Genomic DNA, 45,147 nt, shown 5'->3' with positions numbered 1-45,147 from the left:
CAACCACACCGGAGGATACATGCGTTTCGCCCTGATCGCCCTGCTTGCCCTTGTAAGCCTGCCGGCTTCCGCACAGCAATCCCCGCTGGTCAGCATGCAAACCGGGGATGATGCAAAGGGCTGGAATGCAGTTGGGCGGCTCAATCTCAGCGACCGGGGCTTTTGCACAGGCACGCTGATCACCCCCGATCTGGTGCTGACCGCCGCGCATTGCCTGTTTGACAAGGAAACCGGTGCCCGGATTGAGGTGCGGGACATCGAGTTTCTTGCTGGCCTGCGCAATGGCCGGGCAGAGGCCTATCGCGGTGTTGCGCGCGCCGTGGCACACCCCGATTATGTCTATTCCGGCGCAGATGAGATCAGCCGCACCGCCTTTGATGTAGCGCTCTTGCAACTTGATCAGCCGATCCGCCAGCCCTCCATCCAGCCGATTGCCACAGGGGCGCCGCCTTTGCTGGGCGATGAGGTGGGCGTAGTGTCTTACGCGCAAGACCGCGCCGAGGCCCCCTCGCTGCAACAGATCTGCCATGTGATTGACAGCTCTCGCGCCATTCTGGTGCTGTCGTGCAATGTCGATTTCGGCTCATCTGGCGCGCCGATCTTCACCGTGAAAACTGGTGTGCCGCAGATCGTTTCTGTGGTCTCGGCCAAAGCCGAAGCGGATGGTCAGAAAGTGTCACTTGGCACCACGTTGGAAAGCCCTCTGGCAGTGGTGATGGCGGAAATCACCAAGGATATTGGCGCGGTGGCTCTGTCAGGGGCCAAGGTCAACATCCTTTCAGGCGGCAAGGCCAGCGGCGCGAAATTCGTTAAACCGTAGGGGTCTTGAAAGCCGCCAAAGCACTTCCCAAATCAGCGTAGTCGCCAAAGTGCCGCAATCGGGCTTGGCGGCGTCAACCGCCTTGCCCTTCTGGGAAGGCTTCCGCGCCGTTGAAAAACGGCCATCGCTTGAAAGAGGATGACTATGCGCAATTTTGATTTTGCTCCGCTCTATCGTGCCACCGTTGGCTTTGACCGTATGGCCGATTTGGTCGACCGGGCTTTGAATGCCGATGTGGCCCAACCTACCTATCCCCCGTATAACATTGAGAAAACCGCCGAGGATGCCTATCGCATTTCAATCGCTGTGGCCGGTTTCTCTCCCGATGAGCTGTCGGTTGAAGTGAAAGACGGCGCGCTCCACGTCACCGCCCGCAAAGCGCCCGAGGCCGAAGGCAAAGCCTATCTGCACCGCGGCATTGCCACCCGCGCCTTTGATCGCCGCTTTGCTTTGGCCGACCATGTGCGTGTCACGGGTGCCGCCCACGAGCACGGCATGCTGCACATCGACCTTGTGCGCGAAACCCCCGAAGCATTGAAGCCGCGTCGGATTGAGATCGGTCGCCGCTCGGATGTTGACGTAAAGGCAGTAGAATCCCAAGTGGAAACCGCCAACACCTAAGCGCCCTCCCCTCTACCCGAAAGGCCCGGCCCTGCGCCGGGCCTTTTGCTTTGGCAATCACTCTGCGATAAGCTGCGTCACGCTTTGGACAAGCCGCACGGAGAGCCGATGAAAACGCACCTTCCCCCCAAGCAAATCACGGCTGTTGAGGCATCTCACCCGATGCACCCCGCCACGCGCGCTTTGGATGGTGGCTTGCGGCCCGATCCGATGACCGGTGCGATTGCACCCGGCATTTCAATGTCGGTGAACAACGTCTTCACCCCCGGCGGCTCGGCGTTTTCCGCGGACGGCGTCGGGGATCTGACCGAACTGCCCTATCTCTATGCCCGCTGGACCAACCCCACCGTCCGCGATCTGGAACGCCGTCTGGCCAGTCTGGAAAGCGCCGAGGACGCCCTTGCAACGGCCACCGGCGTTGCCGCGATTGCCGCGACCTTTCTTGCCCTGCTGAAATCCGGCGATCATCTGATCATTTCCGATGTCTGCTATGCGGGCGCTTATGAACTCGCCACCCGGATTTTGCCGGGCTTTGGCATTGAGGTCACTCCGGCCAATCTCTCAAACCTTGATGCGCTCAAAGCGGCCTTGCGCCCAAATACCAAACTGATCCACGCCGAAAGCCCCTGTAATCCCTTGCTGCGCCTGACGGATCTTTCTGCCCTCGCCGAGATTGCCAAGGCTGCGGGCGTGCTAACTTCGGTGGACAGCACCTTGGCGACCCCAGTGCTGACCCAACCGCTGACGCATGGCATAGATCTGGTGATCCACTCATTGACCAAGTTCATGAACGGCCACGGCGATGCGTTGGGCGGGGCGGTGATTGGCCGCAAAGAGCTGATCTCGCGCATCCGTGCCTCATCTGGTGTCTATCTGGGCGCGGCTTTGTCGGCGCAAAACGCTTGGCTGATCCTGCGCGGCATCGACACATTGTTCCCGCGCCTGCGCACCGCTTCGGAAAACGCCATGGTGTTGGCAAAACATCTTGAGGCGCATCCGAAGGTCTTGGCCGTCACTTATCCCGGCCTTGCCAGCCACCCGCAATACGCTCTCGCAAGCCGTCAGATGGCACTTCCTGGCGGCATGATCACCTTCCAGACCGCCGATCCCGAAGCGGTGGCGCAGAAGATGGCGGCGCGGTTCCGGGTGATGCACTACGCCTTTTCACTCGGTCATCAGCGCAGCATCTGCGTGCATATCGGCACCGATGATATCATGGCTTCAACCTATCGGATGACCGGAGAAAGCTTGAGCGATTACAAGCGTTTCGCGGGCGAAGGCGTGTTCCGCTTGTCGGTCGGCCTGGAAGATGCGCGCGATCTGATCGACGATCTGGACCGCGCGCTGGCAGATTAACGCTGGCTCAGCGCCTTGGCCGTCCGCATCAGGTTCACCGCCTCAATCCGGTAGCCGAACTCGTCCGCTCCACGCGAGGCGAGGGCGAGATCAATCGCCTGATCCCAGCCCCAATCGCCGAGGTATTTCGTATCGGTCAGCAACTGGCCAAACCCGGCAATCGCGGCGGCAAAGCGGGTTTCATCGGTCACCGGCGTCCCCGGCAGGATCGGGGTCTCCTGCAAGGTGCTGTCCGTCCCGCCCGGTGCAACCGAACGCAGCCGCAGATAGCCAAGCTCATCGGAGCCTTCGAGCGTCGCAGCCGTGCCATACCGCAGCGGATCATTGCGCAGGGCCGGGCTGTTTGGTGCCGTCACCTCATAGATCGCCGTCACCGCCGTGCCTGCACCAATATCACCGGCATCAACCTTGTCATTGTTGAAATCTTCGCGGGCCAAAGCGCGAGTTTCATAACCGATCAAGCGGTACTCCGCGACCTGCGCCGGGTTCCATTCCACCTGAATTTTCACATTATCGGCAATGGGATATAAAGCCCCGCTCAGCTGATCGACCAACACCTTGCGCGCCTCGTTCAACGTGTCGATATAAGACGCCGTGCCATTGCCGTTCTGCGCCAGCGCCTGCATCGTCGCATCGTCCAGATTGCCACGACCAAAGCCCAGCACCGACAGATACACCCCGCTTTCGCGCTTCTTGGCGATGAAGGTTTTCAACGCCTCGGGATCATCAATCCCCACGTTGAAATCGCCATCGGTTGCCAGCAGCACGCGGCTGATCTCGCCCTCCGCCTTCATGCTTTCGGCGGTCTGATACGCCAGTTCCAACCCCTGCGCGCCTGCGGTCGACCCACCAGCCGCCAACTGATCCAACGCACCCATAACCACCGCCGTATCGGTCGCCTTGGTCGGCGGCAACACCTGCCCTGCCGAGCCCGCATAGGCCACAATCGCCACCTGATCCTCAGGCTTCAACTGCCCCAGCATCAGCGCAAGCGATTGCTTCAACAACGGCAGCTTGTTGGCATCCTCCATCGAGCCCGAGGTATCCACCAGAAACACAAGGTTCAACGGCGGACGATTTGCCACCTGCGGCACCGCGCCCTGAATGGCGATATTCACCAACCGCGTGTTCGGGTTCCACGGCGTCGGCATCACTGTAATGGTGGGTCGGAACGCCTGATCGCCTTCGGGTTTCGGATAGGCATAGGGGAAATAGTTCACCATCTCCTCAATCCGCACCGAAGCCGGATCGGGCAGATAGCCCGCATTCAACGAAGACCGCACAGTGGCATAAGATGCGGTATCGACATCAATCGAGAAGGTCGAAAGAGGCTCCTCAGCCGTCACCTTCACTGGATTCGCGTCGGCATTGGCGAAGGTTTCGGTGTTGGGCTGTGGTTGCTGCATAGGTTCAGCCACAACACCCGCCACATAACTTTCTGCTGCCATTTTAGCGACAGCCCGCCCGGTTGGCATCGGCGCAGGTGCCGCATCGGCAAGCGCCTGATCGTTCTGCATCACCACCTCTGGCTCTGACTGCGGCGCAGCTTGGGTCGCATCAGCCGCCAGATTTGCTTGCGCGCCATCCTCAGCTGACGGTTCCGTCGCGGGTTTCGCTGGAGCTTCTGCCACTTTCGGAGCTTCCTTTTTACGGGCAGCGCCTGTCTGCGCTTCAATCATCGGCTCTGGCAACGCATCCGGCACTGGCAAGTCAACAGGCGCATCGACTTGCAAGGCAGGCTGCTTGCCCCGCGCCTCCTCCATCGGACCCTTCCCCGACAGCGGCAAGATCACCACAAACCCCACCAGCAAAGCGGCGACAGAAGTGGTGGCAGCAAGAACAGGTTTCATCTTCAACGCATTCAACATGGCGAGACCCTTTTGCAAGATACCCGCCTTCACAGGGCGGTCTTGCTTAGGACGCAAACCCTCGGTCGATCCTTGGAGCCGATCAAAATTTTCCATCGCCAATCGCATTGCGGCAGCCTTGGCAGCGGGATCAGCCGCAGGCACAGCGCGCAATGCAGCCTTCAGGGCGTCAAACTCATCGCTCATCTTGCTTCCTCCGCCATCGCGCGCAGGCGTTTCTTCACCTCTGACATCCGCCAGGCCACCGTGCCTTCCGACACACCCAGCACCGCCCCCGCCTCAGCCTGAGTCATTTCTTCGCCCAAGACCAATGCCACAGTATCGCGCAACTCAACCGACAATCGCGCCATTGCCGACACCAACCACTCCTGCGCCTCGGCCTGCGTGGCAATCTCATCCTGCCGCGCGATTTCCCAATCACCCCAACCACTGGCGGCCTTGGCATGGGTGGCCTGACGGCGGCGCAAATCATGCGCCGCGTTCATCACCACGCGATACAGCCAAGTGGTAAACCGGGCCTCTCCCCGCCAATGCCTCAGCTTCACCGGCAACGCCGCGCAAATATCCTGCGCCAGATCCTGCGCCTCGGCCCGCAATCCGATCAGTCGATAGGCCAGCCCATAAATGCGGTCATAGTGGCGTTCCACCAGCAGCGCGAACGCATCCCGATCACCGCCAGCTGCGGCCAAGGCCAAAGTTTCATCCGGGGTTTCCATCAGCATGACATTAAGTTGGACGCAGGGGGCGATGCAATCCTTGGCCTCGCGCAAAAAATATCTCGCCGACTGCTTGCACCATGCAGCAAACCCGATAGGTTGCGAAAAACTCATGTTGGATGGTCAGTTGCGCATTGCCCCGGTTGTTGTCGCGCTTTTTGCCCTGCTGATCAGCGGCGCAGCAGAAGCGGGAGGGTTCCACAAAGGCGATGCCCCCGCTTGGGCCGAGGATTTACCAATCCCCGCCGAAATTCCCGCGCAAAGGAAGCAATCGCCAGACGGTATCTACTTCCTGCTGTCGGATGATCAGATCGCCTGGCAAGGCGCAGATAAACTCAGCTATTCGCGCACGGTCACCAAAGTCATCGAGCGCGCGGGGCTGGAGCGTGCGGCGGCGATCAGCAGTGATTTCGCACCCGAATTCGAAGACCTGACCTTGGTGCGGCTGAACGTGATCCGTGACGGCAAGATCATCGCATGGCGTGACAAGTTGAAGGAAGACATCTTCCGTCGCGAAACCCGGCTGGAAAGCGGTATCATCGACGGAACACTCACGGTATTTCTGCAACTGCCCGATCTGAAAGTGGGCGACGCGGTGGATGTGATCTGGCTGCACCGCAGCGCTCCGGTGATCAAGGGGGCAGGGCAAGCGGTCTATGAATATCTCGATTATCGCGTGCCTGTCGCCGAAACCCGCGTTGTGGTGCATTGGCCGAACGGAGTGCCGCTGCATGTTGCGGCCCTGCCTAGTCGCATCGAACACGTCGCAACGCCTGAAACCGGCGGCCTACGGCTGGAATGGCGTTTGCTGAATGCCATGCCGAACAAGCTGGAGGATAATACTCCGGTTGAAAATGATCCCGATGCCGCCTTGCGCATCAGCGCAGAGGCGGATTGGACTCGGTTTTCCTCATTGCTGGCAGAGTATTACCAGGCAGACTACCCCCTGCCACCCGAGTGGCTGGCGCGACTCGATGCACTAAAATCACAACCCGCCGAAAAAGCCGCCATCACCGCTCTGCGGATGGTGCAGGACGACATCCGCTATGTCTCGCTTTCCGTGGGCGCGGGTGGCATCTATGCGCGTCCGCCCAACGAAGTGATCACCTCGGGCTTTGGCGATTGCAAAGACAAGGCGCTGCTCTACCGGGTGATGCTGCACCATTTAGGCATCGACGCGGCTGTCGCCCTGACCGATGTGGATCGGGGCTATGCGTTGGAAAACGAGCTGCCGCAGCCCAGCGTATTCGATCATGCCATCGTGCAGGTCAAACTGAAGGGCAAAACCTATTGGGCCGATGCCACTGGCAGCTATGAAGGCGGCGACTTTACCACGGGCGCACAGCCAGACTACGGTTTCGCCCTGCCGTTGCGGGTGAAAGGTCAGGCTTTTCTGGAACCGCTTCCAGTCACACCCGAGCGCAATTCAACATTCATCACCGAAACCTTCCGCTTCACCTTCATCGGCGTGTTCCTTGACGTTCAGGCCGAGTATCGCCACGACGCCGCCAACTGGAAACGCCAGGAATTTGCCGTGAAGCCCGCGCAAGAAATCGGCGACGGCTATTTCGACTATTACCGGGGCCACTATCGCGGTCTGCGCATGACGCAGACTATCACCATGCAGGATGACCGCGACCGCAATATCTTCACCACGCATGAGGTGTACTTTATGTCCCGCGCTGCTTTGGCCGAACCCGATTTGCTAACTGATTTCCGTTTTGGCGCTGAAGATTTTACCTCAAACTTGCCTGGAACTCTGGACGGGGAACGCAAACTGCCGATGGCTGTTGGCGGTGCAAAAAACACCCGGTTCATCACGCGCGTCGTGAACGGTCCCATTGAGTTTAACCCACCAGCCCCAGTACATCTGCATAATCCGGGATTTCAGTTCAACTTCAACGGCACAGCAACGCCGGGTGGCAATATGGAACTGGTATGGAGTTTCCGTCGTACTGGAAAAACCGTTCCCGCAAAAGATGTCGCCGCGGTGATCCGCGACGACAAGCTGGCTGAAAACAACATCTCATGGTCGTGGGATCTGTCTCGCCGTACGGACGATCAATAGATCAGCCCGTCATAGACGCCGTATGCGCTGTTGGTCGAAGCCAGTTGCCGGGTCTGGCCTTGCGCATTGGCATAAGCCACCACCGCGTTATAGGTGCCGGGGCCGAAAGAGCCGTCGATGCCACCGCGATAGTACCCATAAGCCGACAGGCGGCGCTGGATCAACCGACGCTCGGACGACGAATAGTTGTTGAACGCCCGCGCGGCGGCGGTGCTGTAAACCGAGACGCGCTGCGGCTCATAACGAGGTTCATAGCGCGGCTGATACTGCTGATAGCGCGGTTGTTCGTAGCGCGGTTCGTACCGGGGCTCGTAACGCGGTTGGTAGTGTTTCTTGTTCGGTTTGGTTTCGCGGATGATGCCTTGCAGCAGAATGACGCCAGCAGCGCCTTTCAGCACGTCCTGCTCGCGTTGGCCCCAAGCCAGCATAGGTGTAGCTGGCAGAGCAATGGCGAGAGCAGTCAGAAGCGCAACCGTGTTGCGTTTGATATTCGAGACAGCGGGCAGCATGTCATATCCTTTCATGTTTGAGGCCAGCGAGAGCAGTCTCGTTTGGCCGATGAGATCAACATGGGGATAGAGCAGCCGATAAGCAAAATCGTGGGACTGATAGGCGATAACAAGACGGTGTTTACGGCGGGGTAAAAATGCTGACCCCGCCGTAAGGGCTTTATTTTATGCGGAAATCGAAATGCTTACGGACATTTTCTTCGATTTTCCAAGTGCCCTTGAACGTGGGTTCCACCACAAAAGAATCACCGGCCTTGACAGTCACAGGCGTACCGCCATCCGGGGTAATGGTAATTTTACCCTCGATCAGCACGACATATTCGTATGCGCTGTAGGTGGCGTGATAGCTGCCGACGGTGCATTCCCAGATACCCGAGACCATATCGCCCGCAGCCGAGGTGTGCAGCGCCCATGTTTTCATTTTAGGGCTGCCTTCGGTGACGATCCAGCCATCCAGATCAGCGGTAGAGGGTTCTGATCCGGTGGTGGCGGGCAGTTTGACGACGGTTTGCATAGGGATACTCCTGTTAGGTCGCCGTCCAGTGTGGCGATTGACGCCAGATTGTCCCAGCCATCCCCGACATCCGCCCCGCCAGACCCGACAATGCACAGATCCGACAATGCGCCAGCAGGGCTTGTGTCTGGCGCTGGCAACCATGATATCTGCTGCAACCCTGTGGAGATGCCGTTGCACCGTATACCCCTGCCCGAACGCCCCGACTGGCGCAGCGAAGCCGAAAAGCTTGGTTTCACCTTTGCCGATATGTATGGCGAGCCCTATTGGGATGAGACCTCGGCCTACAGCTTCACGCTGGCCCAGATCGAAGACGATATCGAAGACCCCAGCACTGAACTTCATGCCATGTGCCGCGAGGCTGTGGCACAGGTGATCGGCTCGGAAAGCCTGATGCAGCGGATGGATATTCCGCGCGCGCATTGGGATCTGGTGGCGGAAAGCTGGCAGCAGGGCGAACCCGAGTTATATGGCCGTTTTGATCTGGCCTATGACGGCAATGGCCCTGCAAAGCTGCTGGAATACAACGCCGACACCCCGACCTCGCTTTATGAAAGCGCATCGTTCCAATGGCTGTGGTTTGAGCAGCAACTGGCCGCCCGCGTGCTGCCGCAAGGCTCGGATCAGTTCAACGGCGTGCATGAGGCTTTGGTTGCCCGTCTGGCTGAGATGTTTGCTCCCGACACTGACCTGCATTTCGCAGCTGTTGCGGGTGCGCCGGAGGATTACGCCACGGTGGAAACCATGGCTTGGGCCGCGCGTGAGGCGGGCTTGGGCGCGCATTACACCGACCTCGACAAGATCGGCATCAGCGCCGAGGGGCAGTTCACCGATTCCGAAGATCGGGTGATCGGCACCTTGTTCAAGCTTTACCCGTGGGAAGATCTGCTGCGCGATCCATTTGCCGACAAGATTGCGGCCTCGGGCTGTCGGTTCATCGAGCCTGCGTGGAAAGCGATCCTGTCGAACAAGGCGATCCTCCCGATGCTGTGGCAGATGTTTGAAGGCCACCCCAACCTGTTGCCCGCCTATTTTGAGGATGAGGCGGCTTTGGGCCGCGCACCTGATCTGCTCGCTGGTGGCTATGTGGTAAAACCGATCTTCTCACGCGAAGGCCAATCGGTGACGATCCATCAGAATGGCGCCGTGTTGGAAGCCGCCACCGCGCGTGACTACGACCAGCACCCGAAGATCGTGCAGGCCTATCATCCTCTTCCCGTATATGCCGAGATGCGCCCGGTAATCGGCGCGTGGATTGTCGGAGAGACTTGCGTCGGCATGGGTTTGCGCGAAGATCGCAGCCGCATCACGCAGGATTTGTCGCGGTTCAAACCGCATTTTATTGAGGGGTAAGCCAATGAAACGCTCACGTCATGTCGCATTGGCTTTGCTAGGGGCAGCGGCTTTCGGGGTGGCTGGCTGCACCGAGGAAAAGACCGAAGCCAGCGCCTTTGCTGACAAGGCAAGCTGTCTGGCCGAGGCCAGCCCGGATGGTTGGTTCTCGGCTGCCGATTGCGAAACCGCCTTTGCCGAGGCGCAAAAGCTGCATGACGAAACCGCCCCCCGCTATGAAAGCCGCGAGCTGTGCGAGGCAGAGCATGGTGAAGGCGCCTGCGGTGGCGATGCGGCGGCGAACAGCGGCGGCGGTGGCTCGGTGTTCATGCCGCTGCTGATGGGCTACATGATCGGGCAGGCCTTGGGTGGCGGTCGGGTGATGTCGCAGCCCGTGGTGCGCTCGGCGGGCGGCGGCTTTGCCACACCGAACGGTGGCACCCGGATCAGCAACCTCAACAGCGGCGGCAGCATCAGCGCCAGCGCATTCAACAAGGCCCCAGTCACCAAGGGCTTGGCCCCGATGACCAAAGCCCAAGTGCAATCACGCGGCGGTTTCGGTGGCTCGGGTGCGAACCGGGCAGTGGGCGGATAAGAAAAAACGGCGCAGGTTGCCCCGCGCCGTTTTTCGTCCGCTTCCAGTCTGACCGGATTAAACCGACAAGCAGACGTATTTCAGTTCCATGTAATCGTCGATGCCATGGCTGGAACCTTCACGGCCCAGACCCGACTGCTTTACGCCGCCAAATGGGGCCATCTCGTTGGAAATCAGCCCGGTGTTCACACCCACCATGCCGTATTCCAGCTGTTCCTGCACGCGGGTAATCCGGCCAATATCCTTGGCGTAGAAGTAGCTTGCCAGACCAAAGATCGTATCATTGGCGCGGCGGATCACTTCTTCCTCGGTGTCGAACTTGAACAAAGGTGCCAGCGGCCCAAAGGTTTCCTCATTGGCAACCTTCATCGCCGGAGTCACACCCGTCACCACGGTCGGCTGAAAGAACGTGCCGCCCAAAGCGTGACGCTTGCCGCCTGTCAAAACCTTGCCACCGCCCGCCAGCACATCAGCGATATGCTCCTCAACCTTCTCAACCGCGTCTTCGTTGATCAGCGGCCCAGTGGTCACGCCAGCATTCAAGCCATCGCCAATCGCCAGCTTGCCAACAGCCGCCGCCAGTTTCTCGGCAAAGGCATCATACACCCCGGCCTGCACATAGATCCGGTTCGCACACACGCAAGTCTGCCCATTGTTGCGGAACTTCGAAACCATCGCGCCCTCAACGGCCGCATCCAGATCGGCGTCGTCGAACACGATGAACGGCGCGTTGCCGCCCAATTCCATGCTGCATTTCAACACCTGTTCCGCCGCCTGACGCAGCAGAATGCGTCCCACTTCGGTAGACCCGGTAAAGGTGATTTTCCGAATGGCCGGGTTCTCGCAGAACTCTTTGCCGATCTCGGATGAGCGCGACGATGTGATCACCGAGAACACCCCACCCGGCACCCCAGCCCGTTCCGCCAACACCGCCAACGCAATCGCCGACAATGGCGTTTCCGCCGCAGGCCGCGCCACAAACCCGCAACCCGCAGCCAAAGCCGGGGCAACCTTGCGCGCGATCATTGCGTTCGGGAAGTTCCACGGCGTAATCGACGCACACACACCGATCGGCTGTTTCAGCACCGAAATCCGCTTGTCACGCATATGGCCGGGAATAATCTGGCCGTAAGTGCGCTTCGCCTCTTCGCCAAACCATTCGATATAGGCCGAACCATAAGCGATCTCACCCTTTGCTTCGGCCAAAGGTTTGCCCATCTCGGCGGTCAGGATCGTCGCCAGATCTTCCTGCGCCGCCATGCACAGATCAAACCACTTGCGCATCACGCCTGCGCGCTCTTTGCCCGTCCGCGCCGCCCATTCGCGCCGCGCCACATCCGCCGCCGCAATCGCACGCGCCGCATCAGCACGGGTCAGATCCGGCACATGGGCAATCACATCGCCACGCGCCGGGTTAGTCACCGCAAAGGTCGCACCATCAGCGGCGTCAATCCACTGCCCCGCCACATAGGCCTTGTTCGGCAGCAGGCTGGGGTCTTTCAACAAAGAACGCAGATCGGTCACGGAATCGAGCATGGGGGCCTCCATTGTCACGGGTTGCCCCTGCTTGCCCGCTCTGGACTTAAAAGTCCACATCCTCCACCAATGCTGGACCTAAAGCTGGCGGCAAACTGGAGTGATCACGATGGACATGACCCGCGAATATCAGAACGGCGCTTTCATACCGGGGTCCGATGCACTGCCCGCGCTGTGGGCGACGAAGGCCGCCGCATTCCGCGACAGTCTCGGGGATCGCGCCCGGCTTGATCTCTCCTACGGCCCCGCCCCGCGCAACCACTTCGATCTGTTCCTGCCCGAATCTACGCCCAAAGGCCTAATGATCTTCATCCACGGCGGCTACTGGCTGGAAACCGACAAGAGCCTCTGGTCCCACCTCGCCGCCGGAGCCATCGCCCGTGGCTGGGCCTGTGTTATGCCCGGCTACACCCTCGCGCCCGAAGCGCGCATCTCCCAGATCACAACCGAAGTGGATGCCGCCATCACCGCCGCCTGCGCCCTTGTCGAAGGCCCGGTCGTCGTCACCGGCCATTCCGCAGGCGGTCACCTCGCCGCGCGCATGGGCAACCCCGACCGCAACCCCATCCTGCAAGCCCGCCTCAACCGCGTTGTGCCAATCTCGCCTTTGGCTGAGCTTGAACCCTTGGCACAAACCGATATGCAACCCAACCTGCGCCTCGACGCTGCGGAAATCGCAGCAGAAAGCCCAACCCGCCACGCTTTGCGCACCGATGCCCATATCTGGGTCGGCGGCGCCGAACGTCCCGCCTTTCTGTGGCAGGCCCGCACCCTGTCGGAAAACTGGAATTGCCCGTGGACAGTCGATCCCGGCACCCATCATTTCAACGTCATTGACGCGCTGGAAGACCCGACCTCACCGCTGATCAAAACCTGCCTCAGCGGCCTATAAAGCCACCAAGCTCATCCTCTGTGCCCAAATATCCTCAGGGGCGAGCGCCGTGGCGCGAGGGGCAGAATGCTCCTGATTTTTCCCAATAATCGCAGCCGCCTAGCTGTTCGCGTGCATCCGCTCAATATAGGCGCGCATTTCTTCCGCCTCGTGGCGCGCATCGCGCAAGCCCTCCATCGCCGCGCGCAATTCGGCTTCGGTTTGGGCGATCTGGTTCATCAACTCGCCCTCGCGGCTTTCGAGGTAAACAATGGCCTGATCGCGCAACTCCTCCGCCTCATGCAGCGATTGCGCCAGACGATCCATCTCGCCCATATCGCCTCCCGCCACACGGGTAAAACGGTGCAGCAGCCAATAGGTGAACCAGCCAGCCGCAAACGCCAAAAGCAGGATGACCGCGGTGGCTGCGATAAATTCGGTGCGGTTCATATCTGGCCCTGCCCTTGTGTTATTCTTGCTTTTTCGGCCGTTGCTTCGGCGCGATGGTCTTTGTTTGGGGTGCCACCGAAGGGCTGGTATCGCCCGAGAAATCTGGCCCGCCTTCGGCAGCGGCGGCCGTGCCTTGTGCAGCATCCGAGCCTTTTGCCGCTGTTGCAGCCGCTTTGGCCGCATCGGGAGAAGCTGGTTTCGGCGTTCCGATCAGGCGGAACTCAATGCGCCGATTGATCTCGCGTCCGGCTTCGGTCGTGTTGTCGACCAGCGGATCAGCCTCGCCGTAACCGCGCGCAACCATGCCGGATATGTCAATCTGCCGCCCCTGCAAGGCCAACACCACGGTTTCTGCCCGCGCTTGACTGAGTGCGAGGTTGCCCGCCTCAGAACCTTGCGAGTCGGTATAGCCCGCCACTTCCAGTTTGACGCCGGGACAAGCTTTCAGCACATCGGCCAACGCTTTCATCACACCGCTGGCCGCAGCGTCGATCTCTGCAGAACCCGGCGTGAAGGTGATTTTCTGCTGCTCCACCACGTCATCAACATCCTGCGCGCATTCCTCCGGGGTGGGGATACCTGCCAGCGGATCGAGCGCTTCGTCATATTTCACATCGACTTTGAAGGTCTGACCCTGCCCCAACTTCTCGGAAAGAATCTGCGAAATCCGTACCTTGGCCGATTGAGAGCCGGTGATGCCTTTCAGCTCCACCGTGTCAGCCCGCACCAGAAGCGTGCCATTGTCCAACTCGCCCATTGCCTGCAAACCGGCCAGAACCCGCAAAGGCCAGCCGGTCGGCAGATCTGCGTCCATCCGCGTCGCAAGGTAGATGTTGCTGCCAAACTCGGCGCGCGCGAAACTGTCCACCGCTTTGCGCAGCGTCTCATCGGTCAGACGTCCGCGCATTTCCAGCCGACGGGTCTCGGGGGCAAGCTTGGCGGTGAATTCCGCCGGGCCAGCAACTCCGCCCGTGGCCTTTTTCTCCAGCGTAGCTTTCAGCGAGAACACATCGGGCAGCGCCGCGCCCAACTCGCCCACCACTCGGTCAAAATCCGCCTGCGGCACATCAGCGCCCGCCAGCAACGTCACATCAGCATCGGCGAAGGTCAGCGTGGCGCTTTGCAATTCCGCCACCGCCTTGATCCCGGCGATGGTGGCATCGGCCCAGCGCGGGCTGGGCACGCCCAAACCCACGGTGCAGCTGTTGCGGCCCACCGCACCTGCAGCGCCAGCGGCAGCCAAAATCTTCACACGCGCCAAGTCGGTATCCGCCGAACAGGCATCAAACCGCGCGCCTTCGGCATCTTTCACAAAACGCAGGGTGAACGGTGTCAACACCGGGCGCGGCGCCGAAATCTCGATCTTAACCGACAGCCCTTGCGGTTTGGCGCTGTTCAACTGGGTCTCAAAACTGCGCTTTTCGGCGTCCGAACTGGCAATCGCGGTGATCGCCACCTGATCTGCCGCCACCGAGATCTTCGAGCGCGGCAACATGCTCAGCGCGTTCAGGCCATAGGTCAGCGCCGCGTCCCAGCCTTCCGGTGCAGGGTAGGCAGCAGTTTCCAGCATATCGGACAGCGGAATATCCGGGCTAAGCGCCTGCGCGGTATCCTTCACGCCTTGCAGCGTATCGCTTTCCGGCAACAGGCCGATCAGCTGAATGCCATCATCGTTGCGCAGCATTTCCACGGAAAACCGCGGCGCCTCAATGGCTTTGATCGGCGTCACCTCCATCCGGTCCCTGATACGCGACGAATCGATCACCCCGCCCACCAGATTGACCACTCGATACCGTGCGGCTTCGTTCGGGGCTGTGCCGCTGAGATGGATCTGCAAGCCATCAGCGGCGACGCTGGCATAAGTGATGCCTTGGGTCAGCAGCGCGGATTTCACCGCCCTCGTCGAAATCCCTTCGACCAAAACCACAGCCCCATAGGCCACCAGCGCCGAAATCAGCCCCGCCGCGACGAAAGCGCTGGGGGCGAGAAACCGCGCAGGGATCTGCGACAGGTTCAGCGGGGGCAATGGGGGTAATTTCACCACAGGATCATGCAACTCGGTCTGATAGCCGGAGAGTCCCGGCCCCCGGATGCATAGAGGGCGCAGCAACCGGGATCAATCAAAGGAAAACCGCAGCGGCAAGAAATAGCGCAGGAATCAGGCCCGCGTCACGGTTCGATAGAAACAATCGACGGCAATTTTCGGGATCGTCGATGTCCAGGCGACGCAACTGCCAAGCCATATGCCAGCCAAACCCCCAGACCCCGGCCAGGGCAAGGATCAGGCTCAGAACCTCTCCGGGGGTAATCGCTACGGTAATCACCGCCGAAGCCATCAGCACCACCGCCACCACCATAAACCCGCGCAGCCATGCCCGCGAATTGTCGCCAAACAGCCGTGCCGTCGATTTCACCCCGATCAGCGCGTCATCCTCACGGTCCTGATGTGCATAAATCGTGTCGTAGAACAGCGTCCACGCGATCCCCGCACCATATAGCAACACCGCAGGCAGCCGCAGCTCGCCAGCATGGGCCGCATATAGCAGCACCGCGCCCCAGTTGAACGCCAGCCCCAGAAACATCTGCGGCCACCATGTAAAGCGTTTGGCAAACGGGTAAATCAACACCAAACCCAGCGAGGCCACACCCATCCCGATTGCCAACCAGTTGTAAGTAAACAGGATCAGTGCCGCGATTGCCGCCTGCGCCGCCATCCAGACCAGCGCGGCTTTCACCGTTACGGCCCCCGAGGGCAGCGGCCTGCTGCGGGTGCGCGCCACGCTTGCATCAATCTCGCGGTCGGTGATGTCGTTCCAGGTGCAGCCAGCGCCGCGCATCAGGAAAGCTCCCAGCGCGCTCGACACCGCCAGCCACAGATCCCACAGCTGAAACCCGTCGCTCAAAGCCGCCAAAGCGATCCCCCAGAAACACGGGATCAACAGCAGCCATGTCCCGATCGGGCGATCTGCACGCGAAAGCCGCAGATAGGGCCGCGTCGTGGCGGGTGCATAGCGATCCACCCAGTTGCCTTTCGGCGCATCGGCCACGCCGACTTCTGACATTTCCGTGGCCTCTGGTTTTTCCCTAAACTCAGACATAGATTCCCCGGCATGACAGATGCAAAAATCAGGCTCTATGTAGATCAGGCTTTGGCGCATGGGCAAGCCGTGGCTGTGAACGCGGATCAGGCGCATTATTTGTTCAACGTGATGCGGCTGACGCGCGGGGCTGCCGTTTCGCTGTTCAATGGCCGTGATGGCGAGTGGCGGGCCGAGGTGGCCGAGGCGGGCAAGCGCGGCGGCATCCTGATTTGCGACCGCCAGACCGCCGCCCTGCGCCTGCCGCCTAATCTGTGGCTGGCCTTCGCCCCGATCAAGAAAGCCCGTACCGATTTCATTGTCGAGAAGGCCACCGAACTGGGTGCCGCGCGCATCATCCCGGTGCAAACCCGCCACACCAATTCTGAACGCATCCGGCAAGACCGCCTGCAAGCCCATGCGTTAGAAGCCGCCGAGCAATGTGGCGCGACCTTTGTGCCAGAGGTAAGCGATCTGATCTCGCTGGATAAGTTCCTTGCAAGCTTCCCCACCGACCGCAAACTGTTGTGGTGTGATGAGGTCATGGTCGGCCAAGCCCCCACCCTGACTGGTGCGCGCGGCGAGAAATGGGCGATCCTGATCGGCCCTGAAGGCGGCTTTTCGGCTGATGAGCAAACCCGCCTGCGCGGCCTGCCGCAAATCCACCCGCTTGCGCTTGGCCCCCGCATTCTGCGCGCCGATACCGCTGCCGTCGCAGCCCTGACACTGTGGCAAGCCGCCTTGGGCGATTGGGCATGATCCGCCCCGAATTCCTCGCCCTGCTGCGGCGATTTTCCGAGGTGATCTGGGCCACCGCCGTGCTTGGCTTTGGCCTGTGGCTGATCCTGCTAGGGGGCTATCTGCTCACCCCCGTTGGCACCGCCATCGGCGCTTTTGGGGTGGCTTGGGGTATCCTTGCGCTGCGCCGCCTGCGCTTTATCCAAACCGTCGATGCGCCGGGTGTTGTCGAGGTGGACGAGGGCCAGATCGGCTATCTTGGCCCGCAGTCCGGCGGCTATGTCTCAATCCCCGAACTGGTCGAGCTGCGCCTGCTGTCCCTGCGTGGGCGCAGGGTCTGGCGCTTGAAACAGGCCGATGGGCAGGCCTTGCTGATCCCCGTCGATGCGACAGGGGCGGATCGGTTGTTTGACGCCTTTGCCAGTCTGCCCGGCATGAACACCCTGGCTCTGGTGGCGGCACTGGATGCCAAACCCAGCACCGGCGCTTCGCATCTGGCCCTGGCGGCAGAAACCACAACCATCTGGCACCGCACCGCACAAGGCGCTTTGGCACGCGAGTGAACGCTTTGTAACACATCGCGCCCTCTCTTGACTTGGCGCTTGCGCCGCTTCACCAGTTGCATCCTGAAAATTCCAAAGCGAAAGGGCCCTGCCCCATGTCGATTCCTCAGTCCGGCGGTGGCCTCATCGAAGATTTTTCGCAACTTGCGGAAATGATGGCCGATGGCTGCAAACCGAAAGCCGATTGGCGCATCGGCACCGAGCATGAGAAATTTGGCTGGCTGACCGACACCCGCGCGCCGCTGCCCTATGCTGGCGACCGTTCCGTCTCCGCGCTGTTCGCGGGGCTGCAAGGCTTTGGCTGGACCCCGGTGCTGGAAGCCGAGAATATCATCGGCATGACCCGGCGCGGCGCAAATATCTCGCTGGAACCCGGTGGCCAGTTTGAACTCTCCGGCGCGCCGCTGGAGAACCTGCACCAAGGTGCGGCCGAGTTGCAGAACCATCTGGACGAGGTGAAGGCAATTGCCGATCCGCTGGGGATCAAATTCATGGGAATCGGGGCTGCACCCGAATGGTCTGCGCAGACGATGCCAGTGATGCCGAAAGGCCGCTACCGCCTGATGACCGATTATATGGGCCGCGTTGGCACCCACGGCACCCAGATGATGTATCGCACCTGCACCGTTCAGGTGAACCTCGACTACGCGTCCGAGGCCGATATGGTGAAGAAGTTGCGCGTGGCGCTGGCCTTGCAACCCGTCGCCACCGCCCTGTTTGCGTCCTCCCCCTTCTTTGACGGCAAGCTGAACGGCCATAAATCATGGCGCAGCCGCATCTGGCGCGGCTTGGACAATGCCCGCACCGGCATGCTGCCCTTTGCCTTCGATCAAGGCTTTGGCTTCCAGCAATATGTCGATTGGGTCTTGGACGTGCCGATGTATTTCGTCTACCGCGACGGCAAATATATCAACGCCTTGGGCCAGAGCTTCCGCGATTTCCTTGCTGGCAACCTGCCCGCTTTGCCCGGTGAAAAGCCCACCCTGTCGGATTGGGCTGACCATATGACCACCGTGTTCCCCGAAGCCCGCGTGAAAAAATACATCGAAATGCGTGGTGCCGATTGTGGCGATCAAGCCCATATCGACGCCCTGCCTGCCTTCTGGGTCGGCCTGATCTATGACGATGCCGCCCTCGATGCCGCTTGGGATCTGGTGAAAGGCTTCGATGCTGAAACCCGCGAGGGTCTGCGTGTCGGCGCCTCCGTCAGCGCCCTGCAAGCCGAAGCCAATGGCGTCAAACTTCTCGATCTCGCCCGCGCCGCCGTGGGCCTGTCGCACGCAGGCCTTGCCGCCCGTGGTTTGGACGAACAACGCTACCTCGCCCCCTTGGTGCAAAGCCTCGCCACCGAGAAAACCCAAGCCGACCGCTGGCTTGATCTTTACAACGGCGCATGGGGCAAAGACCTGACGCCGATCTATGAAGCCTCCAGCCTGTAACTTTCACATTGGCCCAAATATCCCCGCCGGAGGCCCCTGCATTCGTGCCAGATGCCTCCGACCAACCGGAATGGCGCGCCATTCCGGCCTGAGTATTTCAAAAAGAGCAATGCAAAGCGCTCACGGGACCAACACCACACCCAGCACAAAGGCCCGCACCTTGGCTTCGGCCATCTCGCAAGGCTTCAGCACATCCCCCGCAGCCAGATGATACAGGTTCAGGCTGACAAAATCCGCCCCACCCAAGTTGCGAGCATAGAATTTCATGCTGCGGCCTTGGCTGTAGGTGGTTTTCTCCATGCGATAGCGTTGGCCGCGATACAGCCCCTCGCTATAGCCTTCGGGGATCTGCGCCAAAGCTAGCCCGAACGCATCCGTCATCTATTCACTGGCGTCAGGACGCACCGACATGAAGGCCTTGTTAAAATCGCTCCACACCAGCGCCTCAATACACGGATCAGCGCCCGCGCCGCCGCACTCGCCGCCGTTCAGCCACAGCAAAAGCACCGGAGCTTCGTTCCAGAAGACCACTTTCCAGTCCTGCGCAAAGTAATCCAGCCGCTTGCCTGCCACGATCAGCGACAATTGCGAGCCCCCGGTGCCGCCCCAATAGCTGGCCGACGTCGAGCATTGGAACTTCGCCGCGTCGACCAGTTGTTCCGGCGCGCCCTCTCCGGTCAATTCTACGGCCGTCACAGCGTCTTCGGGGGCGCTGAAGGTGCCACCATCCAGACTGGCGCAATCGGCTTTCGCCTCGGCCAAAATCGCCTCAACGGTATCCTCGGCAAAGACGGGTGCGGCCAACAGACACAGGCAGGCGGCCAGCCGGATCACTTCTTCGCGCCGATCTTCGGCTCGGTTCCGGCCTTCAGGCGCATCAAATTCGGCCAGTGTTTGACATAAATCAGCACGGTCAGGATAAACACCAGCACAAGTATATGGCCTTCGTTGAACACGAAGCACCAAAGCCCCGCCAACGCCGCAGCCACAAGGGCCGCCAGCGAGGAGATCCGCCAGACCGCCGCCGCCACCGCCCAGGTAGCACAAGCCGCCAGCCCCACTGGCCAAGCCAAAGCCAACAGCGTGCCAAGGAACGTCGCCACCCCTTTGCCGCCCTTGAACCCCAGCCAAACCGGGAACAGATGCCCCAGAAACGCCGCCAACCCTGCCAGTTGCGCCGCATCCTCTCCCACCGCACAGCGTGCGATCAGCACGGCCACGCCACCCTTCGCCGCATCCAGCAGCAGCGTCGCCAAGGCCGCGCCCTTGTTCCCCGTCCGCAGCACATTGGTCGCGCCGATATTGCCCGATCCAATGCTGCGCAAATCGCCAAGCCCAAGCACCCGCGTGATCACCACGCCAAACGGCACCGATCCCAGCAGATACGCCAGTACGGCCACCACGGCCAAAACCAACGGTGCAGATGTAATCTCTGGCATGTCTTACCCCCGACCTGACTAACCCTGATAAACCGCTTGGCCGCCCACATAAGTTGCCAGCACCTTACCCTCCATCCGGCAGCCGTCAAACGGCGTGTTCTTGGATTTCGAGTGCAATTTGAACCGATCCAGCAGATAGGGCGCATAGGGGTCGAACAGCACCAGATCCGCAGGTGCCCCCACCGAAAGCCGCCCCTGCGGCAAGCCCAGCCGCTTCGACGGGTTCAGCGCCAAAGCCCGGAACAGCGTCGGCAAATCCAACTGCCCGGCATGATACAGCCGCAGCGCGGCGGGCAGCAACGTCTCTAACCCGACAGCGCCCGAGGCCGCTTCCTCAAACGGCAGCCGCTTCGATTCCTCGTCTGCAGGCGTGTGGAACGACCCGATCACGTCGATCAGCCCCTCCGCCACCGCCTGAACCATCGCCATCCGGTCTTCTTCCGACCGCAGCGGCGGGGTGAACTTGAAGAACGTCCGGTAGTCGCCAACATCAATCTCATTCAACGTCAGATGGTGAATCGACACACCCGCCGTTACATCAAACCCATTCGCCTTGGCGCGCTCCAGCGCAGGCAAACTGCGCGCCGTGGTGATCTGATCGACGTGATAGCGCACCCCGGTCATCTCAACGAGGCCCAGATCACGGTCCAGCCCGATCCGCTCCGCCATCGCCGAAACTCCCGGCAACCCGCGCAAACTGGCGAACTTACCGCTCGTCGCCGCCGCCCCCGCCGACAACCCCGGCTCCTGCGGATGCCCGATCACCAACGCGCCCAAAGACCGCGCATAAGTATACGCCCGGCTTAAAGCCTTGGTATCGCTGGAAACCTTGAACACATCGGTAAACGCCACCGCCCCGGCATCCAGCAGAAACCCGATCTCGGTCATCTCATGCCCCGCGCGGCCCTTGGTCAGCGCCGCCATATGCCGGATCCGCACCCGCGCCTCGCCCGCACGTCGGGTCACAAACTCCAACACCTCCGGCGTGTCGATCGAGGGCGTGGTATCCGGCCGCACCACCATCGTGGTGATCCCGCCCGCCGAAGCCGCCAACCCCGCCGAGCGGAACGATTCCTTATGCCGCTCACCGGGTTCGCCAATCTTGACGCCGATATCGACAATACCGGGTGCCAGACAATGCCCACCGCAATCCACCTCGACAGCCCCCGCCGGAGCGTCGCCATCCAGCGCCACAATCACCCCATTGTCGATGGTCAGCGAGCCAATCTCATCGGTGCCCGCTTCCGGGTTGATCAGGCGGGCGTTGGTGAAGTGGAGGGTCATTCTGCATCTCCTGTAGGGCGGGGCTCACCCTGCCATGCCGGCTCAATGCTCATGGCATTGCCCACGCCTCTACCGATCAAAACGCGTGACACAGCCATACCCTCACCCCGCCATCCAAACAAACGCAACCGTGAACACCGCCAGAAACACCAGCACCCCGGTCGCCACCATGCCGCTCATCCGGGCCTCCGACCATTTCCGCTTGGGCTTCTCGCTCATACCAAGCTCCCCACAGCCGCCCGCCCACGCTCGGCCCGCAGATTGCGCGCCAGCAAATCCATGCAGGCCATCCGCACAGCGACACCCATCTCGACCTGATCCTGAATAACGCTGCGGTTGATGTCATCCGCCAACTCGCCGTCAATCTCGACGCCGCGGTTCATCGGCCCCGGATGCATCACAATCGCATCGGGTTTGGCGAACGACAGCTTCTCGGCGTCCAGCCCGTAGCGGTGGTAATATTCCCGCTCGGATGGAATAAACCCGCCGTCCATCCGCTCTTTCTGAAGCCGCAGCATCATCACCACATCGGCGCCCTCAAGCCCCTTGCGCATGTCGTCGTATAACTCGCAGCCAAAGTGCTCGACACCCGAAGGCATCAAGGTTGGCGGCGCAATCAACCGCAACCTATTCTCCATCTTCCCCAGCAAAATCAAATTGCTGCGGGCGACCCGCGAATGCGCAATATCACCGCAAATCGCAATCGTCAGCCGCTGGATCCGCCCCTTCGCCCGCCGAATCGTCAGCGCATCCAGCAAAGCCTGCGTCGGATGCTCATGCCGCCCATCACCCGCATTCAGCACCGCGCAGTTGACCTTAGAGGCCAGCAGGTTCACCGCCCCCGACGCGCCGTGCCGCACCACCAGCAAATCCGGGTGCATCGCATTCAGCGTCATCGCAGTATCAATCAGCGTCTCGCCCTTCTTCACCGAAGACGAGCCAACCGACATGTTCATCACATCCGCACCCAGCCGCTTGCCCGCCAACTCGAAACTGGCTTGCGTGCGGGTTGAGTTCTCAAAGAACATGTTGATCTGCGTCAGCCCCGCCAAAGCATCGGAAGATTTCACCGTGCGGCGGTTCAGATCGACATAGCGATCCGCCAAATCCAGAATGGTGGTGATTTCCAAAGGCGAAAGTTGCTCGATCCCAAGCAGGTGGCGGGCGCGAAAGCTCATCGGCATCTCCAGGGCAGGTTTGCCCGCTTATAGAAACCCCAAGCGCCCCCGGCAAGGCCCGCCCAACACACCTTGTTCCCCCGCTGCAACCCCCATACCCTGCCCGGATGGGAATCGAGCAAGACATCGCAGGCGACTGGCACGCCGCCTTGGCCGCATTGGCGTGGCAGGTCGAGCTTGGCCTGACCGACATCTGCGCAGAAGCGCCGTTGAACCGCTACGACCTACCCGAGCCGATCAAGGCCCCCCCGCCCGCGCCGATCCTCGCAGCCCCGAAAATCACGCCACCGCCGCCAGAACCCGAAACCCCCAACCCCGATGCCGCAATCTTTGAGGCTCGTGCGGCGGCCAGCAACTGCGAAACGCTGGAAGCCCTGCGCGAATCCCTCGCCAGCTTCGAGCATTGCGAACTCAAACGCGGCGCGCGCAATCTGGTGTTCGCCGATGGCAACCCGAACGCCCGCGTGCTGATTCTCGGCGAAGCCCCCGGCGTCGAAGAAGATCGCGAAGGCCGCCCCTTCGTCGGTCGCGCAGGCCAGTTGCTTGACCGCATGTTCGCAGCGATTGGCCTTGCCCGCACCGCGCCAGATCCAAAAACCGCGCTTTACATCACCAATACCCTGCCATGGCGGCCGCCACAAAACCGCGATCCCTCAACCGATGAAATCGGCATGATGCGCCCCTTTGTGGAACGTCACATCGCGCTGGTTAACCCGGATGTCATCGTATTGGTTGGCAACACGCCGCTGCAAACCATCCTGAACACCAAAGGCATTCTGCGGATGCGCGGGATATGGACAGAGGCGCTTGGAAAACCCGTGCTGCCGATGACCCACCCTGCCTACCTGCTGCGCAACCCCGCCGCCAAACGCGACGCATGGGCCGACCTTCTGTCCCTGCAAGCCAGACTACGCGGCTGAGCCCGCCTTGCCTTGAGCAGAACCACCCCTTAGGTCATCCTCTGTGCAAAAAGTATCCCCGCCGGAGGCATCCGCCACCTCAACAAACCCTCACGGCGCAGGACAGCCCGCGATCTCAACCGACCCGCCCGCCCCCAGCACCGTCACCGTCACACCAGAGCGATCCAGAGCAAACGGCGCGCCGTTGCTGGCCACCAGATCCGCCACAGCCGTCAGCCGCCCGCCCGTGCGCGCGCTTTCAGCCTCGCCCACCCAAACGCTGGCATCCGAGGTTTCAAACACCACCGTCTCGGCCCCGCGTTGCGGCAGATCCAGCACCGCAGTCAGCCGCAAGCCGTCGGCAATCGGCGTGAGCTCACAAGAAATCGCCCGCAAGCCCGCAGCCTTGCCTCCCAAAGGCTGCGCCTTCAAAGCCGCCTTGATCGCCGGATCAGCGCCGCCCGCATCCAACACCGCCGTAAGCTGCACCGCCGCAGGCATGCAAATCTTGTTGCACACCCCTAGATCAACCCCCGCCCGCAGCTCCACGGGCTTGGAGGCATCCAGCGGCACCACCTCCAACGGCAACACGACACCTTCCTGATAACCAATCGTCTGCATGCCATTGGTGTGAAACACCACCGGGCTTGGCCAATGCACCCGCACCGATTTGACGTTCACCGACCCCGACCAGTTGAACAACGGCGGAATCCCGGCATCACCGGGGCTGCGCCAATAGGTTTTCCAATCGGGCGCAAGCTGCAAGCGCAGCCCCGCCATGTGATGACCGTTCTGCATCTGCCATCCCGGCAACAGATCGGCCTGCAAGACATCGTCTTGCGTGGTGGCAAGGGCAGGCGCAGCGGCGCTAAGCGCAAGGAACAGGATCTTCAGCATGCCTCCGTCATAAGCAAAGCCCCGCCTTCGGGGAAATCACGATCCGGCGAGAGGCTTGTAACCAAATCCAGCTTTGCCCATCTTGAACCTAACCGGGATGAGGGGCGCGATTCGATGGATCTCTGCGGAAAGCTACTGGTGGCGATGCCCGGCATGGGTGATCCAAGATTTGCACATGCAGTGATCCTTGTCTGCGCCCACACCCCCGAAGGGGCTATGGGTCTGATCATCAACAAGGTTTTGCCCGATATGTCGTTTGGCGGCCTGCTTGAACATCTGAAAATCCCGCTGGGCGAGGACAGCCGCAAAATCGCAGTGCATTTCGGTGGCCCGGTAGAACGTGGGCGCGGCTTTGTGCTGCATTCCCCTGATTACGCGGGCGGCCCTGCGACTTTGCGCATCGAAGGCGGCTATGGCATGACCGCGACGCTGGATGTGCTGGAAGCGATGGCACAGGGGCAAGGCCCGGACAAGGCTCTGCTGGCGCTGGGATACTCCGGCTGGGGTCCGGGGCAGCTTGAGGCCGAAATCACCCGCAATGACTGGCTGACGGTAGAGCCCTCCGAAGCGCTGATCTTCGCCGAAAATGATGCCGCCAAATGGGCCGGTGCCTTACGCGGCATGGGCATCGAACCCCTCAGCCTGTCTGCAACTTCGGGCCGCGCCTGACCGATTTTCGCAGCCGAAAATCGTGCACGAATTCCGCTTCGGAATTCGCCTACTGCTTTGGTTTGTCGTCCCAATCCTTCATCAGAATCCGATTGGCATCGCCGGAAGGGTCGTCAAACTGTTTGGTTTTCATCGCCCAGATAAACGCCAGCAGCCCAACGCCCCCCAGCAGCAGCGACACCGGGATCAGGATTGACAGGATTTCCATGACGTCAACCTCCCCTACTTCAAACGCATCGCGTTCAGCGAGACCGTAATCGACGACAAAGACATCGCCAAGGCCGCGGCCAGCGGAGTCGCAGCCCCCATCAACGCCAAAGGCACCGCAATCACGTTATAGGCGGCGGAAATCCCGAAATTTTCCACCATGCGCCGTGTCGCTTGCCGCGCAATCCGCGTAGCATCGCCAATCGCCGCCATATCCTGCCCCAGAAGCACGATATCCGAAGCCGTGCGCGCTGCATCCAGCGCGGTTGCAGGCGAGATCGACACATGCGCCGCTGCCAGCGCGGCCGTATCGTTCAGCCCGTCACCCACCATCAGCACTCGCCGCCCTTCGGCGGTCAAAGCGCGCACCAGCGCCACCTTTTCAGCAGGCAAAGCCCCCGCCACCCAATCGACAATCCCCAACCGTGCGGCCAATTCCCCCACCGCCCCCGGCACATCGCCCGAGATCAGCTTGATCTGCTTGCCCTGCGCCTTCAGCGCTGCAATCGCAACCTCGGCCCCCGGACGCAAACTGTCGGCAAAAGCAAACGCATGGGTCTGATCGCCCGCGCGCAAGTAAGTCGCCGTCACCGCCAACGCCTCTGCCCCGCACCAGTCCGCCCGACCCAGCCGCACAGCCTGTCCCTGCCACACACCTTCGACGCCATAGCCCGGCACCTCGCGCAGATCAGAAACCTCTGCCGCCGCAAGTCCCTGCGCCCGCACTGCCGCAGCCAAGGCCTGCGCCAATGGATGCGATGACCCTGCCGCCAATGCCGCCGCCACTTGCTGCGCAGCCACCGGATGCGAGCCCAAATCCACCACCTCTGGCGCGCCCATCGTCAGCGTGCCGGTCTTGTCGAACACCACAGTATCCACCTGCGCCAACCGCTCCAGCGCCGTGCCATGCTTGATCAGCAGCCCCTTGCGGAACAACTTTCCAGAGGCCGCCGTCACCACCGCAGGTACCGCCAACCCCAAAGCACAGGGGCAGGTGATGATCAGCACCGCCGCCGAAATGTTGATCGCAAAGCGCAGATCGCCCCCGGTCGCCCACATCCAATAGCCAAAAGCGCTGAACGACAGGATATGCACCAAGGGCGAGTAATACCGCGCCGCGCGTTCCGCCAGCGTGGTGTATTTGGTCTTGGCACTCTCGGCCACCGCCACCAAATCCGCCATGCGGTGTAGGCTCGAATCCCGTCCCGCCGCCGTCACCCGCAGCGTCAAAGGCCCGGTCAGATTGACCTCACCCGCCGCCACAACCATCCCCACACCGGCAAACACCGGCAGGCTTTCCCCGGTCAGCAGACTGCGATCCACCTCCGACGCGCCGACCTCGACCACGCCATCCACCGGCATCCGCCCCCCCGGACGCACCCGCACCAGATCGCCGACCGCCACCTCGGAAATCGCCCGCACCACCTCGACACCGTCGACCAGCACCGAGGCCCGAGGCACCTCCAGCGCTGCCAGTTCCTCGGCAGCCGAGCGTGCCACCGCCCGCGTGCGGTGGTCCAGATACCGCCCCAGCAGCAGGAAAAAGCACAGCATCACCGCCGCATCGAAATAGGCGTGATGCCCGGATTTGATCGTCTCGAACAACGAGATCGACGATGCCAGCACCAAGGCCAGCGAGATCGGAAAATCCATCCCAAGCCGCCCCACCTTCAGCCCCGCCCAAGCTGAACGAAAGAATGGCTGGCCACAAAAGATCACCGTCGGCACCGCAATCGCCGCCGAAATCCAGTGGAACATATCGCGCGTGGCACCTTCCGCCCCCGACCACACCGCCACCGACAACAGCATCACGTTCATCATCGAGAAGAACGCCACGCCCAGCCGCATCAGCAACTCGCGGCCCTGCTTGTCGGTCTCGGTTGCGGACAGCAACCCCGCATCCAGCTCATGCGCCTCATAGCCGACGCCTGCCAGCACCGCGACCAGATCCGCCGCCGTCACATCTGCTGCGGCATCCACCGAAACCCGCTTCATCGTCAGGTTCACCCGTGACGATGTCACCCCCGGCACCGCGGCCAAAGCACTTTCCACGGTCGAGATACAGGCCGCGCAATGCGCAGCGGGCAGCGACAGCATCAACCGCCCGCGCGCAGCCACCTGCGCCTGTTCCTGCGCCAAGGGGGCCACGACGCAGGCCGGACAGGCCGCCATTCCACCCCGCTCGAAGCTGTGCTGCGGCTCTGCCACGCCCATGATCTAGCCTTTCACAAACAGGTTCAGCCGCTGTTGGAACAGCACACCATCGCCCGAGCGTGCCGTCACATGCAGCATCCACTTGCCCGGATCCAATTTGGCAGGTGCTACATAAACCCCGCCTTCATAGATGAACTGCGGCGCGGAATCGTCGCGGGCGACCGTCACGCGGCCCAGCAAAACCTTCAACCCTTCAACCACCAGCGGCTTGCCCGCGGCATCGGTGAAGGCAAGCTCGAGCTTTTGCTTTTCGCCGTCATAGCTAGGCAGCAGCGTCCAGCCCAGCGCCAGTTGCGCCTGCCGATCCGCGTCAAACGTCTGACTCGCGACATAAGAGTTTTTGACCTCAAGCCCCGGAAACGTGCTGATCGCCTTGTAAGCCATCAGCAAATTCACCGCGATGATCACGCCAAACGCCGCCACCGTGAAGGCCAGCACATGCCAGCCCTTGATCTCGCGCACTTCAGCTTCGGCCATCTCAGTCGCCCTTCCCGTTGAACACTGTGTCCAGATGCACCCGATCATTGCCCGGTGTTGCTTCTGTCCCAAGATCCTGAATCCAGAACCGCAGATCGGTGCGTGCAGCTTCTGCCCCCAACGAATTGGCAGGTGCCGTGACGAAAAGCCTCTGGGTCTTGGTTGCATTGGCAGGCACCAGAACATTCAACCCCGGCTCGCCATCCAAGGTCAGCAGAAACCCTGCATCCGAGGTCGCCGCAAAGGTGAACAAACGGTCCTCGCCATGTTTGTTGCGCAGCCGCAGATCATAGGTGTTGCGGATCGCGCCATCCGAAAGCGTCACAAACATCGGATTGCGCACCGGGGTGACGCTGACGTCGATCGAAGCCCGCAGGAACAAAGCCACCACCAGCGCTATGCCAATCCCGGCCCACAACACGGTATACATCACCGTTCTGGGCCGGAACACATGGCTCCAGACCGATTTCGCAGGTTGGCCCGCACGTTCACGGGTTTCATCCGTCAGGGCCAGATAGCTGATCAGGTTCAATGGCTTGCCGATCTTCGCCATCGTATCGTTGCAGGCGTCAATACACAGGCCACAGGTGATGCAGGCCATCTGCTGCCCGTCGCGAATATCAATCCCCATCGGACAGACATTCACACAAGCCATACAGTCGATGCAGTCGCCATTGCCTTCCACGCTGGCCTTGCCGCGCGGCTCGCCGCGCCAGTCGCGATAGCCAATCGTCAGCGTATCCTCATCCACCATCGCCGCCTGAATGCGCGGCCAGGGGCAGGCGTAAATGCAAATCTGCTCGCGCGCGAAGCCACCGAAGACGAAGGTGGTCGCCGTCAGAATCGCCATTGTCGTGTAGGCGACCGGATGTGCAGTACCGTGGATCAGATTCTGGAACAACGTCGGCGCATCGGTGAAATAGAACACCCAAGCCCCACCCGTGGCGAGGCCGATCAACAGCCAGACGCTCCATTTCACCAGCCGCTTGCGCAGCTTTTCCAAAGTCCATTTCTGCCGATGCAAACGCACGCGGGCATTGCGGTCGCCCTCAATCCAACGCTCGACCAGAATGTAAAGATCGGTCCACACCGTTTGCGGGCAGGCATAGCCACACCACACCCGCCCCGCAGCGCTGGTGAACAAAAACAGCCCCAGCCCCGCCATGATCAGCAGGCCCGCGACGAAATAGAACTCGTAGGGCCAGATTTCGATCATGAAGAAGAAAAACCGCCGATTGGCAATGTCGACCAGCACCGCCTGATCCGGCAGGCTTGGCCCACGATCCCAGCGCAGCCAAGGCGTGATGTAATACACGCCCAGCATCAGCCCCATCAGCCACCATTTTAGCGTGCGGAACGTGCCTTTGACCCGGCGCGGAAAGATCGGCTCGCGGGCGGCGTACAGGCTGGTCGGTTGGGTGTCGGGATTGGTCACGGAACTCTCCGGTGGGCTGGGACTGTGTCCCTCTATGCGCCCCGCCCCCCGGCCCGACCTTGACCTGAATCAATCCCGCATCCGAAATACAGCTTCAGCCTGCGACCCTTTGTCAGCCCTATCCCCGCCCACTCGCGGCCTGCTTCAGCAACCAATCGCAAAAATGCTGCAAGGATGGCCGCAAAATTCCCGGCCGTGTCACCAGAAAATAGCCCTCACGGCCATGATCTTCGTGCAACAGCCGCAACCGCCCCGCCGCCAGATCGGCCTCCATGAACGCCCGGACCGAGATCGCCACACCCTGCCCATCGCGCGCCGCATCCAAAAGCAGCGTGCCCGGCATCGAAAGCATCCCCGCCCCCACCGCCCGCTGCAAACCATGCTTGTCCAGAAACGCCGTCGCCTCGGATGTGCCCAACTCTTGCAACCACGGCAATTTCGCAAGGTCAGCCAGCGTTGACGCCGCCCCCTCCGGCACCAGCTTGGGCGAGGCCACCACCACCACGCCCGAGCGCAGCAACAACCGCGATACCAACCCCACCCAATCGCCATTGCCATAGCGAATGCCCAGATCGGCCTCACGACCAATGTCGCGCGCCTCGGCCGTCGGGTCGATCATCAGATCAATCCCCGGATGCCGGGCTCGGAAATCCGCCAGCCGCGGCAACAGCCACCCCGCCGCGAAGGTCGAGGTCGTGGTGATCCGCAACACCCGCGCGGCATCTGCCCCGGTCAGGTCTTCAATCGTGCTGGCAATCGCGGCAAAGCTGCCTTGCAGCGTCTCGGCCAGCCTGCGCCCTTCCGGCGTCAGCCCCAACCGCCGCCCGCCACGTTCCACCAAGGCCAACCCCAGATGTGCCTCCAGCGCCCGAATTTGCTGGCTGATCGCCGCATGAGTCACCCCAATCCGCGCCCCAGCCTCTTCAAGCCCACCGGCTTGAGCAAAGGCAGAAAACGCCCGCAAAGCCGAAAGCGGAGGCATCTGTCGCCAATCTGTCATGAAAGACCACCTTACATGAAAACATTGTTGTTGAGTGGATTTACGGGGCAATATTGGCGATATTACTTACATGAAGCAACCCATACGAGGCCACCATGTTAGGAATTCTTGCAGCCGCTTTCGGCGTCGCCACCCGCACCCATCATCCCAGTGCGCCGCAGATCGACAACCGCACCAGCCGCGAAAAGCTGGCCGCACAACGCCGCTGGGACGATGAATATTTCTGGCAGGGCCGCAGCGGCACCCCCGGCGATGGCTACGGTCGCTGAATGCTTTGGCCAAAATGAAACCGCCCCCAGCGTGAACCGGGGGCGGTGTTGTCAACTGGTAAGCAGATTTACTCGCCACCACCCAGACTGTGCACATAAGTCGCCACAGCCCGGATTTCATCCTCCGACAACTTGTCAGCCCAAGCCGGCATCACGCCATAGCGCGCTTTGGTGATCGTCTCGGTCAAAGTCGCCGCATCGCCGCCATACAGCCAGATCGCATCCGTCAGGTTCGGCGCGCCCAGGTCGCGGATGCCCTTACCATCTTCAGCGTGACACGACGCGCAGTTGTCAGTGAACAGCACAGCCCCCGGTGTCGCCAAAGCCGCATCATGGTCCTGACCCGAGATTTGCAGCACATATTGCACCACTTGCCCGATCTGGTCGTTGTCCAGAATGCCATCAACGCCAAACGCCGGCATCTGGGACAACCGCGCATCGTCGTCGCTGGTGTTGCGAATGCCATGCGCGATGGTGGTATGGATCGCGGTCATATCGCCACCCCACAGCCAGTCATTGTCCAACAGGTTCGGATAACCCTTGCCCTGCACACCCGCAGCACCCGATCCGTGGCACTGCGCGCAGTTGTTCTTGAACACCGAGGCCCCGGCCGACACGGCAAAGGTCTTCAGCTCGTCATTGCCGGGAATAGTCGCCAGATCCGCCGCCACCAGTTTGGCCTTGATCGGCGCATTGGCATCGTCGAACCGCTTGATTTCAGCCACCACATCAGCGCGTTGATCCGATCCGATCACACCCTGCGTCACCCCCGAAATCAACGGCCAGGCCGGATAGGCGATCGTATAGCCGATCCCCCAGATGATCGTCAGATACAGCACCCACAGCCACCAACGCGGCATCGGGTTGTCATATTCCTGAATACCGTCCCAGACATGGCCAGTCGTTGGCACCTCACGCGGGGCCTGCTTCACTTGCTTGGCGCACATGGTTTACGCCTCCTCGGTTTGCCGGGCGTCCGCACTGCGCAGATCGCGCAGCTCAGACCCTTGGGCGGGTTTCTTGTCATGGCGGAAGATCGAGTTGGCGATGTCGTCATGCACCGGGCGCGAGCCCGGACGCCAGGCCCAGACAAACACGCCCAGAAACACCAGTGTCAGGAACAACAGCATCCAACTGTCGGCGAACTCACGCAAAAGGCTGTAGGTATCCATCTTGCCCTCCTAGCGATTCGGGTCGGGGATGAAGGTCGAGAAATCGACCATCGTGCCCAACACCTGCAAATAGGCCACCATCGCATCCATCTCGGTCAGCGCAGGCGAGCCATCGAAGTTTGACACCACAACCTTGCCATAGCGCGCCTCAAGCCCCGAGGTATCGGCGTTCGGGTCGGCCTGCGCGGCAAAGTCCAGCTTGGCATTGGCCAAATCGTCATCAGTATAGGGCACGCCCACCATCCGATGCGTCGCCATGATACCTTCGATGTATTTGCCGTCGATTTCGGCATCCGACAGGAAACCATATTTCGGCATCACCGATTCCGGCACCACCGCCTGCGGATCCATCAGGTGATCCACATGCCAGGCGTCAGAATATTTGCCGCCCACTCGTGCCAGATCCGGCCCGGTGCGCTTGCTGCCCCATTGGAACGGATGGTCATACATCGACTCGGCGGCCAATGAGTAATGGCCATAGCGCTCTACCTCGTCGCGCATCGGGCGGATCATCTGGCTGTGACAGTTGTAGCAACCCTCACGGATGTAGATATCCCGCCCCGCCAGTTCCAGCGGCGTGTAGGGGCGAACCCCTTCCACCTTTTCAATGGTGTTCTGCAAGTAGAACAGCGGTGCGATTTCGACGATGCCGCCGATGGTCACCACCAACAGGCTCAGCACCATCAGCAACGTCGCATGGGTCTCAATCTTTTTGTGTTTGTCGAGAAAAGCCATTTCCATGCCCTCCGGTTATTCAGCGGGAACGGCGTTGTTCGCGTTGATCGCAGCCCTTGAAGGCTGTGCGCGCACCGTCATCCACAGGTTAAAGGCCATGATCAGCGCACCGACGAGGAACATCCCACCGCCAAGCCCGCGCACCACATACATCGGGAACTTCGCCGCAACCGTGTCCGAGAACGCGTTGACGAGGAAACCGTTGGCATCGACTTCGCGCCACATCAGGCCCTCCATGATGCCGGTCACCCACATCGAGCTTGCGTACAGAACGATGCCAATCGTTGCCAACCAGAAGTGCCAGCTGACCAGTTTCAGGCTGTAGAGCCCGTCACGGTTCCACAAACGCGGCGTCAGGAAGTACAGCGCGCCAAAGGTGATCATGCCGTTCCAGCCCAAAGCGCCAGAATGCACATGGCCAATCGTCCAGTCGGTGTAGTGCGACAGGCTGTTGACCGCCTTGATCGACATCATCGGGCCTTCAAACGTGCTCATGCCGTAGAAGCCGATCGAAACCACCATCATCCGAATGATCGGATCGGTGCGCAGCTTGTCCCATGCGCCTGAAAGCGTCATCAGACCGTTGATCATGCCACCCCAGGACGGCATCCACAGGATGATCGAGAACACCATGCCCAAGGTGCCTGCCCATTCCGGCAAAGCGGTGTAGTGCAAGTGGTGCGGGCCAGCCCAGATATACAGGAAGATCAGCGCCCAGAAGTGGACGATCGACAGTTTGTAGCTGTAGATCGGCCGCTCGGCTTGCTTGGGCACGAAGTAGTACATCATGCCAAGGAAACCTGCGGTCAGGAAGAAGCCCACCGCGTTATGGCCATACCACCACTGCGTCATCGCATCTTGCACGCCCGAGAATACCGGAACCGATTGCGAAGACAGGATGCTCACCGGGATCGCCATGTTGTTGACAAGGTGCAGCATCGCCACGGTGATGATCATCGACAGCAAGAACCAGTTGGCAACGTAGATATGCGGTTCTTTGCGCTTCCACAGAGTGCCCATGAACACCAGCAGGAAGGCAACCCAGACAATCGTGATCCAGATATCGATATACCAGACCGTCTCAGCGTATTCCTTACCTTGGGTGCCCCCGGTGATATACGAGGTCGCCGCCAGCACGATCATCAACTGCCAGCCCCAGAACACGAACCAGCCCAGATTGCCGCCCCACAGCCGCGCGCCACAGGTGCGCTGCACGATGTAGAACGCGCTCATGATCAGCGCGTTACCACCAAAGGCGAAAATCACCGCGCTGGTGTGCAGCGGACGCAGACGGCCAAAGTTCAGCACGCCTTCGGTGATATTGCCCAAATTCAGCGACGGAAACGCCAGCTGAAACGCGATCACCACACCAACCAGAAACCCCACGACACCCCAGAAGGTCGTCGCAATCACCCCGGCACGCACCACGCCGTCCATATATTCATTTGCCGGATGCACCCGCACCTCGCCCACATGCCGGATCTCCCACAGAAAGGTGAGAGAAGCGGCAAGCATGACGACGACTGCGTTCACCATATACGGCAGATCATGCGCGAAATTGGCCGCGATCGCGGCCAGAACCGCGACCGTGCCAAGCACGATCAGTTTAACGTAATCCCACATTTTGCGTCCCTTCGACTTGCTCCGGTCCGCTGCTTTATCCGACTAACAGAGTCCGACTCAGACCACGGCCAACGCTTTTGACTGCTCCGCTTCTGGCAGTCCGGGCCGGGGCGGGCCTTGATCCATATCAACAAGCCCCTATCTTAAGTTGATCGAGGTCAAGGCGGTGCACTGTGCCGCAAGCCATAGTCGCACCATGACACCACCCAAAAGGGAGACCGTGTGATGGACTACAAAACGATTCTGACCGTTGTGACCAATGCCGCCGATGCCAAGATGGCGATCAGCGCCGCAGCAAGGCTCGCCCGCGCGCAGGATGCACATCTCGACGTGCTGGTGCTTGGCGTGGATCGCACGCAAATGGGCTATTCCTACATTGGCACTGGCGCCGTTCTGATGCAGGTCGGCATCGACCGTGCTGAAACCGACGCAAAGGCGCTGGAGGTCGAGGCCCGCGCCGCTTTGGCCGCCGAAGGCCCCGATCTGCGTTATGGCTTGGAAACCGTGGTCACGCAGCTTGGTGCGCTGACCGATCTCGTCGCATCCCGCGCCCGTTTCGCCGATCTGGTCGTGCAACCCCGCCCCTATGGCACCGGTGCCGTCGCCGATTCCGAAGCCGTGGTCGAGGCCGCGCTGTTTGACGGTAAAGCTCCAGTTCTGGTGCTGCCAGCCACCGGCTTGGGCAAATACACCCAGCCCAAGCGCATTGTGCTGGCCTGGAACCAAAGCGCCGAGGCGATGACCGCCGCGCGCCGCGCCCTGCCGTTCCTGAAATGCGCAGACAGCGTCAACATCACCGTGGTTGATCCTCCGGCGCAGGGCGAGGAACGCTCGGATCCCGGCGGAATGCTGTGCCAGCTGCTGACGCGCCACGGTGTCCATGCCGAGGTTTCGGTGCTGGCCCGCAGCATGTCGCAAGTCTCGGACGTGCTGACCCGCCATGCCCGTGACCAGAATGCCGACATGCTGGTGATGGGGGCCTATGGCCACTCACGCCTGCGCGAAGCCATTCTGGGCGGCGCCACCCGCAACATGCTGGAACATACCGAAATCCCGGTGCTGATGGCGCATTAAAGCGTTTCGCGAAGCCTTAACCCGCTCTGGCACAAACTCTGGCACAAAGAAAAACCCCGGCCACTTGGACCGGGGTTTTTCTCATCTGAAAGGTATCAACGACGGATATCGTCGTCTTCATCCTCGTCATCATCATCGCCATGCGGCAGGTTGAAGAAGCTGTCGGCATCCGAGAAATCGGCGGGCTTTTCTTCCTGCTCTTCGCGGGTGAACTGCGCCAGACCCGACGGCATCTTCGCCTCGGTATCCATCCCCAGCGATTGCTCGGTCGAGACCAGCTTGCGCCGCTCGTCATCCGTCATCACAGAACCTTCAGCCGCCTTCTTGCGCACCGCCGCCTGTACCGCAGTGTCCAGCTCGGACTGTTTGCACAGGCCCAAAGCCACCGGGTCAATCGCGGTGATATTGTTGATGTTCCAATGCGTCCGCTCACGAATGGCCTGAATCGTCGGCTTGGTGGTGCCGACCAGCTTGCCAATCGCGCCATCCGACAGTTCCGGATGGAACTTCACCAGCCACAGGATCGAGGCCGGACGGTCCTGCCGTTTTGAGAGCGGCGTATAGCGCGGCCCACGGCGCTTTTCTTCGCCAACAGCGCTGGCATTGAACTTCAGCTTCAGCTTGTACAGCGGGTCTTTCTGACCGCGCTCAATCTCGATCGCATCCAACTGGTTGTTGCTGACCGGATCGAAACCCTTCACCCCGGTCGCCACATCGCCGTCGGCAATGCCCTGAACTTCCAACTCGTGCATCCCACAGAACTCCGCCACTTGGCGGAAGGTCAGTGTGGTGTTGTCCACCAGCCAAACGGCGGTCGCTTTAGACATCAGGGGGCGAGACATAGCGCAATCCTCTACAGCAATGCCCGCGAGCAGGCGGGACTTTACAAATCTCCCCCGAGCCGGGAAAACGGCTGCGACCGTAGCCGCGAAGTTTTCGTTTTCAGGGAATTCTCGGCCCATATACTGCGGTTTTCGGCAAAGGGGAAGTGGTAATGCGTCTGCTCTGGTTGGTGATCGCAGCGATTTATCTGGGCCCAATTCTGTTGAACAGCCCCGCGCGGGCCGACGGCGAAAAGGCCGGTGACTTCGACTATTACGTCATGTCGCTGGGCTGGTCGTCAAACTGGTGCGCGCTGGAAGGTGACACCCGCCGCGATCCGCAATGCGACGCCGGGCGTGGCTTCACCTGGACGCTGCACGGCCTGTGGCCGCAATACGAATCCGGCTATCCCAGCTATTGCCGCACCGTGCAGAACGACCCCAATCGCAGCGACTCCGCGCAAATGGCCGACATCATGGGCGGCGCAGGCCTCGCCTTCTACCAATGGAAGAAACACGGCCGCTGCTCCGGCCTTTCCGCCAAATCCTATTACTCTACGATGCGCAAAGCCTACAAATCCGTGGCAATCCCGCCGATCTTCGCCAAAATCACCAAAGACCTGAGCGTGCCCGCCACCGTGATCGAAGACGCCTTTGCCGAAGCAAACCCCGGCATCGCCCGCGACCAGATGACCGTCACCTGTCGCCAAGGCATGATCCAGGAACTTCGGATTTGCCTGACAAAAGACCTGGAGCCCCGCCGCTGCGGCGCGGATACGATCAAGGATTGCACGTTGAAAGATGCGGGGTTGGAGGCGGTGCGGTAGGTAAACGTCCTACTTTCCAAGCTTAACTCGGGGGCATCACGCCTGCGCCAGACGCCCTTTGAACCAAAGCACCAACGCCTCAAAATCCATCTCGCCACTTGCGACAGCAACAACCAAGTCATCCACGGGTTCATCGTCTGGGATATTCAAATAATAGTTGCTGCGATCAATCAAAAGCTCGACCAACAACCAAGCTGTCCGTTTATTGCCATCAACAAATCCGTGGTTGCCAACGACACTATGCAAAAGCGCAGCCGCTTTCTTGGCAAGCGGCCTGTGATAGCCAGAATACGGTCGCGCAATCGCGGATTCGATCAAATGCAAACTCGTCACACCATCTCGACCGCCATAGGTCAATGCCTCATCATGCGCTGTGATAGCGTCGGCCAAAGTCACCCTGTAATGACGACTACCGATCTTTCAACCGCTTCAACGCATCTTTGCGTTTGGAAGAAGCGTCCTTAACGACTGCGGCTGATTTCGCACTTTGAAAAGTCGTGCCCTCAGACGTGACCACTTCAATGAAGCGCCCGCTTTGCGCATCACGCTTAACCCAGCCGCCTTTGACGGGTGTCGTAATCGGGTTAGCTCGCATATTTTCACCCAAAACCGTCTATCGCCACTGATCAGCTTAGCGCAGATTTATGAATTAACCTGAAATTTTCAAAGCCAATTCAACAAAAACTTTTAGGTAGTTGTAAGGGCAGGCTGCACCCTTACTTCTTGTTCTTCTCTGCCGCTGCCTTCAGACGTGCCACCAGTTCTTCCTTGCTGGCCTTGCCGCCGGTTGCCGATTTCTCAGCGCCCAAGCCCTTGCCAACATGGTGCTTCGGCACGTTCTTGTCGCCCTTGGGATTGCCCGATTTGCCATAATCCATCGTAAAGCCTCATATCCAACTTGTGTTGCCCCGGTCATGCCCGAATCCAGCGCATCCCGCAACCCACAGCGAAAACCTCAAGCCCACTTGAACATCTGCCCCCAAACCACGCCCAAGCAGCCTGATCTTGGCCATAAGACATCCTCGCAAGGCACCTTAGGTCAAACTGGCGCAAAAGTTAACAAAACCTTAAATCCACCAATCTAACACATTGACAAACCTAAGATAAATTTTGTCCCGAGTTGGGACCGCCCTAAATCAGCCCCTCACCCGCAAACAAATCCGCCAAATTCGCCTCTGGCCGCGCCCCGAAATGCCCGATCACCTCAGCCGCCGCCACGCAGCCCATCCGCCCGGAAATCTCAAGCGACCGCCCCGTCGCCATCCCATACAGGAACCCCGCCGCGAACTGATCGCCCGCCCCGGTCGCATCCACCGGCACCACCCGACGCACCGGAACCACGGCCCGCTCGTCACCCCGAATGACGATCACCTCATCGCCCGACCGCGTGCAAACCACCAGCCCCGCATCCCCAGCGGCCAGCTTCAACGCCGCATCCAGATCGGTCTGATACAGGCTCGACCATTCATGCTCGTTGCCGATCACATAATCCAGATCCTTCACCAGCCGCCGGAACTCACCGCGATGCCGGTCCACACAGAACGGGTCCGACAGCGCAATCCCCGCCTGCCCCCCCGCCGCCTGACACAGCTTCGCCGCCCGCTCAAACGCCTGCATCCCTTTCGGCTTGTCGTAGAGATAGCCCTCCAGAAACAGCACCGCCGCCTGCCCCGCCACCTCATCCGACACGTCCTCTGGCCCGAGTTCCGAGGAAATCCCCAGATAAGTGTTCATCGACCGCTCCCCATCCGGGGCCACGAAGATCATTGACCGAGACGTCGGCAATTCCCCCCCCGCAACCGGCGCGTTGACGAAATCGGTGCCCCCCGCTGCCATCGAAGACGCATAGAACCGCCCCAAAGCATCATCATGCACCCGGCCAATGAACGCCGTGGTCAGCCCCAGATTGCCCAGACCCGCCAGAGTATTCGCCACCGACCCACCCGGCGCCTGCACCCGCCCCGCCATCGCCGCATACAAAAGCTCGCCGCGTTCGCGCTCGACCAGCTGCATGATGCCCTTTTCGATGCCCATCATCTCAAGGAAACTGTCATCCGCCTGCGCGAACACATCGACAATAGCATTGCCGATGCCGACAACCTGATAGCGTTTCATAGGTTTTTTTCCTCGTACAAGCAGTCATCGACAATCGGGCAGATGCCGCATTTGGGTTTGCGCGCGATGCAGATATACCGCCCGTGCAGGATTAGCCAGTGATGTGCATGGCGCTGAAATTCCGCTGGCACATTGTCTTCAATCGCGCGCTCCACCGCCGTCTCATCTTTCCCCGGCGCGATGCCCGAGCGATTGCCCAACCGGAAGATATGCGTGTCCACCGCCTGCGAAGGCTGGCCGAACCACATGTTCAACACAACATTCGCCGTCTTGCGTCCGACCCCTGGCAACGACACCAAAGCGGCGCGGCTGGAAGGCACTTCGCCGCCGAAGTTATCAAGCAAAAGTCGTGACAGCTTGATCACGTTCTTCGCTTTGTTGCGGAAAAGTCCGATGGTCTTGATATGCTCAATCAGGCCATCCTCGCCCAAAGCCAGCATTTTGGCGGGCGTGTCGGCGATGGCAAACAGCTTGCGCGTCGCCTTGTTCACCCCCACGTCGGTCGCCTGCGCCGACAGGGCAACCGCCACCACGAGGGTAAAAGCGTTGGTATGTTCCAACTCGCCCTTCGGCTCGGCCTCCAAAGCTTGGAACCGGGTAAAGATGCGCTGCATGGCGGGGTAATCGAGCTGACGTGTCATAGCCCCGATATGCCCCAGCGCGCCCAACCCGGCAAGCATAAGCGCAGGAATCGGGTCGCGAATACCTGCCAGCGCCCTTATCTTGTGCGTAAGGAGACCGCTATGACCGATCAATCCAGCTATCATTACGCCGTCATTGCCCGCGCGTTGAAGATCATCGACGAAGGCGGGCCGAGCCTTAGCCTCGACGACCTTGCAGGGCAAATGGGCATGAGTGCCGCGCATTTTCAGCGCACGTTTTCGCAATGGGTCGGCGTCAGCCCGAAACGCTATCAGCAATACCTGACGCTGGATCACGCCCGCCGTCTTCTCGCCGACCGCTTCACCGTGCTCCAAACCGCCCATGCGGCGGGGCTGTCGGGCGGCGGCCGGCTGCACGACTTGTTCCTGACATGGGAGGCCATGAGCCCCGGTGACTATGCCACCGGCGGCGCGGGTTTGGTGATCCGCTGGGGATATTTCCAAACCCCATTCGGTGAGGCTTTGGTGATGGCGACGGATCGCGGCATCTGTGGGCTTGGCTTTACCGAGGAATTTGGTCGCGACTGGTCAATGACAGACCTGACCGCGCGCTGGCCACATGCAACCTATGTCGAAGATCAAAGCATTGCGCCGCTGGTCAATGAAGCGATGGCGGGACGGTCCGCCCGACTGCATCTGATCGGCGCGCCGTTTCAGCTGAAGGTGTGGGAGGCCTTGTTGCAGATACCCTCGGGCCACGTCACCACCTATTCCGAACTGGCGGGGGCTGTCGGCCACCCGACGGCGCAGCGGGCAGTTGGGACGGCAGTAGGGCGCAATCCGATCAGTTTCTTGGTGCCCTGCCACCGTGCCCTGCGCAAATCGGGGGGCTTGGGCGGCTATCACTGGGGGCTTCCGGTCAAGCGGGCGATCCTCGCATGGGAATCGGCACGCGAGGATGCAAGGGTCTGATCCGAGCTTTAGGCCATTCTTTCACATCTGCGCGATAAATTGCCAATCCAGCGTGGGAACCATGCCCCCCGATGCGCGTTGCTGTATATGGATGTTCGAGGCCGAAGCGGCCCACCCAGCAGATTAGAGGCAGCTATGAAGTTCAAGTCCCCCGTTATCATCTCCACCGTCGCGCTATTGGCGCTGACCGCCTGCGTCAATCCTGACGCTTATCCGAATGACCCGAATGCGCGCGCGAAAAACGGCGCCATTGTTGGCGGTCTTTTGGGCGCTGTCGCGGGCGGCACCAGCAAAGGTGACGACCGTCTGGCGAAAGCCGTGATCGGTGGCGCTTTGGGTGCGGCCGTTGGCGGTGCGATCGGCTCCAGCCTTGACGCGCAAGCGGCTGACCTGCGCGGTTCGCTTTCCTCGAACGTATCGGTCACCAACAATGGCCAATATCTGGTTGTGAACATGCCGCAAGACGTGCTGTTCGCCAGCGACAGCGCCACACTGCGCTCGGACTTGACCGCCGACCTGCGCGCCGTGGCAGCTTCGCTGAACCGCTACCCGAACTCGACGATCGAAGTCATCGGTCACACCGACAACACCGCTTCGGCGGCCTATAACCAAGACCTGTCACAACGCCGCGCGTCGGCGGTGGCCAACGTGCTGCGTGACAGCGGCGTGCCGGGTGGCCGTATCGCGGCCTATGGCCGTGGCGAGGATCAGCCGATTGCGTCAAACCTGTCGGCTTCGGGCCGTGCGCAGAATCGTCGCGTGGAAATCATCATCCGCCCGACCAAGTAAGCTCGCAGAATTTGCACAATGGGCCGGGGGAAACCTCGGCCCATTGTCATTTCGGCCTTTGTGATTGAGACACCGCTGGATTGGTCATATATTTGCACCAATCAGCCGGAGCCTCACATGCCCTTCCTCAAGATCGACGCGGAAAAACTGTCGCAATCCGTGGTGCAGCAGATCGAACTGCTGATCCTGCGCGGCATTCTGCGTCCTGGTGAGCGTCTGCCCTCCGAGCGCGAGTTGTCGGAACGCATGGGCGTGTCGCGGCCCAGTCTGCGCGAAGCTGTGGCTGACTTGCAGACACGCGGCCTGCTTTCCAGCCGCCCCAATGCCGGGATTTTCGTGGCCGAGGTGCTGGGATCTGCATTTTCGCCTGCGCTTGTCGGCTTGTTTTCCGCGCATGAGGAAGCAGTGTTCGATTATCTGGACTTTCGCCGCGATATGGAGGGCTTGGCGGCAGAACGCGCCGCACGGCTGGGGTCAGACACTGATCTGGCGGTGATCGCCGCGATTTTCGCCAAGATGGAGGCCGCCCACGCCAAGCGCGACCCTTCGGACGAAGCCGAACTTGACGCGAATTTTCACATGGCAATCATTGAGGCCAGTCATAACGTGGTGATGCTGCACATGATGCGCGCCATGTATGATCTGCTGCGGCAGGGGGTGTTTTACAATCGGCAAGTGATGTTCAAGAACCGACTGACCCGTGATCACCTGCTGGACCAGCACCGCGCCATCAAAACCGCCATTCAAGCGCGCGATCCGATAGCGGCGCGGGAGGCAGTGGCGGCCCATCTGGGGTTTGTCGAAGCCGCTATGGCCGATCAGATCAAAGCCAGCCGGAACGAAGCAATTGCGCGTCAGCGCCTGCACCACGAGCAATCGAAATAGGCTGTTAAAATGAAAAAGCCCGGTGCGAACACCGGGCCTTTCCTGATATTTCCCACAAGCTTAGTGGAACTTGGAGTCAATCGTGGCAATCGCCGCATCAATCGAAGCCGAAGCGGTTTCCGCAGTTGCCTGCTTGGCCAACACTTCGCCCGCCGCAGCCACCGCCACCGAAATCGCGCTTTCGCGGACTTGGCGAATCGCTGAAGCTTCTGCCGAAGCGATCTGCTCTTCAGCCGCAGCCAGACGGCGCGCGATCGAGTCTTTCAGATCGGCCTTGGCCTGCTTGGCAGCAGCCTCAGCCTCTTCCTTGGCGGAGGTGATGATGCGGGCGGATTGCTCCTGCATCTCCAGCTTTTTGGCATCGTAGGATGCCAACAGCGCCTTGGCTTCGTCGCGCAGCGCCCTGGCTTCATTCAGATCGGCTTTGATCTGTGCAGCGCGGGCGTCCAGTATTGCGGCAACCTTGCCCGGCACGCCGAACTTCAGCAACACGCCGACGAAGACTATAAAGGCCAGCAGCACCACGAAGTTGGTGTTGTGCAGCGAGAAGAACGGGCCACCTGCCGCGAAAGCCGGGGTCGTCGACAGGGCCAACAGAGTTGCGATCAGTTTTTTCATCGCTTTACCCTTTCAGCCGAGCAGAAACCGCAGCCGTGATCGACCTAGCATCCGCCTTGCCGCCCAGCGCCGCCACCAATTCTTTGGCGGTGTCTTTTGCCACTTCCGAAATGGCGTCTTGCGCGCCAGCCCGGATTTCATCAATCCGCCCTGCCGATTCCGCAGCTTTCGCGGCGATTTCAGCATCTGCCTTGGCAATCGCAGCATTCAGGTCAGCCTGAATGTCAGCCTTGGCAGCGGTGACGATCTTGCCAGCCTCCACACGGGCGGCAGCCAGTGCTTCGGTATAGGCCTTTTCGGCGGCAACAGCTTTTTGCTTCAGCTCTTCAGCTGCGGCAAGGTCGTTGGTGATCGTGCCGCGCCGCATCGCCAGCGTACCGCCAATGCGCGGCAGAGCGATCAACTTCAACGCCAGGAAGATCACAAGCAAGGTGACGACGAGCCAGAAGATCTGGTTCGGGAAGTGCGCGAATTCCAGCTGCGGCATCCCTGCCTTAGCGGTTTCGTGTGCGCCAGTTACGGCGGCTTCAGTGGTGGTCGTGGTCGCCATTTTGCCCTCCGTCGGACCCTTTTGGAAGTTCAGGGACGCCGCTCAAAGGCGGCATCCCTGACCGTAAGGATGCGAGCGTCAGATCAGACTGCGAACATCAACAGCAGAGCGACGAGGAACGAGAAGATCCCCAGAGCTTCTGCGAAGGCCAGACCGATGAACAGCGTCGCGGTTTGCGAACCAGCTGCCGACGGGTTGCGCAGAGCGCCAGCGAGGAAGTTGGAGGCCACGTTGCCCACACCAACAGCCGCGATGCCCGAACCGATTGCAGCAAGACCGGCGCCGAGGAACTGGCCGAGTTGTGCGATATTGCCTTCCATGGTATTCTCCTTAAGGTGGAATGAGTTAGGTTGATTTACAGACCAGCGGATCAGTGACCCGGATGCAGCGCATCCTTGAGGTAAACGCAGGTCAGCATGGTGAACACATAGGCCTGAATGAAGGCGACAAGCACCTCAAGCCCATACATGGCGGTGATGGCCAGGATCGATGCCGGCGAGATCGCAGCAATCGCGGCAAAGCCTGCGAACACTTTGATCACGGCATGACCTGCCATGACGTTGCCGGCCAAACGAATGGAATGGGTGACCGGACGCACGAAGTAGGAAATCACCTCGATGATCGCGATAACCGGACGCAGCGCCAGCGGGGCGTCTTTCATCCAGAACAGACCAAGGAAGTGGAAGCCGTGCTTGTAGAGACCAAGCAGGGTGACGAAGAAGAATACACCAAAGCCCAGCACAGCGGTGACAGCGATATGCGAGGTGGTGGTGAACGACATCGGCAGCAGGCCGAGCATGTTGGCCGACAGGATGAACAGGAACAGCGTCATCACAAGCGGGAAGTATTTCGCGCCATCATGGCCCGCTACATCTTCCACCATCTTGTAGATGAAATCGTAGGCAACTTCGCCAACCGATTGAATACGCGAAGGAATAAGCGCACGGCCCGACGAGCCGATCACAAAAATCGCGATGATCAGCACCGCAGAAAGGCCCAGCCACATCGTGACATTGGTGATCGTATACCAATGCACCGGACCGTCGCCGAACAGCGGGTAGATCTCAAACTGATCGAACGGGTGAAAAACCAATCCGCCTTCGCTGGGTGCTTCGGTTGCCACGTCAGTCTTCCTCTTGCTGGTCGGCCACCGCAGCGGCCGCTTTTTCCTGCATCTCTTTCGCCGACCACAGCATGGTTTTCACCCCTGCGGCAAAGCCAGCTAACACGAACAGCACCAGAAAGATCGGCATGGTCCCAAACAGGGTATCCAAACCATATCCGATGCCGAAACCGATCATCAGACCGGCCACAAGCTCTAAC

Annotated in this window: 51 protein-coding genes; 18 read left to right on the top strand and 33 right to left on the bottom strand. The window is 60.6% G+C overall.

Annotated elements, in window-relative coordinates; genetic code table 11:
• The first annotated feature begins 19 nt into the window (after positions 1-19).
• The 3 genes from U1A24_RS09625 to U1A24_RS09615 all read left to right on the top strand — a co-directional run bounded on the left by U1A24_RS09625 (position 20) and on the right by U1A24_RS09615 (position 2,797).
• The gene (locus U1A24_RS09625) at positions 20-820 is read left to right on the top strand and encodes a trypsin-like serine peptidase (RefSeq protein ID WP_416173478.1); all 801 of its coding nucleotides are present in this window, start codon (positions 20-22) and stop codon (positions 818-820) included.
• A gap of 144 nt (positions 821-964) precedes the next feature.
• Positions 965-1,441: an Hsp20 family protein gene (locus tag U1A24_RS09620; RefSeq protein WP_322321761.1), complete on the top strand. Its 477-nt coding sequence runs from the start codon at positions 965-967 to the stop codon at positions 1,439-1,441.
• A gap of 108 nt (positions 1,442-1,549) precedes the next feature.
• On the top strand, positions 1,550-2,797 hold the full coding sequence (locus U1A24_RS09615; protein WP_322321760.1) for an aminotransferase class I/II-fold pyridoxal phosphate-dependent enzyme: 1,248 nt from the start codon (positions 1,550-1,552) through the stop codon (positions 2,795-2,797).
• On the opposite strand, the gene U1A24_RS09610 is transcribed toward U1A24_RS09615, so the two are convergent.
• Together U1A24_RS09610 and U1A24_RS09605 are read right to left on the bottom strand one after the other, a co-directional pair.
• Positions 2,794-4,851, bottom strand: a complete 2,058-nt coding sequence (locus U1A24_RS09610; protein WP_322321759.1) for a vWA domain-containing protein — start codon at positions 4,849-4,851, stop codon at positions 2,794-2,796. The genes U1A24_RS09615 and U1A24_RS09610 overlap by 4 nt on opposite strands.
• Positions 4,848-5,381, bottom strand: coding sequence for an RNA polymerase sigma factor (locus tag U1A24_RS09605; RefSeq protein ID WP_322321763.1), 534 nt, complete (start codon positions 5,379-5,381; stop codon positions 4,848-4,850). Before U1A24_RS09605 ends, U1A24_RS09610 begins: the two co-directional genes overlap by 4 nt.
• A 112-nt stretch (positions 5,382-5,493) precedes the next feature.
• On the opposite strand from U1A24_RS09605, the gene U1A24_RS09600 reads away from it, so the two are divergent.
• A complete protein-coding gene (locus U1A24_RS09600; RefSeq protein WP_322321758.1) occupies positions 5,494-7,449 on the top strand; it encodes a DUF3857 domain-containing transglutaminase family protein in 1,956 nt (651 codons plus the stop codon).
• Here the strand turns inward: U1A24_RS09600 and U1A24_RS09595 are convergent.
• Positions 7,443-7,973: a peptidoglycan-binding domain-containing protein gene (locus U1A24_RS09595; protein ID WP_322321757.1), complete on the bottom strand. Its 531-nt coding sequence runs from the start codon at positions 7,971-7,973 to the stop codon at positions 7,443-7,445. The genes U1A24_RS09600 and U1A24_RS09595 overlap by 7 nt on opposite strands.
• Before the next feature lie 145 nt (positions 7,974-8,118).
• Positions 8,119-8,472 carry a cupin domain-containing protein gene (locus U1A24_RS09590; protein ID WP_322321756.1) on the bottom strand — a complete coding sequence of 118 codons (354 nt, stop codon included), beginning with the start codon at positions 8,470-8,472 and terminating at the stop codon, positions 8,119-8,121.
• Between the two features lie 174 nt (positions 8,473-8,646).
• On the opposite strand from U1A24_RS09590, the gene U1A24_RS09585 reads away from it, so the two are divergent.
• Together U1A24_RS09585 and U1A24_RS09580 are read left to right on the top strand one after the other, a co-directional pair.
• The gene (locus U1A24_RS09585; RefSeq protein WP_322321755.1) at positions 8,647-9,825 is read left to right on the top strand and encodes a glutathionylspermidine synthase family protein; all 1,179 of its coding nucleotides are present in this window, start codon (positions 8,647-8,649) and stop codon (positions 9,823-9,825) included.
• Between the two features lie 4 nt (positions 9,826-9,829).
• Positions 9,830-10,399 carry a DUF1190 domain-containing protein gene (locus U1A24_RS09580; RefSeq protein ID WP_322321754.1) on the top strand — a complete coding sequence of 190 codons (570 nt, stop codon included), beginning with the start codon at positions 9,830-9,832 and terminating at the stop codon, positions 10,397-10,399.
• 57 nt (positions 10,400-10,456) lie between these two features.
• Here the strand turns inward: U1A24_RS09580 and U1A24_RS09575 are convergent, their stop codons facing one another.
• Positions 10,457-11,935, bottom strand: a complete 1,479-nt coding sequence (locus U1A24_RS09575; protein ID WP_322321753.1) for an NAD-dependent succinate-semialdehyde dehydrogenase — start codon at positions 11,933-11,935, stop codon at positions 10,457-10,459.
• Between the two features lie 109 nt (positions 11,936-12,044).
• On the opposite strand from U1A24_RS09575, the gene U1A24_RS09570 reads away from it, so the two are divergent.
• Positions 12,045-12,827, top strand: a complete 783-nt coding sequence (locus U1A24_RS09570; protein ID WP_322321752.1) for an alpha/beta hydrolase — start codon at positions 12,045-12,047, stop codon at positions 12,825-12,827.
• A gap of 99 nt (positions 12,828-12,926) precedes the next feature.
• Here the strand turns inward: U1A24_RS09570 and U1A24_RS09565 are convergent, their stop codons facing one another.
• The 3 genes from U1A24_RS09565 to ubiA form a co-directional block, all read right to left on the bottom strand.
• Positions 12,927-13,256, bottom strand: coding sequence for a hypothetical protein (locus U1A24_RS09565; RefSeq protein ID WP_322321751.1), 330 nt, complete (start codon positions 13,254-13,256; stop codon positions 12,927-12,929).
• A 19-nt stretch (positions 13,257-13,275) separates the two neighbouring features.
• Positions 13,276-15,297: an OmpA family protein gene (locus U1A24_RS09560; RefSeq protein WP_322321750.1), complete on the bottom strand. Its 2,022-nt coding sequence runs from the start codon at positions 15,295-15,297 to the stop codon at positions 13,276-13,278.
• A 79-nt stretch (positions 15,298-15,376) separates the two neighbouring features.
• Positions 15,377-16,354: a 4-hydroxybenzoate octaprenyltransferase gene (gene ubiA / locus U1A24_RS09555; RefSeq protein WP_322321749.1), complete on the bottom strand. Its 978-nt coding sequence runs from the start codon at positions 16,352-16,354 to the stop codon at positions 15,377-15,379.
• Positions 16,355-16,366: 12 nt separating this feature from the next.
• On the opposite strand from ubiA, the gene U1A24_RS09550 reads away from it, so the two are divergent.
• The 3 genes from U1A24_RS09550 (at position 16,367) to U1A24_RS09540 (ending at position 19,073) form a co-directional block, all read left to right on the top strand.
• Positions 16,367-17,092 carry a 16S rRNA (uracil(1498)-N(3))-methyltransferase gene (locus tag U1A24_RS09550; RefSeq protein WP_322321748.1) on the top strand — a complete coding sequence of 242 codons (726 nt, stop codon included), beginning with the start codon at positions 16,367-16,369 and terminating at the stop codon, positions 17,090-17,092.
• A complete protein-coding gene (locus U1A24_RS09545) occupies positions 17,089-17,634 on the top strand; it encodes a hypothetical protein (RefSeq protein ID WP_322321747.1) in 546 nt (181 codons plus the stop codon). Before U1A24_RS09550 ends, U1A24_RS09545 begins: the two co-directional genes overlap by 4 nt.
• Before the next feature lie 95 nt (positions 17,635-17,729).
• A complete protein-coding gene (locus tag U1A24_RS09540) occupies positions 17,730-19,073 on the top strand; it encodes a glutamate--cysteine ligase (RefSeq protein WP_322321746.1) in 1,344 nt (447 codons plus the stop codon).
• A 120-nt stretch (positions 19,074-19,193) separates the two neighbouring features.
• Here U1A24_RS09540 and U1A24_RS09535 read toward each other — a convergent pair whose 3' ends face one another.
• The 5 genes from U1A24_RS09535 to U1A24_RS09515 form a co-directional block, all read right to left on the bottom strand.
• The gene (locus tag U1A24_RS09535; RefSeq protein WP_322321745.1) at positions 19,194-19,454 is read right to left on the bottom strand and encodes a hypothetical protein; all 261 of its coding nucleotides are present in this window, start codon (positions 19,452-19,454) and stop codon (positions 19,194-19,196) included.
• On the bottom strand, positions 19,455-19,907 hold the full coding sequence (locus U1A24_RS09530; protein WP_322321744.1) for a hypothetical protein: 453 nt from the start codon (positions 19,905-19,907) through the stop codon (positions 19,455-19,457). It lies immediately after the preceding gene.
• A complete protein-coding gene (gene plsY, locus U1A24_RS09525; protein ID WP_322321743.1) occupies positions 19,904-20,512 on the bottom strand; it encodes a glycerol-3-phosphate 1-O-acyltransferase PlsY in 609 nt (202 codons plus the stop codon). The genes U1A24_RS09530 and plsY overlap by 4 nt, the downstream gene beginning before the upstream one ends.
• An 18-nt stretch (positions 20,513-20,530) precedes the next feature.
• A complete protein-coding gene (pyrC, locus tag U1A24_RS09520) occupies positions 20,531-21,796 on the bottom strand; it encodes a dihydroorotase (protein WP_322321742.1) in 1,266 nt (421 codons plus the stop codon).
• A gap of 215 nt (positions 21,797-22,011) precedes the next feature.
• Positions 22,012-22,974 carry an aspartate carbamoyltransferase catalytic subunit gene (locus tag U1A24_RS09515; protein ID WP_322321741.1) on the bottom strand — a complete coding sequence of 321 codons (963 nt, stop codon included), beginning with the start codon at positions 22,972-22,974 and terminating at the stop codon, positions 22,012-22,014.
• Between the two features lie 107 nt (positions 22,975-23,081).
• Between U1A24_RS09515 and U1A24_RS09510 the strand changes: the two genes are divergently transcribed.
• Positions 23,082-23,894, top strand: coding sequence for a uracil-DNA glycosylase (locus U1A24_RS09510; RefSeq protein WP_322321740.1), 813 nt, complete (start codon positions 23,082-23,084; stop codon positions 23,892-23,894).
• A gap of 90 nt (positions 23,895-23,984) precedes the next feature.
• Here the strand turns inward: U1A24_RS09510 and U1A24_RS09505 are convergent, their stop codons facing one another.
• A complete protein-coding gene (locus tag U1A24_RS09505; protein WP_322321739.1) occupies positions 23,985-24,770 on the bottom strand; it encodes a protein-disulfide reductase DsbD domain-containing protein in 786 nt (261 codons plus the stop codon).
• 114 nt (positions 24,771-24,884) lie between these two features.
• Between U1A24_RS09505 and U1A24_RS09500 the strand changes: the two genes are divergently transcribed.
• Positions 24,885-25,439, top strand: a complete 555-nt coding sequence (locus U1A24_RS09500) for a YqgE/AlgH family protein (protein ID WP_322321738.1) — start codon at positions 24,885-24,887, stop codon at positions 25,437-25,439.
• 49 nt (positions 25,440-25,488) lie between these two features.
• Here the strand turns inward: U1A24_RS09500 and ccoS are convergent, their stop codons facing one another.
• The 5 genes from ccoS to U1A24_RS09475 all read right to left on the bottom strand — a co-directional run bounded on the left by ccoS (position 25,489) and on the right by U1A24_RS09475 (position 30,772).
• Positions 25,489-25,647, bottom strand: a complete 159-nt coding sequence (gene ccoS, locus U1A24_RS09495; protein ID WP_054005472.1) for a cbb3-type cytochrome oxidase assembly protein CcoS — start codon at positions 25,645-25,647, stop codon at positions 25,489-25,491.
• A 14-nt stretch (positions 25,648-25,661) separates the two neighbouring features.
• Positions 25,662-27,860, bottom strand: a complete 2,199-nt coding sequence (locus U1A24_RS09490) for a heavy metal translocating P-type ATPase (RefSeq protein WP_322321737.1) — start codon at positions 27,858-27,860, stop codon at positions 25,662-25,664.
• Positions 27,861-27,863: 3 nt separating this feature from the next.
• Positions 27,864-28,337: a FixH family protein gene (locus U1A24_RS09485; protein WP_322321736.1), complete on the bottom strand. Its 474-nt coding sequence runs from the start codon at positions 28,335-28,337 to the stop codon at positions 27,864-27,866.
• Position 28,338: 1 nt separating this feature from the next.
• Positions 28,339-29,772, bottom strand: a complete 1,434-nt coding sequence (gene ccoG / locus U1A24_RS09480) for a cytochrome c oxidase accessory protein CcoG (RefSeq protein ID WP_322321735.1) — start codon at positions 29,770-29,772, stop codon at positions 28,339-28,341.
• Between the two features lie 118 nt (positions 29,773-29,890).
• Positions 29,891-30,772, bottom strand: a complete 882-nt coding sequence (locus tag U1A24_RS09475) for a LysR family transcriptional regulator (RefSeq protein WP_322321734.1) — start codon at positions 30,770-30,772, stop codon at positions 29,891-29,893.
• Between the two features lie 95 nt (positions 30,773-30,867).
• Here U1A24_RS09475 and U1A24_RS09470 point away from each other — a divergent pair, with 95 nt between their 5' ends.
• Positions 30,868-31,041, top strand: a complete 174-nt coding sequence (locus U1A24_RS09470; protein ID WP_322321733.1) for a hypothetical protein — start codon at positions 30,868-30,870, stop codon at positions 31,039-31,041.
• A 68-nt stretch (positions 31,042-31,109) separates the two neighbouring features.
• Here U1A24_RS09470 and ccoP read toward each other — a convergent pair whose 3' ends face one another.
• Genes ccoP through ccoN form a run of 4 tightly spaced genes read right to left on the bottom strand, consistent with a single transcriptional unit; the run spans position 31,110 to position 34,571 of the window.
• The gene (gene ccoP / locus U1A24_RS09465) at positions 31,110-31,988 is read right to left on the bottom strand and encodes a cytochrome-c oxidase, cbb3-type subunit III (RefSeq protein ID WP_322321732.1); all 879 of its coding nucleotides are present in this window, start codon (positions 31,986-31,988) and stop codon (positions 31,110-31,112) included.
• Between the two features lie 3 nt (positions 31,989-31,991).
• Entirely contained in the window at positions 31,992-32,213 is a 222-nt protein-coding gene (locus U1A24_RS09460) for a cbb3-type cytochrome c oxidase subunit 3 (protein WP_322321731.1), read from the bottom strand.
• Between the two features lie 9 nt (positions 32,214-32,222).
• Positions 32,223-32,948 (bottom strand): cytochrome-c oxidase, cbb3-type subunit II, encoded by a 726-nt coding sequence (gene ccoO, locus U1A24_RS09455; RefSeq protein ID WP_322321730.1) that lies wholly within the window; start codon positions 32,946-32,948, stop codon positions 32,223-32,225.
• A gap of 15 nt (positions 32,949-32,963) precedes the next feature.
• Positions 32,964-34,571, bottom strand: a complete 1,608-nt coding sequence (gene ccoN, locus U1A24_RS09450; RefSeq protein WP_322321729.1) for a cytochrome-c oxidase, cbb3-type subunit I — start codon at positions 34,569-34,571, stop codon at positions 32,964-32,966.
• Positions 34,572-34,796: 225 nt separating this feature from the next.
• On the opposite strand from ccoN, the gene U1A24_RS09445 reads away from it, so the two are divergent.
• Complete coding sequence (locus U1A24_RS09445; RefSeq protein WP_322321728.1) at positions 34,797-35,645, top strand: universal stress protein; 849 nt, start codon at positions 34,797-34,799, stop codon at positions 35,643-35,645.
• 95 nt (positions 35,646-35,740) lie between these two features.
• Here U1A24_RS09445 and U1A24_RS09440 read toward each other — a convergent pair whose 3' ends face one another.
• Positions 35,741-36,487 carry a DUF1013 domain-containing protein gene (locus U1A24_RS09440; RefSeq protein ID WP_322321727.1) on the bottom strand — a complete coding sequence of 249 codons (747 nt, stop codon included), beginning with the start codon at positions 36,485-36,487 and terminating at the stop codon, positions 35,741-35,743.
• A 152-nt stretch (positions 36,488-36,639) separates the two neighbouring features.
• On the opposite strand from U1A24_RS09440, the gene U1A24_RS09435 reads away from it, so the two are divergent.
• Entirely contained in the window at positions 36,640-37,293 is a 654-nt protein-coding gene (locus tag U1A24_RS09435) for a ribonuclease T2 (RefSeq protein WP_322321726.1), read from the top strand.
• 36 nt (positions 37,294-37,329) lie between these two features.
• Here the strand turns inward: U1A24_RS09435 and U1A24_RS09430 are convergent, their stop codons facing one another.
• The 4 genes from U1A24_RS09430 to nth all read right to left on the bottom strand — a co-directional run bounded on the left by U1A24_RS09430 (position 37,330) and on the right by nth (position 40,049).
• Positions 37,330-37,683: a type II toxin-antitoxin system death-on-curing family toxin gene (locus tag U1A24_RS09430; RefSeq protein WP_322321725.1), complete on the bottom strand. Its 354-nt coding sequence runs from the start codon at positions 37,681-37,683 to the stop codon at positions 37,330-37,332.
• A gap of 326 nt (positions 37,684-38,009) precedes the next feature.
• On the bottom strand, positions 38,010-38,171 hold the full coding sequence (locus U1A24_RS09425) for a hypothetical protein (protein ID WP_322321724.1): 162 nt from the start codon (positions 38,169-38,171) through the stop codon (positions 38,010-38,012).
• 253 nt (positions 38,172-38,424) lie between these two features.
• Positions 38,425-39,408 (bottom strand): adenosine kinase, encoded by a 984-nt coding sequence (locus U1A24_RS09420; RefSeq protein ID WP_322321723.1) that lies wholly within the window; start codon positions 39,406-39,408, stop codon positions 38,425-38,427.
• The gene (nth, locus tag U1A24_RS09415) at positions 39,405-40,049 is read right to left on the bottom strand and encodes an endonuclease III (RefSeq protein ID WP_322321722.1); all 645 of its coding nucleotides are present in this window, start codon (positions 40,047-40,049) and stop codon (positions 39,405-39,407) included. Before nth ends, U1A24_RS09420 begins: the two co-directional genes overlap by 4 nt.
• A gap of 102 nt (positions 40,050-40,151) precedes the next feature.
• On the opposite strand from nth, the gene U1A24_RS09410 reads away from it, so the two are divergent.
• From U1A24_RS09410 to U1A24_RS09400, 3 genes are all read left to right on the top strand, one after another.
• Positions 40,152-40,982, top strand: coding sequence for a bifunctional helix-turn-helix domain-containing protein/methylated-DNA--[protein]-cysteine S-methyltransferase (locus tag U1A24_RS09410; protein ID WP_322321721.1), 831 nt, complete (start codon positions 40,152-40,154; stop codon positions 40,980-40,982).
• Between the two features lie 135 nt (positions 40,983-41,117).
• The gene (locus U1A24_RS09405) at positions 41,118-41,771 is read left to right on the top strand and encodes an OmpA family protein (RefSeq protein ID WP_322321720.1); all 654 of its coding nucleotides are present in this window, start codon (positions 41,118-41,120) and stop codon (positions 41,769-41,771) included.
• A gap of 117 nt (positions 41,772-41,888) precedes the next feature.
• Positions 41,889-42,656 carry a FadR/GntR family transcriptional regulator gene (locus tag U1A24_RS09400; RefSeq protein WP_322321719.1) on the top strand — a complete coding sequence of 256 codons (768 nt, stop codon included), beginning with the start codon at positions 41,889-41,891 and terminating at the stop codon, positions 42,654-42,656.
• Positions 42,657-42,716: 60 nt separating this feature from the next.
• Here the strand turns inward: U1A24_RS09400 and U1A24_RS09395 are convergent, their stop codons facing one another.
• The 5 genes from U1A24_RS09395 to U1A24_RS09375 all read right to left on the bottom strand — a co-directional run.
• Complete coding sequence (locus tag U1A24_RS09395; RefSeq protein WP_322321718.1) at positions 42,717-43,274, bottom strand: F0F1 ATP synthase subunit B; 558 nt, start codon at positions 43,272-43,274, stop codon at positions 42,717-42,719.
• Positions 43,275-43,278: 4 nt separating this feature from the next.
• Positions 43,279-43,824 carry a F0F1 ATP synthase subunit B' gene (locus U1A24_RS09390; protein ID WP_322321717.1) on the bottom strand — a complete coding sequence of 182 codons (546 nt, stop codon included), beginning with the start codon at positions 43,822-43,824 and terminating at the stop codon, positions 43,279-43,281.
• An 83-nt stretch (positions 43,825-43,907) separates the two neighbouring features.
• Positions 43,908-44,144, bottom strand: a complete 237-nt coding sequence (locus U1A24_RS09385) for a F0F1 ATP synthase subunit C (RefSeq protein ID WP_322321716.1) — start codon at positions 44,142-44,144, stop codon at positions 43,908-43,910.
• A 50-nt stretch (positions 44,145-44,194) separates the two neighbouring features.
• A complete protein-coding gene (locus U1A24_RS09380) occupies positions 44,195-44,947 on the bottom strand; it encodes a F0F1 ATP synthase subunit A (RefSeq protein WP_322321715.1) in 753 nt (250 codons plus the stop codon).
• A 1-nt stretch (position 44,948) separates the two neighbouring features.
• Positions 44,949-45,147, bottom strand: a 199-nt coding sequence (locus U1A24_RS09375) for an AtpZ/AtpI family protein (protein ID WP_322321714.1), incomplete at its 5' end; no start/stop codon positions are given.

Origin of the sequence: Cypionkella sp. (assembly GCF_034376685.1) — a bacterium.
Classification (GTDB): Bacteria; Pseudomonadota; Alphaproteobacteria; order Rhodobacterales; family Rhodobacteraceae; genus Cypionkella.
The sequence above is the reverse complement of the archived record's forward strand: the minus strand, read 5'-3'. Positions and strand labels throughout refer to the sequence as shown.

Coding starts and splice junctions, on each gene's coding strand:
- U1A24_RS09625 (WP_416173478.1), top strand. CDS start 20: ATGCGTTTCGCCCTGATCGCCCTGCTTGCCCTTGTAAGCCTGCCGGCT.
- U1A24_RS09620 (WP_322321761.1), top strand. CDS start 965: ATGCGCAATTTTGATTTTGCTCCGCTCTATCGTGCCACCGTTGGCTTT.
- U1A24_RS09615 (WP_322321760.1), top strand. CDS start 1,550: ATGAAAACGCACCTTCCCCCCAAGCAAATCACGGCTGTTGAGGCATCT.
- U1A24_RS09610 (WP_322321759.1), bottom strand. CDS start 4,851: ATGAGCGATGAGTTTGACGCCCTGAAGGCTGCATTGCGCGCTGTGCCT.
- U1A24_RS09605 (WP_322321763.1), bottom strand. CDS start 5,381: ATGGAAACCCCGGATGAAACTTTGGCCTTGGCCGCAGCTGGCGGTGAT.
- U1A24_RS09600 (WP_322321758.1), top strand. CDS start 5,494: ATGTTGGATGGTCAGTTGCGCATTGCCCCGGTTGTTGTCGCGCTTTTT.
- U1A24_RS09595 (WP_322321757.1), bottom strand. CDS start 7,973: ATGAAAGGATATGACATGCTGCCCGCTGTCTCGAATATCAAACGCAAC.
- U1A24_RS09590 (WP_322321756.1), bottom strand. CDS start 8,472: ATGCAAACCGTCGTCAAACTGCCCGCCACCACCGGATCAGAACCCTCT.
- U1A24_RS09580 (WP_322321754.1), top strand. CDS start 9,830: ATGAAACGCTCACGTCATGTCGCATTGGCTTTGCTAGGGGCAGCGGCT.
- U1A24_RS09575 (WP_322321753.1), bottom strand. CDS start 11,935: ATGCTCGATTCCGTGACCGATCTGCGTTCTTTGTTGAAAGACCCCAGC.
- U1A24_RS09570 (WP_322321752.1), top strand. CDS start 12,045: ATGGACATGACCCGCGAATATCAGAACGGCGCTTTCATACCGGGGTCC.
- U1A24_RS09565 (WP_322321751.1), bottom strand. CDS start 13,256: ATGAACCGCACCGAATTTATCGCAGCCACCGCGGTCATCCTGCTTTTG.
- ubiA (WP_322321749.1), bottom strand. CDS start 16,354: ATGTCTGAGTTTAGGGAAAAACCAGAGGCCACGGAAATGTCAGAAGTC.
- U1A24_RS09550 (WP_322321748.1), top strand. CDS start 16,367: ATGACAGATGCAAAAATCAGGCTCTATGTAGATCAGGCTTTGGCGCAT.
- U1A24_RS09545 (WP_322321747.1), top strand. CDS start 17,089: ATGATCCGCCCCGAATTCCTCGCCCTGCTGCGGCGATTTTCCGAGGTG.
- U1A24_RS09540 (WP_322321746.1), top strand. CDS start 17,730: ATGTCGATTCCTCAGTCCGGCGGTGGCCTCATCGAAGATTTTTCGCAA.
- U1A24_RS09535 (WP_322321745.1), bottom strand. CDS start 19,454: ATGACGGATGCGTTCGGGCTAGCTTTGGCGCAGATCCCCGAAGGCTAT.
- plsY (WP_322321743.1), bottom strand. CDS start 20,512: ATGCCAGAGATTACATCTGCACCGTTGGTTTTGGCCGTGGTGGCCGTA.
- pyrC (WP_322321742.1), bottom strand. CDS start 21,796: ATGACCCTCCACTTCACCAACGCCCGCCTGATCAACCCGGAAGCGGGC.
- U1A24_RS09515 (WP_322321741.1), bottom strand. CDS start 22,974: ATGAGCTTTCGCGCCCGCCACCTGCTTGGGATCGAGCAACTTTCGCCT.
- U1A24_RS09510 (WP_322321740.1), top strand. CDS start 23,082: ATGGGAATCGAGCAAGACATCGCAGGCGACTGGCACGCCGCCTTGGCC.
- U1A24_RS09505 (WP_322321739.1), bottom strand. CDS start 24,770: ATGCTGAAGATCCTGTTCCTTGCGCTTAGCGCCGCTGCGCCTGCCCTT.
- U1A24_RS09500 (WP_322321738.1), top strand. CDS start 24,885: ATGGATCTCTGCGGAAAGCTACTGGTGGCGATGCCCGGCATGGGTGAT.
- ccoS (WP_054005472.1), bottom strand. CDS start 25,647: ATGGAAATCCTGTCAATCCTGATCCCGGTGTCGCTGCTGCTGGGGGGC.
- U1A24_RS09490 (WP_322321737.1), bottom strand. CDS start 27,860: ATGGGCGTGGCAGAGCCGCAGCACAGCTTCGAGCGGGGTGGAATGGCG.
- U1A24_RS09485 (WP_322321736.1), bottom strand. CDS start 28,337: ATGGCCGAAGCTGAAGTGCGCGAGATCAAGGGCTGGCATGTGCTGGCC.
- U1A24_RS09475 (WP_322321734.1), bottom strand. CDS start 30,772: ATGACAGATTGGCGACAGATGCCTCCGCTTTCGGCTTTGCGGGCGTTT.
- U1A24_RS09470 (WP_322321733.1), top strand. CDS start 30,868: ATGTTAGGAATTCTTGCAGCCGCTTTCGGCGTCGCCACCCGCACCCAT.
- ccoP (WP_322321732.1), bottom strand. CDS start 31,988: ATGTGCGCCAAGCAAGTGAAGCAGGCCCCGCGTGAGGTGCCAACGACT.
- U1A24_RS09460 (WP_322321731.1), bottom strand. CDS start 32,213: ATGGATACCTACAGCCTTTTGCGTGAGTTCGCCGACAGTTGGATGCTG.
- ccoO (WP_322321730.1), bottom strand. CDS start 32,948: ATGGCTTTTCTCGACAAACACAAAAAGATTGAGACCCATGCGACGTTG.
- ccoN (WP_322321729.1), bottom strand. CDS start 34,571: ATGTGGGATTACGTTAAACTGATCGTGCTTGGCACGGTCGCGGTTCTG.
- U1A24_RS09445 (WP_322321728.1), top strand. CDS start 34,797: ATGGACTACAAAACGATTCTGACCGTTGTGACCAATGCCGCCGATGCC.
- U1A24_RS09440 (WP_322321727.1), bottom strand. CDS start 36,487: ATGTCTCGCCCCCTGATGTCTAAAGCGACCGCCGTTTGGCTGGTGGAC.
- U1A24_RS09435 (WP_322321726.1), top strand. CDS start 36,640: ATGCGTCTGCTCTGGTTGGTGATCGCAGCGATTTATCTGGGCCCAATT.
- U1A24_RS09425 (WP_322321724.1), bottom strand. CDS start 38,171: ATGGATTATGGCAAATCGGGCAATCCCAAGGGCGACAAGAACGTGCCG.
- U1A24_RS09420 (WP_322321723.1), bottom strand. CDS start 39,408: ATGAAACGCTATCAGGTTGTCGGCATCGGCAATGCTATTGTCGATGTG.
- nth (WP_322321722.1), bottom strand. CDS start 40,049: ATGACACGTCAGCTCGATTACCCCGCCATGCAGCGCATCTTTACCCGG.
- U1A24_RS09410 (WP_322321721.1), top strand. CDS start 40,152: ATGACCGATCAATCCAGCTATCATTACGCCGTCATTGCCCGCGCGTTG.
- U1A24_RS09405 (WP_322321720.1), top strand. CDS start 41,118: ATGAAGTTCAAGTCCCCCGTTATCATCTCCACCGTCGCGCTATTGGCG.
- U1A24_RS09400 (WP_322321719.1), top strand. CDS start 41,889: ATGCCCTTCCTCAAGATCGACGCGGAAAAACTGTCGCAATCCGTGGTG.
- U1A24_RS09395 (WP_322321718.1), bottom strand. CDS start 43,274: ATGAAAAAACTGATCGCAACTCTGTTGGCCCTGTCGACGACCCCGGCT.
- U1A24_RS09390 (WP_322321717.1), bottom strand. CDS start 43,824: ATGGCGACCACGACCACCACTGAAGCCGCCGTAACTGGCGCACACGAA.
- U1A24_RS09385 (WP_322321716.1), bottom strand. CDS start 44,144: ATGGAAGGCAATATCGCACAACTCGGCCAGTTCCTCGGCGCCGGTCTT.